The sequence below is a fragment of the Paenibacillus sp. F024 genome (genome assembly GCF_057814255.1).
This window is the reverse complement of sequence record NZ_JBVASZ010000017.1, coordinates 57,546-107,595: the sequence shown is the minus strand read 5'-3', so window position 1 is coordinate 107,595 and position 50,050 is coordinate 57,546. Positions and strand designations below refer to the sequence as shown.

Annotated in this window: 47 protein-coding genes, 1 rRNA gene and 1 pseudogene (1 of these 49 running past the window's edge); 39 read left to right on the top strand and 10 right to left on the bottom strand. The window is 50.4% G+C overall.

From position 1 onward, the window contains the following. Window positions 1-8: 8 nt before the first annotated feature. Window positions 9-125: ribosomal RNA gene (gene rrf, locus ACZYR9_RS17830) — 5S ribosomal RNA — on the top strand. A gap of 225 nt (window positions 126-350) precedes the next feature. Here rrf and ACZYR9_RS17825 read toward each other — a convergent pair. Together ACZYR9_RS17825 and ACZYR9_RS17820 are read right to left on the bottom strand one after the other, a co-directional pair. Beyond that, window positions 351-1,829, bottom strand: a complete 1,479-nt coding sequence (locus ACZYR9_RS17825) for a GGDEF domain-containing protein (protein ID WP_488979841.1) — start codon at window positions 1,827-1,829, stop codon at window positions 351-353. Between the two features lie 168 nt (window positions 1,830-1,997). Next, entirely contained in the window at window positions 1,998-2,099 is a 102-nt protein-coding gene (locus tag ACZYR9_RS17820; protein ID WP_488979840.1) for a YjcZ family sporulation protein, read from the bottom strand. Window positions 2,100-2,316: 217 nt separating this feature from the next. Between ACZYR9_RS17820 and ACZYR9_RS17815 the strand changes: the two genes are divergently transcribed. The 14 genes from ACZYR9_RS17815 (at window position 2,317) to ACZYR9_RS17750 (ending at window position 17,298) form a co-directional block, all read left to right on the top strand. Beyond that, window positions 2,317-2,661: a DUF2294 domain-containing protein gene (locus ACZYR9_RS17815; RefSeq protein WP_488979839.1), complete on the top strand. Its 345-nt coding sequence runs from the start codon at window positions 2,317-2,319 to the stop codon at window positions 2,659-2,661. 155 nt (window positions 2,662-2,816) lie between these two features. Beyond that, window positions 2,817-3,908 (top strand): ABC transporter substrate-binding protein, encoded by a 1,092-nt coding sequence (locus ACZYR9_RS17810; RefSeq protein WP_488979838.1) that lies wholly within the window; start codon window positions 2,817-2,819, stop codon window positions 3,906-3,908. Window positions 3,909-4,001: 93 nt separating this feature from the next. Beyond that, window positions 4,002-4,940, top strand: coding sequence for a nucleoside hydrolase (locus tag ACZYR9_RS17805; RefSeq protein WP_488979846.1), 939 nt, complete (start codon window positions 4,002-4,004; stop codon window positions 4,938-4,940). Window positions 4,941-4,979: 39 nt separating this feature from the next. After that, window positions 4,980-5,801, top strand: a complete 822-nt coding sequence (locus tag ACZYR9_RS17800) for an ABC transporter permease (protein ID WP_488979837.1) — start codon at window positions 4,980-4,982, stop codon at window positions 5,799-5,801. A gap of 6 nt (window positions 5,802-5,807) precedes the next feature. Then, window positions 5,808-6,596 carry an ABC transporter permease gene (locus ACZYR9_RS17795; protein ID WP_488979836.1) on the top strand — a complete coding sequence of 263 codons (789 nt, stop codon included), beginning with the start codon at window positions 5,808-5,810 and terminating at the stop codon, window positions 6,594-6,596. Window positions 6,597-6,611: 15 nt separating this feature from the next. Then, window positions 6,612-7,676, top strand: a complete 1,065-nt coding sequence (locus ACZYR9_RS17790) for an ABC transporter ATP-binding protein (RefSeq protein ID WP_488979835.1) — start codon at window positions 6,612-6,614, stop codon at window positions 7,674-7,676. 20 nt (window positions 7,677-7,696) lie between these two features. Continuing rightward, the gene (locus ACZYR9_RS17785; RefSeq protein ID WP_488979834.1) at window positions 7,697-9,409 is read left to right on the top strand and encodes an adenine deaminase C-terminal domain-containing protein; all 1,713 of its coding nucleotides are present in this window, start codon (window positions 7,697-7,699) and stop codon (window positions 9,407-9,409) included. A 300-nt stretch (window positions 9,410-9,709) separates the two neighbouring features. Further along, entirely contained in the window at window positions 9,710-10,555 is an 846-nt protein-coding gene (locus ACZYR9_RS17780; protein ID WP_488979833.1) for a MurR/RpiR family transcriptional regulator, read from the top strand. A 14-nt stretch (window positions 10,556-10,569) separates the two neighbouring features. Beyond that, a complete protein-coding gene (locus ACZYR9_RS17775; RefSeq protein WP_488979832.1) occupies window positions 10,570-11,643 on the top strand; it encodes a 2-hydroxyacid dehydrogenase in 1,074 nt (357 codons plus the stop codon). 165 nt (window positions 11,644-11,808) lie between these two features. Beyond that, complete coding sequence (locus ACZYR9_RS17770; protein WP_488979831.1) at window positions 11,809-13,392, top strand: FGGY-family carbohydrate kinase; 1,584 nt, start codon at window positions 11,809-11,811, stop codon at window positions 13,390-13,392. 91 nt (window positions 13,393-13,483) lie between these two features. Beyond that, window positions 13,484-14,872, top strand: coding sequence for a threonine synthase (gene thrC, locus ACZYR9_RS17765; protein WP_488979830.1), 1,389 nt, complete (start codon window positions 13,484-13,486; stop codon window positions 14,870-14,872). A 156-nt stretch (window positions 14,873-15,028) separates the two neighbouring features. Then, window positions 15,029-15,814 carry a TrmB family transcriptional regulator gene (locus ACZYR9_RS17760; protein WP_488979829.1) on the top strand — a complete coding sequence of 262 codons (786 nt, stop codon included), beginning with the start codon at window positions 15,029-15,031 and terminating at the stop codon, window positions 15,812-15,814. Between the two features lie 53 nt (window positions 15,815-15,867). Continuing rightward, on the top strand, window positions 15,868-16,716 hold the full coding sequence (locus ACZYR9_RS17755; protein WP_488979828.1) for a fumarate hydratase: 849 nt from the start codon (window positions 15,868-15,870) through the stop codon (window positions 16,714-16,716). A gap of 24 nt (window positions 16,717-16,740) precedes the next feature. Continuing rightward, window positions 16,741-17,298, top strand: a complete 558-nt coding sequence (locus ACZYR9_RS17750) for a Fe-S-containing hydro-lyase (RefSeq protein WP_488979827.1) — start codon at window positions 16,741-16,743, stop codon at window positions 17,296-17,298. Between the two features lie 91 nt (window positions 17,299-17,389). Here the strand turns inward: ACZYR9_RS17750 and ACZYR9_RS17745 are convergent, their stop codons facing one another. The 4 genes from ACZYR9_RS17745 to chrS all read right to left on the bottom strand — a co-directional run bounded on the left by ACZYR9_RS17745 (window position 17,390) and on the right by chrS (window position 20,545). After that, window positions 17,390-18,631, bottom strand: a complete 1,242-nt coding sequence (locus ACZYR9_RS17745; protein WP_488979826.1) for an MFS transporter — start codon at window positions 18,629-18,631, stop codon at window positions 17,390-17,392. A gap of 291 nt (window positions 18,632-18,922) precedes the next feature. Beyond that, window positions 18,923-19,459, bottom strand: coding sequence for a chromate efflux transporter ChrA (gene chrA / locus ACZYR9_RS17740; RefSeq protein WP_488979825.1), 537 nt, complete (start codon window positions 19,457-19,459; stop codon window positions 18,923-18,925). Further along, complete coding sequence (gene chrB / locus ACZYR9_RS17735) at window positions 19,447-20,058, bottom strand: chromate efflux transporter ChrB (protein ID WP_488979824.1); 612 nt, start codon at window positions 20,056-20,058, stop codon at window positions 19,447-19,449. The genes chrA and chrB overlap by 13 nt, the downstream gene beginning before the upstream one ends. A gap of 4 nt (window positions 20,059-20,062) precedes the next feature. Then, window positions 20,063-20,545 carry a chromate efflux transcriptional regulator ChrS gene (gene chrS / locus ACZYR9_RS17730; RefSeq protein ID WP_488979823.1) on the bottom strand — a complete coding sequence of 161 codons (483 nt, stop codon included), beginning with the start codon at window positions 20,543-20,545 and terminating at the stop codon, window positions 20,063-20,065. A gap of 217 nt (window positions 20,546-20,762) precedes the next feature. Here chrS and ggt point away from each other — a divergent pair, with 217 nt between their 5' ends. Continuing rightward, window positions 20,763-22,343 (top strand): gamma-glutamyltransferase, encoded by a 1,581-nt coding sequence (gene ggt / locus ACZYR9_RS17725; protein ID WP_488979822.1) that lies wholly within the window; start codon window positions 20,763-20,765, stop codon window positions 22,341-22,343. Between the two features lie 65 nt (window positions 22,344-22,408). On the opposite strand, the gene ACZYR9_RS17720 is transcribed toward ggt, so the two are convergent. Then, a complete protein-coding gene (locus ACZYR9_RS17720) occupies window positions 22,409-24,052 on the bottom strand; it encodes a PucR family transcriptional regulator (protein ID WP_488979821.1) in 1,644 nt (547 codons plus the stop codon). A gap of 69 nt (window positions 24,053-24,121) precedes the next feature. On the opposite strand from ACZYR9_RS17720, the gene ACZYR9_RS17715 reads away from it, so the two are divergent. From ACZYR9_RS17715 to ACZYR9_RS17680, 8 genes are all read left to right on the top strand, one after another. Further along, window positions 24,122-24,556 carry an ABC transporter ATP-binding protein gene (locus ACZYR9_RS17715; protein ID WP_488979820.1) on the top strand — a complete coding sequence of 145 codons (435 nt, stop codon included), beginning with the start codon at window positions 24,122-24,124 and terminating at the stop codon, window positions 24,554-24,556. A 12-nt stretch (window positions 24,557-24,568) separates the two neighbouring features. After that, window positions 24,569-25,429 carry an ABC transporter permease gene (locus ACZYR9_RS17710; RefSeq protein WP_488979819.1) on the top strand — a complete coding sequence of 287 codons (861 nt, stop codon included), beginning with the start codon at window positions 24,569-24,571 and terminating at the stop codon, window positions 25,427-25,429. Window positions 25,430-25,454: 25 nt separating this feature from the next. After that, the gene (locus ACZYR9_RS17705; protein WP_488979818.1) at window positions 25,455-26,549 is read left to right on the top strand and encodes an ABC transporter substrate-binding protein; all 1,095 of its coding nucleotides are present in this window, start codon (window positions 25,455-25,457) and stop codon (window positions 26,547-26,549) included. Window positions 26,550-26,622: 73 nt separating this feature from the next. Further along, complete coding sequence (gene allB, locus ACZYR9_RS17700) at window positions 26,623-27,780, top strand: allantoinase AllB (protein ID WP_488979817.1); 1,158 nt, start codon at window positions 26,623-26,625, stop codon at window positions 27,778-27,780. Continuing rightward, window positions 27,717-27,986, top strand: coding sequence for an amidohydrolase family protein (locus ACZYR9_RS17695; protein WP_488979845.1), 270 nt, complete (start codon window positions 27,717-27,719; stop codon window positions 27,984-27,986). Before allB ends, ACZYR9_RS17695 begins: the two co-directional genes overlap by 64 nt. Then, entirely contained in the window at window positions 27,931-29,322 is a 1,392-nt protein-coding gene (locus ACZYR9_RS17690; protein WP_488979816.1) for a M20 family metallo-hydrolase, read from the top strand. The genes ACZYR9_RS17695 and ACZYR9_RS17690 overlap by 56 nt, the downstream gene beginning before the upstream one ends. After that, window positions 29,319-30,566: a pyridoxal-phosphate-dependent aminotransferase family protein gene (locus ACZYR9_RS17685; RefSeq protein WP_488979815.1), complete on the top strand. Its 1,248-nt coding sequence runs from the start codon at window positions 29,319-29,321 to the stop codon at window positions 30,564-30,566. Before ACZYR9_RS17690 ends, ACZYR9_RS17685 begins: the two co-directional genes overlap by 4 nt. A gap of 319 nt (window positions 30,567-30,885) precedes the next feature. Continuing rightward, on the top strand, window positions 30,886-32,346 hold the full coding sequence (locus ACZYR9_RS17680) for an aldehyde dehydrogenase family protein (protein ID WP_488979814.1): 1,461 nt from the start codon (window positions 30,886-30,888) through the stop codon (window positions 32,344-32,346). A 178-nt stretch (window positions 32,347-32,524) separates the two neighbouring features. On the opposite strand, the gene pobA is transcribed toward ACZYR9_RS17680, so the two are convergent. Beyond that, window positions 32,525-33,709: a 4-hydroxybenzoate 3-monooxygenase gene (gene pobA, locus ACZYR9_RS17675; RefSeq protein WP_488979813.1), complete on the bottom strand. Its 1,185-nt coding sequence runs from the start codon at window positions 33,707-33,709 to the stop codon at window positions 32,525-32,527. Between the two features lie 100 nt (window positions 33,710-33,809). Next, complete coding sequence (locus ACZYR9_RS17670) at window positions 33,810-34,748, bottom strand: amidohydrolase family protein (protein WP_488979812.1); 939 nt, start codon at window positions 34,746-34,748, stop codon at window positions 33,810-33,812. A gap of 271 nt (window positions 34,749-35,019) precedes the next feature. Here ACZYR9_RS17670 and ACZYR9_RS17665 point away from each other — a divergent pair, with 271 nt between their 5' ends. From ACZYR9_RS17665 to ACZYR9_RS17605, 13 genes and pseudogenes are all read left to right on the top strand, one after another. Continuing rightward, window positions 35,020-36,486, top strand: coding sequence for an aldehyde dehydrogenase (locus ACZYR9_RS17665; protein WP_488979811.1), 1,467 nt, complete (start codon window positions 35,020-35,022; stop codon window positions 36,484-36,486). A 12-nt stretch (window positions 36,487-36,498) separates the two neighbouring features. Then, on the top strand, window positions 36,499-37,287 hold the full coding sequence (locus ACZYR9_RS17660) for a 2-keto-4-pentenoate hydratase (protein WP_488979810.1): 789 nt from the start codon (window positions 36,499-36,501) through the stop codon (window positions 37,285-37,287). Between the two features lie 44 nt (window positions 37,288-37,331). Then, a pseudogene (locus ACZYR9_RS17655) lies at window positions 37,332-37,832 on the top strand (4-hydroxy-2-oxovalerate aldolase); the annotation flags it as partial. A 95-nt stretch (window positions 37,833-37,927) separates the two neighbouring features. Continuing rightward, window positions 37,928-38,713 carry a 2-keto-4-pentenoate hydratase gene (locus ACZYR9_RS17650; protein WP_488979809.1) on the top strand — a complete coding sequence of 262 codons (786 nt, stop codon included), beginning with the start codon at window positions 37,928-37,930 and terminating at the stop codon, window positions 38,711-38,713. A gap of 38 nt (window positions 38,714-38,751) precedes the next feature. Next, a complete protein-coding gene (locus ACZYR9_RS17645; RefSeq protein WP_488979808.1) occupies window positions 38,752-39,582 on the top strand; it encodes a DODA-type extradiol aromatic ring-opening family dioxygenase in 831 nt (276 codons plus the stop codon). Between the two features lie 139 nt (window positions 39,583-39,721). Further along, on the top strand, window positions 39,722-41,116 hold the full coding sequence (locus ACZYR9_RS17640) for an aromatic ring-hydroxylating oxygenase subunit alpha (RefSeq protein WP_488979844.1): 1,395 nt from the start codon (window positions 39,722-39,724) through the stop codon (window positions 41,114-41,116). Continuing rightward, window positions 41,109-41,612 carry a 3-phenylpropionate/cinnamic acid dioxygenase subunit beta gene (locus ACZYR9_RS17635; RefSeq protein WP_488979807.1) on the top strand — a complete coding sequence of 168 codons (504 nt, stop codon included), beginning with the start codon at window positions 41,109-41,111 and terminating at the stop codon, window positions 41,610-41,612. The genes ACZYR9_RS17640 and ACZYR9_RS17635 overlap by 8 nt, the downstream gene beginning before the upstream one ends. A 34-nt stretch (window positions 41,613-41,646) precedes the next feature. Beyond that, window positions 41,647-42,375 (top strand): alpha/beta fold hydrolase, encoded by a 729-nt coding sequence (locus tag ACZYR9_RS17630; RefSeq protein WP_488979806.1) that lies wholly within the window; start codon window positions 41,647-41,649, stop codon window positions 42,373-42,375. Window positions 42,376-42,466: 91 nt separating this feature from the next. Then, window positions 42,467-43,738 (top strand): ABC transporter substrate-binding protein, encoded by a 1,272-nt coding sequence (locus ACZYR9_RS17625; protein WP_488979805.1) that lies wholly within the window; start codon window positions 42,467-42,469, stop codon window positions 43,736-43,738. Between the two features lie 68 nt (window positions 43,739-43,806). Next, a complete protein-coding gene (locus ACZYR9_RS17620; protein ID WP_488979804.1) occupies window positions 43,807-44,676 on the top strand; it encodes a branched-chain amino acid ABC transporter permease in 870 nt (289 codons plus the stop codon). Further along, the gene (locus tag ACZYR9_RS17615; protein ID WP_488979803.1) at window positions 44,673-45,674 is read left to right on the top strand and encodes a branched-chain amino acid ABC transporter permease; all 1,002 of its coding nucleotides are present in this window, start codon (window positions 44,673-44,675) and stop codon (window positions 45,672-45,674) included. The genes ACZYR9_RS17620 and ACZYR9_RS17615 overlap by 4 nt, the downstream gene beginning before the upstream one ends. Next, window positions 45,655-46,416: an ABC transporter ATP-binding protein gene (locus tag ACZYR9_RS17610; RefSeq protein ID WP_488979802.1), complete on the top strand. Its 762-nt coding sequence runs from the start codon at window positions 45,655-45,657 to the stop codon at window positions 46,414-46,416. The genes ACZYR9_RS17615 and ACZYR9_RS17610 overlap by 20 nt, the downstream gene beginning before the upstream one ends. Continuing rightward, window positions 46,403-47,107 (top strand): ABC transporter ATP-binding protein, encoded by a 705-nt coding sequence (locus ACZYR9_RS17605; protein ID WP_488979801.1) that lies wholly within the window; start codon window positions 46,403-46,405, stop codon window positions 47,105-47,107. Before ACZYR9_RS17610 ends, ACZYR9_RS17605 begins: the two co-directional genes overlap by 14 nt. Before the next feature lie 103 nt (window positions 47,108-47,210). Here the strand turns inward: ACZYR9_RS17605 and ACZYR9_RS17600 are convergent, their stop codons facing one another. Beyond that, window positions 47,211-47,990, bottom strand: coding sequence for an IclR family transcriptional regulator (locus ACZYR9_RS17600; protein WP_488979800.1), 780 nt, complete (start codon window positions 47,988-47,990; stop codon window positions 47,211-47,213). Window positions 47,991-48,240: 250 nt separating this feature from the next. On the opposite strand from ACZYR9_RS17600, the gene ACZYR9_RS17595 reads away from it, so the two are divergent. Together ACZYR9_RS17595 and ACZYR9_RS17590 are read left to right on the top strand one after the other, a co-directional pair. Then, window positions 48,241-49,233 carry a Gfo/Idh/MocA family protein gene (locus ACZYR9_RS17595; RefSeq protein ID WP_488979799.1) on the top strand — a complete coding sequence of 331 codons (993 nt, stop codon included), beginning with the start codon at window positions 48,241-48,243 and terminating at the stop codon, window positions 49,231-49,233. 40 nt (window positions 49,234-49,273) lie between these two features. Beyond that, window positions 49,274-50,050 carry the 5' portion of a TatD family hydrolase gene (locus ACZYR9_RS17590; protein ID WP_488979798.1) on the top strand. 18 nt of this gene lie beyond the right edge of the window, so 777 of the gene's 795 nt are visible here — the first part of the coding sequence; it begins with the start codon at window positions 49,274-49,276; its stop codon lies off the right edge, out of view.

Here is a 50,050-nt window from a genome sequence, read left to right as displayed (position 1 = left end):
ACTCTTAGTTTGGTGATGATGGCGGAAGGGAACCACGCGTACCCATACCGAACACGACCGTTAAGCCTTCCAGCGTCGATGGTACTTGGACCGCAGGGTCCTGGGAGAGTAGAACGTCGCCAAGCGATATAAACAATAAAGCCCGTAAGTCATCATTTGACTTGCGGGTTTTTTTTGAGCAGAAAAAATTTCTGGGGACATTTCTTTCTTGAAATAAAGGAATAATAAGTATTGCCATATGGGCCCCTCCCCTTTATTTCTGCTCGAGGAGGGGAAGAGCGGCAGCCTGAAGCCGCTTTTGAACATCATAGGTCCGAATAAATGATCATCTGGCGCTTATCTTACCCAATCTATGAGAAGTGGGCTGTATATACGGATACGCAATTACGGCCGCGGCTTTTGGCTTCGTAGAGCGCTTGATCGGCCAGCTTCAAAGCTTCGCGAGAATCCGAATTCAGACTCGGGATTAGCGTAACGACACCCAGACTAATGGTAACCGTGCGGCAAACAGCGGATGAAAAATGCGGAATTTGAAGCAATGCCACTCTGCTCCGGATCAGCTCCGCGATATGGACCGCCTCATAGGATTCGGTTTGCGGCAGGATGACAGCAAATTCCTCCCCGCCATAGCGTGCGACCAAATCGGTTGAACGAGTTAGGGTATCCCTTATGCCAACGGCTACTTCAATCAAGCATCGGTCTCCGGCAAGATGTCCGTATGTATCGTTATATCGCTTGAAATCATCAATATCAATGAGGATGATTGATAATGGGGCGTTTAGCTCCAGCGCCTGCTGCCACTCCGATTCCAAATACTCATCCATTCTGCGCCGGTTAGCGATATCGGTGAGCCCATCTTTAAATGAGATTTCCTTTAGCTTCTGATTCATCTCCAATATCATTCGTTCGGCCTGCTTTTGATAAGAGATATCGCGGGCGACAATCATAATGGCATCATCTGAATTGAAGGTGATTTTAGATATCGTAACCATGATGTCTGCTTTGGCGTTTTCGGCTGTTCTCAAGACATATTCCGACTGCGCTATCACGGGTTTGTTCTGCTGAAGCATTTGACGCAGACGGTTGATTAACGTTTTGGAACTGACAGAATCTACATAGAATAGAATGTTCTGCGCATTGTAGGGCGGAAGCTTGTCATCGAGATTGAACCATTGGACCGCAGAAGGATTAGCGTAAACAAAATGTTCATTCTGATATACTAAAATAAGATCCGGTGAGAGCTCCACCAGATTTTTATAACGTTCCTCACTATTTCGCAGCTGGCTTTCAACCGATCTTCGGAGCATGATTTCCTCGCGGTATTCGATTTCGTCGATGGCGATATCCGCGAATTGCTGCAAGAGGCTCAACTCTGACGATGTTAAAGATCTAGGTTGAAAATCAATGATACAAAGCGTGCCCAAGATGTTCGAGTTTCTGGTACGCAGCGGGGCTCCTGCATAAAATCGAATGTGTGGTTCCCCTTTTACAAGACGATTGTGGGCAAAACGATCATCAAGCAGCGTATCTGGAACCATAAGGAGCTCTTTATGAGCAATGACATATTGGCAAAAGGAGGCTTGTCGTTCCGAGCCTCTTGACGTTAAGAGTTCCCCCGATAAACCGACATAAGACTTGAACCATTGCCGATCGGCGGTAATTAATGAAATCAATACGACGGGCATCTTAAAGACCGTCGCTACCATTTCGGTAATCCGATCAAAGGATTTTTCCGGCTGAGTATCTAAAACATCCAGAGATAACAATTCCTGTAATCGTTTTCTTTCTTCTTCTTCTGAATAAAATACTATACCATCTTTAGCCTCCATAGATGTACCCCCTCCTGATAAAAAGACAGTATCTTATTACTCTCAATCTAGCAGTCCTGCATTTAATAAGCAAGGAGAAGCCAGAAAGCAATAGATGGGCATAAATTCAATCAGGGAAATAAAAATACGCCCGAGCTGTGAGCCCGAGCGCCGATGTTGATTAACAGATTAGATGAACCATGCAGTGGAAACAATCACGAGAAGAATGAAGAGCACGAGGATCACACCAGTAGAAGTAAAGCCATAACCATACCCTTTTACGCAGCTCATTGATGATAGCCTCCTTCCTATTTATCTAATGTAGTGTATGAATGTCTTGGGTCAAGGGTTTGGGCCATGTATTAAAAAAGGCTTATTCGGAAATTGATAATTTGTCTTCACTGAAATGGTTAAAATGGAAAAAAACAAACAAAAAAACCGAACGATGACTTGCCAAACCTTAATCAATTAGGTAATATGATTGTATGTTGTTGTAGAAGGTGATAGCGTGCTTCCGTTAGAATCGAACGAAAGCAAGAAGAAGCTTGCCCATCTTTATAACGAATTATCCAAGAGTTTGTTCGGATTCGGCACGATTTCGCTGAAAGTATCGATTGACGGCAACATGATCACCTTCAAAGCCAAGCATCGACGGTCTCCGCGTTCGGAAGCTTTGGAGGGAGAAGCACCCAACTTGAAGTATGAAGTTGACTTTTACATGTCCAACATTTACAAGAAGAAAATCAGGGAGCGGTTGGAGGAAGTATACGAGTTGGGCATTGAAGCGGTGCTAAGGGATTATGACCCTTCCACCCAATGGGCCATCACGAACGTTATTTTATCCGAATCCTGACGAATATCCGGTACGTTTCCTTTTTGATTTATCTTAAGGGGAACTACCACACAAAACCAACGGATTACGCCCGACTTTGTTTACAAAGGAAAGCGCTCTGGTTAGAAGATTCTTTCTACCTGGAGCGCTTTTCCTTTTTAATAATCAACAGATACATGGGGAGGAAAATCATTGTGAAGACAAAGTGGATTGGCAGCCTGCTTTCCGTATCTCTTTTGGGACTGGCTCTAGCCGGGTGCGGAACAGAAAATCAAGAGCAAAACGGGACAGCGGCAGAGAGCGGCGGAGAGCCGACCAAGCTCGTTATCTCCACCTGGGGCTTTTCTGAGGATTTTTTCAAGAAAGAAGTATACGAGCCGTTCGAAAAACAGCATAATGCCCAAATTGTTGTTGAAATCGGCAATAATGCAGAACGTCTAAGCAAGGTAAAGCAGGGCAGCTCTCAAGTGGACCTCATTTATTTGTCGGATTACTATGCGCAGCAGGGGATTGAAGCCGGCTTGTTCGAGCAGATCGACCGGAGCAAGATCCCTAATATTGAGCAGATATACGATATAGCCAAAGCCCCGCTGGGCGAGGAGTATGGTCCGGCGTATACGATAGGCCAATTCGGCATTGCATACAACCCGAAAGCGGTAGGCAAGGATTTGAGCTCCTGGAGCGATCTCTGGAATCCGGAGCTGGCCAAGAAGCTGACGCTGCCAACGATCACCTCCACAACCGGCCCCATGGTTCTTGATGCCGCTTCGCATGTAGCCGGAGCTGCCTCTTTCAATGAAGAACAGGCTTTTGCCAAGCTCAAAGAGCTGAATCCCCATGTGGTCAAATATTATAACAGGACGTCTGAATTCGTTAACATGTTCGCCCAAGGGGAAATCGCCGCGGGACCGATTATGGAGATGTACATGAAAGATTTGAAAGCCGCTGTACCGGACGCGAAGTTCATCACTCCTCAGGAGGGGGCTTATGCTGTAATGAACACCGTGAATGTGGTGAAGGGCAGCAAGAACAAGCAGTTGGCCGAAGAGTTCATTAACTGGCATCTGAGTAAGGAAGTTCAAGAGAAGGCGGCTAGAGCGGCTGTCGATTCTCCGGTGAATAAGACACTGGACCTGAAGCCGGAGGAAGCACAAGGGATTACATATGGCACGGACGTTGTGGACAAGCTGCGCATGCTGGATATGAAGTTCGTTAATGAACATTTGAAAGCCTGGACTGACCGCTGGAACCGCGAAATCACGCAATAATGAAATGCTGTGAAGGGAACAAACAAGGATATGCATGCTTTTTAGGTATATCCTTGTTTTTTTCTGAACGAGAGCTCAAACGAAAGGAATGGGCTGAAATTGCAAAGGAAAGTTATTCTTGATGTGGACACGGGTATTGATGACGCGCTCGGGATCCTGCTTGCGGTTCGCAGCAAATCGTTCGATATTCTGGGGATTACCACAGTGAACGGGAACGTTTCTGTAGACAAAGCGACTGAAAATACATGCAAAATAGTAAAGCTGCTGGATGCGGCGGAGCGGATTCCCGTCATCCGGGGAGCGGACCGCCCATTGTTACGTCCCCCTGTGTTTGAACACAGAGTGCATGGAGAAGACGGACTTGGCGGAGCGTTATTCGCTATGCAGCCCGAGAGAACGGCTGCGGACGGCTTCGCCCCCGATTTTATGATCGAGCGGGCGGCGCAGTTCCCTGGAGAGGTTACGCTGGTCATGACAGGCCCTCTCACCAATCTGGCCCTTGCCGTCAGGAAGGATCCGGGGCTGGTTCATCGTGTGAAGGAAGTCATCTTCATGGGAGGGGTTGTTCAAAGCTTCGGCAATGTGACGCCCACCGCCGAATACAACATGTACGTTGATCCGGAAGCGGCGAAGATCGTCATGCATGCGGGCTTTCGTTCGATAACGCTGGTTGGGCTGGATGTGACACGCCGCGTACTGCTGACCGAAGATCACATTGGGCAGTTGGCCGATTCTCCCTTCGGCCCTTATATTCGTCAAAGCACGGCCGATTATATGAAGCGTTACTTTGAGAGGAACGGGGTGCAGGCTTGCGCGATGCACGATCCTCTCGCCGTTGGTGTAGCGTTAAACCGAAGCTTAGTGACAACCGGACATTATTACGTGGATGTGGAGACCCGAAGCGACTTGTGCGACGGACAGACGGTCTGTGATTTTCAGAACCGGCTTCAACGGCAGCCGAACGTCCATGTATGTCTGGAAGTCGACGCCGAAGCTTTCTTCCAGCTGTTTATCGGCGCTCTTCGCACCTAGTACCGGCGAAACAAGGAACGGAACAGGAGATTGCTTTACATGAAAAAAACGTATATTTATCTGCTGCTGCTGCCCGGCTTTTTGTTTTTGGCGGTATTTATGCTCATACCTATTCTGCTGACGATCGGCTCGACCTTCTTTCCGGGAGGGAGCTTTACGCCCGGCGGGTATATGCAGTTTTTCAAGGACCCTTATTTTCTCAAAATATTGCTGACGACGCTGCAGGTGAGTCTGGTGACTACAGCTATATGTGTCATTTTGGGATTCCCGGTGGCTTATTATATTTCCAAGCAGTCCCCCAGGACAAAAGGGGTGTTGTTGGCTTTAGCGATCTTCCCGCTGCTGACGAGTCCGGTTGTCCGTTCGTTCAGTTGGATGATCATCCTCGGAAAAAATGGGCTTCTCAATCGTTCTCTGCTGGCTCTGGGCATTGTCGATCAGCCGCTTGATATTCTGTATACCCCGGTGGCCATGATGATCGGCATGGTTCATCTGTTTCTGCCGTTAATTCTGATTACCCTGGTTGGCGTGCTGGAGAACATCGATCCCGATTTGCTTAAGGCCGCGGAGAGTTTGGGCGCATCCAGGCTGAAGGCCTTTTTCAAAGTCATCGTGCCGCTGAGCGTGCCGGGTCTGATCGTAGGGAGCATTCTGGTGTTCGTAGGCAGCCTGACGGCTTATACGACGCCGGCTCTGCTCGGAGGAAAGCAGCTTGTCGTCTCCACCTTTTTGTATCAAAATGCGATTACGTTAAATGATTGGAATGCGGCATCCGTGATCGCTGCGATCATGATTGTCGTGACTTTTGCTGTCATCGCCCTGATGAATGTCATCGCCAATAAATTGAATCCGAAGGGGTAACTTGAAATGCGGGAAAACCATCGCGGACTGGGTTTATTTACGCTGCTGGTCTATGTCTTTCTACTCGGGCCCCTGCTGATTATCGGGGTGGCTTCGTTTGAACCGGGCACTATTCTGAAATTTCCTCCTGAGGGGTTTTCATTCAAATGGTATCAAAATATTTTTGAAGTCGAGATGTTCATGAAAACCTTCCAAACGTCCGTACTTGTTTCGTTCGTCGGCAACTTCATGGCGCTTCTGCTGGGCATTCCGGCGGCGTACGCGTTAAGCCGGTTTAGCTTCAAAGGCAAGGACGTCTGGAACGCGATCTTTATTTCGCCGGTGCTCATACCGGGCATTGTGCTTGGCTTTATGATGCTGAAGTATTTGATCGTCGCTTATCAGCTGCCGGTTTATACGGCATTGTTCGTAGGGCATACCGTGATTATGCTTCCGTTTATTATCCGCGTCATTGCATCCAGCCTGTCCAATTTCGATTTTTCCGTCGAGGAAGCGGCGCACAGCCTTGGGGCAGGACAGCTGCGCACCTTCTTCACCGTTGTGCTGCCTAATATCAAGTCGGGCATTATCGCGGCCGTAATCATAGCGTTTTTGGAGTCGTTTAACAATGTGGACATCTCCGTCTTTATGACAGGACCGGGTGTCAGCACGCTGCCAATCCAGATGCTGACTTATGTGGAAAATAACTTTGACCCTACGATCGCGGCGATATCTGTGCTGCTGATGATCTTTACGGCCATATTGATGTTTGTGATCGAGCGCGTGATGGGATTATCTTATTTTACCAAAAAATAACGGAGGCTATTAGCTATGGCATTGCTTACGCTGGACAATGTATCGGTCGCCTATGAGCAGCAAAATATATTGCAAAATTTCACCTTGAACATAGACAAGGGGCAATTTGTGTCGCTGCTCGGTCCGAGCGGCTGCGGGAAAACGACGACCTTGAGATTGATCGCCGGGTTTCTGGAAGCCAGAGACGGGAGATTTCTGTTTGACGGAAAAGACTACACCCGGGTGCCGGTGAGCAAACGGAATTTTGGCTTTGTGTTTCAAAGCTATGCTTTATTTCCGCATCTGAATGTTTATGACAATGTTGCTTTCGGTTTGCGGATGCGCAAGTTCCCCAAGGAAGAAATCGACCGCCGGGTCAAGAGAATATTGGACGTTGTGAGTCTCAGCGGCTTCGATAAACGAATGCCCAAAGCTTTGTCAGGAGGGCAGAAGCAGAGGGTAGCGATCGCCCGTGCGCTGGTGATTGAGCCGGACCTGCTTCTGTTTGATGAGCCGCTTAGTAACCTCGATGCCAACCTCCGGATCAACATGAGGGTGGAAATCCGCCGTATTCAACAGGAGCTCGGCATTACGACCGTCTATGTTTCTCATGATCAGGAGGAGTGCTTTTCGATTTCGGATCAGGTCGCCATTATGAACAAAGGCTTGATCGAGCAGCTCGATACACCGGCAGCCATATATAAGAATCCTAAGAGCGAGTTTGTCGCCAGATTTACCGGCTTTACCAACTTTATCGACTTCGAAGAGCGCAGCGACCGCGGCAATGAGATTGAGTTGAAGCGCCGGGGCCATACGTTCACGATCGCTCCAAATCCGCTGAATGCCCTTCCTGCGGGCCAAAAAGGCGCTATACGTCCTGACGATATTGTCCTTTTCGGGGTTGGCGAGGTCTCCTCACCCGGTGAAAACAGCCTGATGGGAATCGTTAAGGTGAATACGTTCTTAGGGAGAAGCTACCAATATATCGTTGAAACGGCGCTCGGAGAATTTACGGTCAACAAAGAAATGGATCTACCTTATGTCAACGGGCGGCAGGTTCATCTGCAGTTCCCGAAGGACAAGCTGGTATTGGTTAAGTAATCATCTTGGAGGTGCCAAGCATGCGCGCGGATTTACTGATCGAAAACATTCATATTTACAACAGTTATTTTAAAACATTCGTCCAGGGAAACGCCGCTGTCGCAGACGGCAGATTTTTGTATATCGGTCCCCGCGGTGCGGAGGATTTTGAAGGTGATGAAGTCATTGACGGAAGCGGACGCTATCTGGTTCCGGGGCTGGTCGACATTCATCTTCATATCGAAAGCACAATGGTAACGCCTCAGACGTTCTCCTACGGACTCATCCGCAACGGGGTCACGACCATTGTGCCAGAGCCTCATGAGATGGCCAATGTATTTGGTATGGACGGTGTGAAGCAGATGATCCGGGCGAGCGAGGGCTGTGTGGTAGATATGTTCTATGCTATCCCCAGCTCGGTTCCCGCGACATCTCTGGAAACGACAGGAGGCTCTTTGGACATACCCGAATTGGATGAGCTGCTGCAATCGGAGAACATCATTTGCTTGGGCGAAATCATGAATTACGTTGAAGTCATTACCGATCCCGACTGCAAGACGAATCGGATTCTAAAGCATATCCGCAGCCATTATCCGGATTTGATCATTGAGGGGCACTGCCCGAAGCTGCTGGATCTGGATCTGCAGCGCGTCATCTATGCCGGAGTCGACTCGGATCATACGCATCAGACCGTGGAAGGGATGAAAGCGCGTATCGGTGCCGGGATGTTTATCGAAATTCAGGAAAAATCAATGACCGAAGAGGTTATGGACTACTTGATCGCGGCCGATGTCTCGGAGCACTTTTGCTTTGTAACCGATGACGTCATGGCGGATTCCCTTCAGCAGCGGGGCCATTTGAACCATCTCTTGCGCAAAGCAATCCGCATGGGCATGAGCCCGGAGCGGGCTATTTACGCGAGCACCTTTACCCCGTCGAGGAGAATGCGGCTTTACGATCGCGGCGCAATCGCCCCCGGCAAGATCGCAGATTTCCTGATTGTATCCGATCTTCGGGAGTTCGTTGTCGATCAGGTGTATAAGAATGGACGGAAAGCTTTTGATGTACGGGAAGACTATCGGCAGCAGGAGCTTCCGCCGGCATTCCCGGCCCATTATTACGAAAGCGTCAGGCTGCCTCTTCTCACAGAAGCGGATTTCACTGTCGGCATGAAGGAGGCCGACGGCCGGTATGCCTGCCGGGTGATGATGGTCAAGAACGGCTCGACGTTCACCGAAGAGCACCGTGGCGAGGTGGAGATCCGCAGCGGGGAGCTCCTGTGGCAGGAAAGCCCCTATGGACTGATCGCAACCTTTGAGCGTTACGGCAAGACCGGCAATCGGGCGTACGGCTTGATCGGCGGCGACACCATTAAACGCGGCGCGGTGGCGACGACTTACTCCCACGATAACCACAATCTGCTTGTGGTCGGCCATCATCCGCAGGATATGATGCTCGCGGCCAATGAGGTGATCCGCCATCACGGAGGCTTCTGTGTCGTGGAGGACGGCCGTGTCCTGGCCCATCTCCGATTGCCCGTCGGCGGGATCCTGACCGAGGCTCCGCTGGAGCAAGTTGCTCAGGAAGTGGAGCGGCTGTGCCGGGCGATGGAAGCGATCGGATACCGTCATTATAATCCGATTATGTCGATCAGCACGCATTCGCTGCCCGTCAGCCCGGATTTGAAGATCACTGATCTGGGCTTGATCGATGTAAACTCAGGCAAGGTGGTATCCTTGATTGTAGGAACATAACCGAATCGATCTGTTTCCGGGTGTTCGAGTAGACGATCGCATTTGCGGCCTCATCAGGATAAGCAGACTTTTCCGCCGATATGGCGGGGAAGTCTTTTTTGTTGTTTTAGGAGATTATGCACTACTCAACATTGTGGATGTGTCGGTCCCGCGAGCGGACGAAGGATAAAACAGGGGGATACACCGTAGTGGCAATAGATTACAGAACTAACCAGGTTGTTTGCTCTGTAAAAAAAATATATTGATGTTTATTCGAAAATGTAGTAAAACTACAATATATTGAAAGAGAGGACTGCACGTATGGCTACTTTTCAAAATCGCGTCAGAGCTATTGAAAAGGAGATGACCAATTCCGAGAAAAAAATTTACAGCATATTGTCTCAAACGGAGAAGCCTTTTTTGCTTTCCATGAGCGAGCTATCCAAATTAAGCGAGGTCAGCGAGCCCAGCGTGGTCCGTTTTTACAGAAGACTCGGATATGCCAGTTATCAGGAGCTGAAGGTAGCGCTGGTTCAGGAGAATGCAACCGATAATGCAGCCAGCAGCATTTATGAAGAGATCGGTTTGTCGGATTCGGCCGATCAAATTTTCTATAAAATCATCGATCAAACGATGGTTGCTCTACATACGACCAAGGAATTGATTAACTACGAAGCTATTGAACGTGCAGGAGCCTTGATGGCAGCGGCCAAACGGCTGTACTTTTTCGGACAAGGGGTATCGGGGTTTATGGCCAGCGATGCGGCTCATAAATTTCTAAGGCTCGGGGAGACGGTGATGCCCATTACCGATCTTCATATGGAAGCTATTGCGGCATCCCATATGAGCGAGGGTGATGTCATTGTTGCCATATCCCACTCCGGAGAAAGCGAAGGACTGCTCAAGGTTCTCCAGCTGGCTAAAGAAAAACAAGCCAGAATTATCGTCATTACGGGCTTCAGCAAATCGTCGATCGCCCAGGTCGCTGACGAGCTGCTGGTAACCAGCGCGAATGAGACCAATTACCGGCCGGACGCTATGGTAAGCCGAATCGTACAAATGACCATAATCGATTGCCTATACGTAATTACGGTACTGCATAAAGGAAATCATGCGATTGAAGCCGTGAACCTTTCCCGCCTTGCGGTAGCCAAATTAAAAACTTGATGGAGGGGTACATCATGAAGATACTTACTTTTGGAGATGCGATGATCAGCGGTAAGCAGTTTACGGAGGCGGCACGCTTATTGGGGAACCACGACATCGTTACGACGGATTGGGAGTCTGATTGGGGGCGGCTGCAGAACAGACGGCTTGTCATCGAGCAGCAGGGCCCGGCGGTAGAAGAAGTCCCCGCGATGTTTCATGAGCACAAGGACGCCGATATGGTGCTTGGATTATTCGGCCCTTTCTCCGCAGCGGGGATGGATACCTTTAATCATTTAAAGCTGATCGGCGTAGCGCGGGCAGGAACGGAGAACGTGGATGTGAAAGCGGCTACGGAACGCGGGATCATTGTGGTTCATGTGATGGGAAGAAATGCACAGGCCGTTTCGGATTTCACCATAGGCTTGATGCTTTCCGAGTCGAGAAACATCGCCCGTGCTCACATGTCGATTAAGAACGGGGAGTGGCGGAAGGTTTTCAGCAATTCGGATTATATTCCGGAGCTGAAAGGCAAAAAAATCGGTATCGTCGGCTTCGGTTATATCGGCCGCTTGGTAGCCAAGAAGCTTGCCGGATTCGATGTCCAAATTCTGGTGTACGATCCATTCGTCAAAGCGGAATCGATCGATATGCCGGGTGTGACTTTAGTCAGCAAGGATACGCTGTTTGCCGAATCCGATTTTATCTCCATCCATGCGAGATTGACCGAGGAAAACCATCATTTTGTCAGCCATGCCGAGCTGTCCATGATGAAGCCTACGGCATACTTAATCAATTGCGCCCGGTCCGGGCTGATCGATACGGATGCTCTGGTTCAGGCGCTGTCCGCAAAGAGGATTGCCGGCGCCGGACTCGATGTATTCGATATCGAGCCGATTCCTGCGGATCATCCGCTGCTTTCGCTCGATAACATCACGCTGACCACACATATTGCAGGCACGACTTCGGACGCATTAACCCAATCACCTTATTTATTGGCGGAAGAAGTAAAAAAGGTGCTTAACGGCGAGAAAGCCAACTGGATCAAAAACCCGGAGGTGTTGGGGCATCCTAAAGTGAAAGAATGGCTTGCCTCCCTGAACTCCTAAATCGCTTTTTGTGTTCAAGAAGCCGGGGAGCAGAGATCTTATCATGATCGTTTTTCAACTGCTTTCCGGCGGATGAAGAAGAATTGGATTACCGGTTCATCTTTATAGCCATCGTTTCCGAAAATATCTGCACGTTGAACTATAGCATAAGCGGAGGAGACCCGTATGACGAATCACATGACCGACGGTCCATTGGTGCTCGTCTTGGATATCGGAACAACCGGCGGACGCGTCATTCTTATCGATTCTGCCGGTGAATCCTTGGGGTTGGCTTATCGTGAATATCAGAGTGTGTTTCATGGTCCGACCGTGATCGACCATGATCCTGCCACTTGGCTGCTGGCGGTCGAACAGGGGATTGCAGAACTGCGGCAAACGAGAGCGGAGCTATGGAGCAGGGTTCGGGCCGTCTCCATCGCCACACAGCGGGCGACGATCGTTCCGGTAGATGAGAACGGCATTCCCTTGACCCATGCGATCCTGTGGCAGGATAAGCGGCCAATCCTGGAAAGCAAGCAAATTGAAGAACGGTTGGGACATGAGTTGATTTATGAGCGGACGGGACTGAAGATCGATCCGTATTTTTCGCTGCCCAAAATGATGTGGTTTCGGAACCATAAACCGGAGCTCTACGCCCGGACGGCCTGCTTCCTTACTGTCCATGATTATCTTGTCCACGCTTTAACCGGCGAATTTAAGACGGATTGGACCCAGGCGTCCCGCACGATGCTGTTCAATATTCACGAGTTTGCCTGGGACCGCAGCATTGCCGAAACGATGAATGTGGATCTGGCCAAGCTGCCGGAAGCCTATCCTACGGGTACCGTTGCCGGTAATGTAACGAACGCGGCGGCGGACCGGTTCGGCCTGCGGGCGGGCACGCCGGTTGTGATGGCGGGCGGGGATCAGCAGTGTGCGGCGGTCGGCCTTGGAGCGATCCGTCCCGGCATCGTGAAAGTGACGACGGGTACCGGATCTTTTGTCGTAGCCCCGGTAACCCGGCCGATACGAAGCGCCGATCAGAAGGTCGTATGCAGCGCATCCGCGGTTTCGGGCCAATGGATCGTGGAGGCGGGCATCTTCACCACCGGCTCCACTTATCGCTGGCTGAGAGATTTCCTCGCAACGGAAGGATCTTACGACGCTCTGAATCAGCAGGCGGAAATGTCCGCGCCCGGCGCGAACGGTTTGCTTCATATTCCGCATTATGCAGGCAGTGCCGCACCGTATTGGAATGCGAGCGCGGCGGGTCTATTATTCAATTTGTCGCTGGGTACCCAAAGGAGCGACGTCGTTCGCGCCTATCTGGAAGGCATCTGCTTTGAAATCAAAAAGAATCTGAATATCATGGATTCCCTGCTTTCGGCGGATCAGGAGGCGAACCATATCCGGCTCTCGGCGGTCCATGTCAGCGGAGGATTGGCCCGATTGGACTTGTTCAATCAAATTCAGGCCGATATTTACGGAATGGTCGTCATTCCTGATCAAACCGAGCAGGCGACTTCCCTCGGGGCCGCCATGATCGCATTCACCGCTTTAGGTTTATTCTCCGACCTGAATGAAGCGCATAAGAGGATGGGCAAGCTCGACATGCAGAGAATGAAAACGGCGAACCGCGAGATGAAAGAGATCTATCAGGAAATGAGCGAGCTTCATCATGCGATTTATGAGGCTTTGCATAAAGAGCATATTTATGAACGGGCCAAACGCGTGACAGAAAAGCTGAATGCCGTAAATAAACAGCAATAAACGAACAAGATCCCTGAATGTGATTCAGGGCTTTTCCGCTTTGTGAAAAAATATGTTATAATAAGGGCAATTATGACGTGAGGGGACGACTATGGACTTTATAAGCACACGAGGCAAAGTGGAAAAAACGGGCTTTATCCGCACCTTTTTAATGGGGCTTGGAGATGACGGAGGCCTTATGCTTCCGACGGATATTCCGGCCATTCCGCAAGAAACGTTAAAGGCATGGGAGCAGCTAAGCTATCAGCAGCTGATGCTCGAAATTTTCTCCTATTTCACGAATGGTGAAATTCCTAAGGAAGAGCTGAAACAATTAATTGACGAAAGCTATGCGGGCTTCCGCAGCCCTGAAGTGACGCCGGTGAAGCAAATTCATGATTCACTGTATGTGCTGGAGCTGTTCCACGGACCGACTTTCGCATTTAAGGATATCGCCCTGCAATTTATGGGCAACTTGTACTCGTACGTATCCCGTAAGGAGAATGAAATCATTAACATCCTGGGAGCCACCTCCGGCGATACGGGGGCGGCGGCCATTCAAGGGGTCAGAGGGAAAGAAGGCATCCGCATCTGCATTTTGCACCCGCATCAGAAGGTAAGCAAGGTGCAGGAGCTGCAAATGACCACGGTCGACGACGAGAATGTCCTCAACTTATCGGTTCATGGCAATTTCGACGATTGCCAGCGCATCATTAAAGAGCTGTTCGCCGATATCGAGTACAAAAACAAATATCATCTGCGCGCGATTAATTCGATTAATTTCGTACGTATATTGTCGCAGACGGTATATTACTTTTATGCCTATTTCCAAATTTCCAAGAAGAACCAAACGAAGAAAATCAGCTTCAGTGTTCCTACCGGTAATTTCGGCAATATTTTCTCGGCTTATCTGGCCAAGCGTATGGGTCTTCCGATTCACCGCCTGGTGCTGGCTACCAACGAAAACAATATTTTAGAGCGTTTTGTTAAAGAGGGTGTGTACAGCCCGGGAGATTTCCGGAGCACGCACAGCCCGTCGATGGATATTCAAATTGCCAGCAATTTCGAAAGATATTTGTATTATCTGCTGGATCAGGATCAGGAGAAGGTTACCTCGCTCATGCAGCAGTTCCAGTCGGAAGGCAAAATCGTCATTGACCCGCAGCTGCTGAAAAAAGTGCAGTCGGATTTTTCGGCCCATGGGGTAAAGAACGAGGAATGCCTACAAATGATCAGCAAATATTCCGGTGAATACGATTATTTGGCTGATCCTCACACGGCCTGCGGTATTGCGGCTTATGAGGCATGCTGCGACAAGGATGAGGTGTGCGTGACACTGGCTACCGCTCATCCGGCGAAGTTTGACGAATCCGTCCAGCTTGTCGATATCCCGCAGACGTTTCCTGCTGAAATTCAAGCGCTGTTCGACAAGCCTCAGCATATGAAGGTGGTCGAGAACTCCAAGCAGGAAGTGGCGGAACAGCTCCAACGCTTCTTTTAATATTTGAGTAATGCAGCCGTCCGGAAATGGCTCCGGGCGGTTTTATTTTGCAAAAAAATGGTTGTCAAAAGCGTTTCAACTGGTTATGATGACATTAAGAATTATATACACTACTTCAGTAGTTACTAATGTTCAATGTTGAAATGAGGAAGCCGGATGGACGTTCTGCTGCAAAATATTCAAGCGATGGGATTGACCCAGTATGAGGCCAAGGTTTACCTGACGCTGGTCTCCCGCGGACCCTCGAATGCCTATCAGGTCAGCAAAGCTTCGGGTGTGCCGCGGGCGCGTGTGTATGAAGTGCTGGATGGTTTGGTGCAGCATGGATTAGTGATGAAAGAAGACGTAGACGGAGGAGCGCATTATTCTTCCTTGCCGGTCGAGGTTTTCCTGGAGTCGATGAAAACGAAATGGGAAGCCACCTACAGCAGCCTGGAAACCGAGCTGAAGTCTCTGGAGCGACAGAGCCCCGAATCGGAGGTCTATGTGACGACGATTAAAGGGGAGGATAACATCTTATCCTTTTGCCGGGTGCTGATTCGGCGCGCGGAGAAACGAATTCTGCTTTCGATGTGGGAGCCCATGTATCGGAGACTTAAGGGAGATTTGGAGGCGAAGCAGGACGAGTGTCTGCTAAGCGGACTTCTGTTCCAGGTCAACGATCCGCTGCCGGGTCTGGAGGTTCACCGCAAAACCCATTATGTGGAGCATTTGGATCATCCGTGGTTTATTCTTTCCATAGACGGCAAAGAGCTGTTCTACGGCCATTCTCCCGAACGGAGCGGCAGCGCATTCTACACCGACGATCCGGTTCATATCTATTTGCTGGAAGATTATATTTGGCACGACGTGCTGGTGAACCGGTTAGTCACAGAAGACAAGCGGGAAGAAATGGATCAATGGATTTCCCCGGCAAGAAAGCGCTTTTTCGGGGAAGAATGAATCGGCATCCCTGCCCCATGTGATTTTGAAGCAAACCCAAAGAGAAAGGATAGATGACCGTGAGAACCGTTCATGTCGATCAAATTCGTGATTCCATCGCCGTTTTATGCTGGGAGGCTTGTTATTATTTGCCCGATGACATTCTCGCGGGCTTTCATAAGGCGAGTGAAACGGAACAATCGCCTCTGGGCAAAAGTATTTTAGACCAGTTGATTGAAAACGCTCAATTGGCTGCTGAAGAAAATAGGCCTTATTGTCATGATACGGGTCTTACGGTGGTTTTTGCCGAAGTGGGCCAGGATGTTCATATTCAAGGCGGTAATTTCTCCGACGCGATTCATGAAGGCATTCGAAAAGGGTACAAAGAAGGGTACCTGCGCAATTCGATTGTGGGCGATCCGTTACTGCGGAATAACACGAATGACAATACGCCAGGCGTGATCCATACGAAAATTGTTCCCGGCGATCAAATCAAATTCACCGTTCTTCCGAAAGGCGGCGGCAGCGAGAACATGAGCGCCATGAAGTTCCTGCTTCCCGGTGACGGTGCCGCAGGCGTGAAAAAGTTCGTCATGGATACGATCCAGGCTGCCGGAGGAAGAGCATGTCCTCCCTTGGTCGTAGGTGTAGGGATTGGCGGAAGCTTCGATAAAGTCACTGAAATCGCCAAGGAAGCCGTTCTGCGTGAAGTGGGGACTTATCACCATGAGCCGCATATCGCTCAGTTGGAGAAGGAGCTGCTGGAGGAAATCAATAAGACAGGCATCGGTCCTCAAGGATTGGGAGGTACGAGTACGGCTCTGTGGGTTGCTGTGGAAACCTACGGCTGCCATATCACCGCTCTTCCGGTGGCCGTGAATCTTCAATGCCATGCCGCTCGCAAAAAATCCTGTGTCATCTAAATTATGTCGGGAAGGTGATTGTTAATGGCTAAAGCTCACCTGGAAACTCCTCTGACTCGAGAGGCGGTATTGCAGCTTAAAGCGGGGGACGAGGTGTTCCTCAACGGGACGATTTATGTGGCTCGGGATGCGGCTCATAAGCGTCTGTTGGAATTGCTCGATCAACACCGTGATTTTCCGGTCGATTTAAAAAATGAAATTGTATTTTATGCCGGCCCGACCCCTCCTAAACCGGGTCAGATTATAGGGTCGATCGCTCCGACGACAGCCTCGCGTATGGATCCCTACACACCTGCTATGTATAAGTACGGAGTCAAAGGCACCATCGGGAAGGGCCCGCGAAGCCCGGAGGTCAAGGAGGCCTGCGTGAAGGAAGAAGCCTTGTGCTTTGCGGCGATCGGCGGTTTATCCGCATTGTTGGCCCAGCGGGTCAAATCGGCTGAGATTGTCGCTTATGAGGACCTTGGTCCGGAAGCGATCCGTAAGCTCACCGTGGAGGATTTTCCGGTATTGGTGGTTTACGATGCCCACGGAGGGGACCTCTACGAGCAGGAGATAGCCAAATATAGAACGCTAAATTGAGGAATCATTGGTTATATCCAAGGAAAGGCACATTCACGTTGTGGTGAATGTGCCTTTTCGTTGCTCAATTACAGGATATGTAGGAGATACATTAGGCAACCGCCGATTGACGCTTCTTTACGCTGAACACAAACAGAGTGGCTACAATACACAGGAGTCCGGCAAAGATAAAGGAAATTGTATAGCTATGGTACTGTTCGTAGATATAGCCTCCGAGAAAAGCGGCGACTCCGGAGCCCAATTGATGTGCGGCAAACAGCCAGCCGTAAATGACAATCCCCCGTTCTTTGCCGAAATGATCCGCAGCCAAACGCACGGTGGGGGGAACGGTGGCAATCCAATCCAGGCCGTAAAATACCGCGAAAACAATGAAAAGAAAATAAGATTTCAGATCAAAAAGGTAGGGCAGGAAAAGCAGGGACAAGCCTCTTAATCCATAAAACCAAAACAGAAGCCAACGGTTGTCAAACCGGTCGGACAGCCATCCGGAAAAGATCGTGCCGATGATATTGAAAATCCCCATAAAAGCAAACAAGCCTGCAGCTTGCACCTCGGGAATTCCGTGATGGGAGGAAGCCGGTATAAAATGAGTGCCGATGAGTCCGGTTGACGATGCGCCGCAAATAAAAAAGCTTGCCGCGAGCAGCCAGAAGGTGACGGAGCGAACGCCCACCCATAATCCTTCAAAAGCTGCCGATAGGGGATCTTTCCTGCCGGTGTCCGATGGTTTGGACTCGGTGTTTGCGGCTCCGTAGGGTAAAAGGCCTTTATCCGAAGGGCGGTCCCTCATCCATAATACGATTAAAGGAATCATCAAAATGCCCAAGCCGAGAAATATGGATAAAGCGATCCGCCAGGAATAGGCTTGAATCAAGTAGGTGAGCAGGGGAAGAAACACCATTTGCCCCGCGGCCGTGCTTGCCATCAGGAGCCCCAGCACCATTCCCCGCTTTTGTTCGAACCAGCGGTTGGCCACCGTTGCCGAGAGGACGGTGAGAAATACGCCGGAGCCTATACTAATGATGATTCCCCAGATCAGGTGAAGCTGCCAGATGTGTGTCATGACAAGGCTTGCAGCGATGCTGGAAACCAATAGGATCATGCCGTACACCATCATCTTGCGGACTCCGAACCGTTCCAATCCAGCCGCAACAAAGGGACCGGAGAATCCGTATAGCGTCAGATTTATTGCAAAGGCGAGCGAGATGGCTGAACGGCTCCATTCAAATTCTTGCTCCAAAGGAATGATGAGAACTCCTGTGACGGAACGAATTCCTGCCACAACCAGTATGGCAATAAAGGTAATCGATACTACAATCCATCCATAATACAAAGAAAACCCTCCTCGAAGCATGGCTTCACTCTCATTCTGCCGGGCGTATTGACAAGCATGGAGAGCGGTTTCAAAGTATAACGAAAAGCTCGTTGCCCTTTGGTTGGTCTACAGCTTCTATTTCCTGATTGTACAATATTTGGACTAAATAAAATATAGTAACTACTCGGTATTTTTTTAAAAGAAGTACAACGCGAGTACCCCGATTTCAGGATACACGAAGTATCCTTACAATCGGGGTAAGCCGGATGAGGAGGATACGGGAATGCTTGCGCGAACGGCCTCAATAATTTAAATATAGGGCAGAATTAACCCTCCGTAAGCAAAGGCGCCGATAATGACGAGGGCGGGGTGGATTTTGCGCCGTTCCATAGCCCAGTAGGCAATGGCGGCAATGGCAAGCGATTGCCAAAGGCCGAGCGATTGCCAGCTTGCCGATGCCATTTGCCAAGTCAGGATGACCATCATGACGGCAATAACGGGTTGGACAAGCAGCGTCATTCCTTTGACGACGGGCGACTGGCGGTGCTTGTTGAGTATTCTCAGCATCAGAATAAGCGCAGCCGCTGTCGGAACCACGGTTGCGGCTAAAGCGATTGCCAAGCCAAGCCACCCTAAAGCGTCATAACCGACGAATGCGGCGATCTTGGTGGCGATCGGACCAGGCAAAGCGTTGCCCAGAGCCAAAATATTGGAAAATTCCGTATCGGTCGCCCATTGATGGCGAACGACGATTTCCTGGTACATCAGCGGAATGGAAGCAGGCCCCCCGCCGTAACCGAGTACGTTGGCTATGAAAAAGCCGATCAAGAGATTTATCCACTCCATGTCGAGTAATCCTCTTTTCTGGTTTTCTTCTTTTTAAACCATGCGGATGTTCTGAAATGAAAAGCTCCATAGCCTAAAAATGCAAGGACAACGAAAGCCGGATGAATATCGATGATTTGTAAAAGGGCGAAGCAGACAAGAAATAAGGCGAAGCCGAGAGGCTTGCCGAGTCCTTTGACGGCGCGTTCGGCAAATTCGTAAGCCATAACCCCCAGCATAACCGCAATGACCGGGGTTACCGCCGCAATCATGCCCTGTACGACGGGGGAGCTGCTCAAAAGCTGAGCGGCCGAAAGCAGAGCGATCATGGCCGCCGCGGAAGGCATGATGTGAGCCAGAACAGAGGTGATTGCGCCTAGAACTCCCCTTTGCCTGTAGCCAAGGTAAGCGGCCATTTTGGTGGCGATCGGACCAGGCAGCGCATTGGCTAAAGCGAGAATTTCGCCGAACTCATCATCCTCCACCCAGCGGTAGCGGGTCACTGCTTCGTAGCGGATTAACGGGATGACGGAGGGGCCTCCGCCAAAGCCTAGAATCCCGGTTCTGCCCATCCCCCATATCAGCTCACGATAAGGATGGGATTCATTTGATTGGCTCATTTGGTTATAACCTCATTCCCATACGGCTTTTGTAACGCGTGATCAGCACCTGGCAATCGACGCTCATGATGCCGGGCAGCTTATACAGCTTTTCCTTCAAAAACGTTTCCATCTCTACGTTATTTGTAAACAGGCCGTGCATGTGAAGCTTACTGGGCCCGGTCATGTGATAAAGGCTTGTAACGACCGGCTCCGAGGCCAACTGCTCGGCCACCTCGTGCAAATGCTTCGGTTCGACCTCTACGTTGAAAAAAGCGGATACGTGGATTCCGATTTTCCCGGGATTGATGACCGCCGTAAACCTTTCAATGACACCGGAATCCATGAGAGCGTTAATCCGGGCTTGAACAGCTACACGGGATAATCCGATTTCTTTGGCTAATTCCGTGTAAGAAATCCTCCCGTTATGATGGAGGGCGGCAATGATTTTGCGGTCGATTTCATCGATAGGGCCCGGGGGAATGTCACCGGAGGTTTTGGATTGCATACTGACCGACTCCTTGCAGGAAAATGTTAAATTACAAAATGAAAGTTTATATTCGAAATGCATTACTTTATGGATAAATATATATTCAATTACTTTCATTTTCAATACAAATTTCAAAAAAAGATTGCATTTTTAATATTTTAGTTGCTAAGCGGTCAGGATCGTGCTATTTTTTATAATAATAAATGTCAGGTAATGTGTCATAGGGGGAGTGCAGATGAGGAAAGCGGTTGTGGGAACAAAAACGATGGTGGTGAGTCCGCACCATTTGGCTTCGGCCGCCGGAGCCCGGATGCTGGATCAAGGCGGAAATGCATTTGATGCGGCTGTAGCGGTCAGCGCCTGCCTGGCTGTAGTCTATCCTCATATGACCGGTCTTGGCGGAGATTCCTTCTGGCTGACCTATCATCATAGTGAGGGAGAGGTGCGGGCATACAACGCCAGCGGCCGGTCCGGGTATCGGGTGAATCAAGAGGTGTATGCGGGCCGGACCGAGATCCCAAACCGCGGTGTCCTTAGCGCCGTGACGGTTCCGGGGATGGTGGACGGCTGGGATGCGATGGTCCGTGAATACGGACGGTTAACCCTGGGGCAAGTGCTTGAGCCGGCTATCGAGTATGCATCTAAGGGATTTGCGATGTCTCGGGATCAATACGAGTACACGGTGAAGAATGAGGCGATGCTCAGACAGACGGCAGCGACATCAGCCATTTATTTGCCGGAAGGACAGATCGTGAAGCCGGGCAAGCGTTTCGTACAGGCTGACCTGGCGCGGACGCTGCGAGAGCTGGCGCAGCATGGAAGGGATGTTTTCTACAAGGGTGCCATAGCGGAGAAGATAACCTCCAATTTGCAGGACCAGGGAGGGCTGCTGACTATGGATGACTTTGCCGATCATGAGGGGGATTGGGTCACTCCATTACAGGGGTCTTACAGGGGCTACTCCGTGTTTCAAATGCCGCCGAATTCACAAGGCTTTGTGGGCTTGATGGCGCTTCATACCCTGGAGAACTTCGACCTCGGCGGTATGGAGCATGGATCATTTGAATATTATCATTTGATGATCGAAGCATTGAAGCTTGGGTTTTGCGACCGCAACCAATATTTGACGGACCCCGATTTTGCCGATATTCCGCTTAAGCATCTGTTGAGCAAAGAGTATGCACGCAAGCTTGCATCCTCCATCCGGCTGGAGCAGGCCCTGAGCCTGGAGGCTGAACAAATGGGCAGCGATACGGCTTATGCTGCCGTGGTCGATCAGGAGGGCAACGCCGTTTCGTTTATACAGAGCCTGTACTTTGAATTCGGCTCAGGTATTACGGCGGGGAATACCGGCATTATGCTGCAAAACCGCGGGTCGTTCTTCTCACTGGACCCTGCGCATATCAACTGCCTTCAGCCCCGCAAAAGAACCTTCCATACCTTGATGCCGGCGATGGCCTGCCGGGATGGAAAGCCTGTCATTCTTTACGGAACGCAAGGAGGAGAGGGGCAGCCGCAGACCCAAACGGCAATTTTTACCCGAATGGTTGATTTCGGAATGAATCCCCAGCAGGCGGTCGATGAGCCCCGGTGGGTCTGGGGAAGAACATGGGGAGAGTCGACGCAGGATTTGAGAGTCGAAGGACGGATTTCCCCGGAAGCGATGGAAGCCTTGGCCAAGGCGGGGCACACCGTACGCAAGGTGAAGGACTTTGATAGCATCATGGGTCATGCCCATGCGATAAAAATCGATGAGGAAGGGTTTATCAGCGGCGGTTCGGACTCTCGAGGCGATGGCGCAGCTGTCGGTTGGTAATCTCCTCCAGCCTTAAATTCAAAAGCCCGTTCGTTTCTCCAGGAGAAACGAACGGGCTTTTGCTGTTAGAACTCCTTTGCCGGTACGCGGGCTGTAAAATCCTCCAGCACCTTGTCGATGAGGAAGGCCAAGCGAAAGCGCAGGGAGTCGTTCGGGTCGCGGAGACTGCGGTGAGTCAGCTGTTCATATTTATTAAGGCGATAGGCGACCGTATTGCGATGAATAAACAGCCGCTTGGCGGTCTCCGCGATTTGGCCTACGCGCGCCGTATTCATGAGCTCCTCGCGCTCGCGGGAGTCAATTTCGAGCAGGGAATGAAAGGAATCCTTGTAAAAATCGCTTAGCGCTTCTTGGGGTATCATCTTGAGCAGCTCCGCAACCTCTTTAGCCCGGTAGGACTGGACAAACCGGAACTGCTTGGATTGGTAACCCGAATGGAGCGCGTTTAGCGCCTCCTTGTAAGTGGACGGGATAAGCGTCAGATGCTCTACAGGATTGCCGATGCCAAAGGACAGCGCAATGTGTTCCGTCTGAAACAGCTTTTCCTGAAACTCCGTGAACCGTTCCACCAACTGAAATTCGTGCTGCTGCAGACTTCGTTCCCACTTCAGCAGGACAACGAACAGTTCCTTTTTGTTAAAAAGGATATAGGGCTGCTGGTGCTCGGTAAGCATCGTTTTCAGATGCTCATAGATGTGATCCCTATTGCTGTACAAATGATCGTCCGGTGAATTGGGCGGGTCGTCCACTTTTCCCACAACACATAAACAAGGGTATGATTCCTGAAGTCCGTATCGTTTGCCCTGATGAAGCATTTCGACAACAGAGCGAAACCTCCCCTCCACCAAGTCCTCGAAAAATTCGTTTTTAAAGCGGCGAGACCTTTCTTTTACCGCTTGCCGCTTCATAAGCTCGAACCCGATCACATTGGCGGCCTGCTCGAGGGCAAGCTTGGGCAGAGGCGAATCATCCATTTGCGCGTTCACCAAGACCAGGAAGCACGGCTGATGGGTCAGCTCGATCGGATGGAATAAAACCTCCATTTGCCCATGAAATCCTCCTCCTTGAATGAAACATAAAGAGACATGGCGGGCTTGTGTGTCCCCGCGCCTGGTAAGAAGCTCCTGGGCTTGATTCAGCAGCCGGCTTCTGAACGGTTCGGAAACCGGACCGGAGCCGGCTTCAATTTGCAGCCGGTTGATCAACAGGACCGTCCCTCCGACTAGCGGAGACAAAGCGGTAATGATGGAGGGGATGCCTTGTCCCTGCATCACCAGGCGTGAAAACTCACGGTGCATTTTTAAAGCGTAGCGAAGCTCTTCATTGCGTTTTTCCATAATGTAGCTGAGCGATTCCTGCAGCAGCTCTCCGAGCGGAGGATGAAGCGGAAGCTCAATGATGGGGAAATGAATCTCGTCTGCGAGATCCAGGACGCTCTGGGGAATCTCGTCAAGGAACCGCTTAGTTTTGATTCCCAGCCCGGCGCATTGGCTTTCCGCCATATGACCCACAAGACGAAGCAGCTCCTCGGGGCAGTCACGGATGGCGTATGCTGTTGTAAGCAGCAATTCGTCGGACTTCAAATAATCCATGATATCCGGAGCGTCCATCATGTTGATGGACTTGACCTGCCTCTGCAAACCTGCGTGGCCGGCTAAAATACGGATATTCTGATATATAGGCAGCTGAAACAGATCCGTTAGCTTCAAATGAAACACCCCATTAATTTGTTATGAAACATAACATTATATCGTGTCGTTATCGCTTTTGGACCTGAGGTGCAGGGCAAAAGCAAAGCGGAGGCCAGAGATATCGCTCATAAATATTTAAGGCTGGTCGGGCTTGAGGACTATGCCGAGCATCTTCCGGATCAATTGTCGGGCGGGATGAAACAGCGTGTAGGGATTGCGAGGGCGCTGGCCAGCGACCCCGACATCCTGCTCATGGATGAACCGTTTGGTGCGCTGGACGTGCTTACACGGGAAATGATGCAAAAGGAGCTGCTCCGCATCTGGCTTGAGCTGCGCCCGTCGGTTTTGTTTATTACGCACAGCCTGAGTGAAGCTATACACTTGGCGGATCGCATTATGGTGATGAAAGACGGAGATGTAGCCGGAGAGTTCCGGATCACCATGGATCGTCCGAGATCCAACAAGCATCCGGAGTTTATCGAGCTGCTGCAAGAGATTCAGAAATTATTGACTGATGAGTGAGGAGAGTAAGCCATGAGTAAAATGTCGGATTCCCTCGTATCTGCCAAACCGCTGGTTTCGGCCAAGGACGGTAAGGTTTTACGGAAAAAGAAAGCCTGGGCCGAGAACGGGCTGGCGCCGATCGTCATCTTCTTTCTGCTGTGGGAAGTCATCAGTACGCTGAACGGAAAATTCGCCTTTTTCAATCCGGTTTTCCTTCCGGCGCCCTCGGAAATTGTGAAGGAAGCGTGGTACCTGGCACAAACGGGACTTATCGCCAGCAGTATTGCGGCAAGCACCGCACGCATCCTAGTCGGGTTTGTCATCGGGCTGGTTTGCGCCATAGCGGTTGGCGTGCTGATGAATAAATACAGCAAGGTGGACTATTGGCTCAGTCCGATTTTGAATTTGCTTGGACCGATCCCCGCGCTCGCGCTTTTGCCGATTTTCATTATCTGGTTCGGTATCGGCGAATTTCCCAAAATACTTCTGATTGCATGGACGACGTTCATCCCGGTATTGACCAATACACTGGACGGACTAAGGTCGGTCAATCCTACACTGATCCGATCTGCACTGAGCCTTGGAGCCAATGAGCGTCACATCTTTTTCAAGGTCATCTTTCCTTCAGCCGTTCCGAGCATCTTTGTCGGTGCGCAGGTCAGCTTGGGGCTTGGCTTTTCGGCCCTGATCGTATCGGAGATGATGGGCGCCAAATCCGGACTGGGCTACATTATCGTTGACGCCCGCAACTACTTCAAGATGTCCAACATGTTTGTTGCGATTGTATTGATAGGATTGGAATTCAGTTTCTTCTCGTATCTCTTAAAGCGCTTGGAGAGAAGAATGGTGACATGGCGGAAAAACGGCATGCGCAGCGCTGTAGAGAAATAAAAATACACACTTGGAGGGGTTAACGATGAAAAAACGTTTGAAGCTTTTGGGAAGCACGATGGTCGTATTGGCGATGGCATTTCATTTGGCGGCTTGCGGTTCGGGCGGATCACCGGCACCTGCGGCAGCCCCGGGCGGAAGTACGCCCAACGCCTCTGAAGCGAAAAGCGACGGCATCGAATTGAAGCAGTTTACGCTCGTAGGTGTTCGCGATGCGCAAATCTCTTCACAGCAAATCATTGCCGACAAGAAGGGTTATTTTAAGGAAGAGGGCCTGGAGGTTACGAGCCAGTTGATTGAAAGCGGTCCGGACATCGGTCCGATGGTTGCCGGAGGCAGCGCGCCGATCAGCATTCAAACGAACTTCATGGATATTATTCTGAAATCCAACAACGTAGGTGTGAAAATCGTAGCCCCGCTGGCGCAAACTGCCGGTACTCAGGCAGTTGTCGGAGGTAAAAACCTCGAGCTTAAGAGCGCAAAGGATCTGGAAGGAAAGACGATCGGCGTGCCGAACGGTGCGGACGTCGTCATTGCCATCGATAATATGGCCAAGGAGCTTGGCGTCGATGCGAAGAAAATCAAGTACGTAAACCTTGCCCCTAGCGATGCCGTTACTGCGCTGGAAAGAGGCGATATCGATGCCATGGCTGCATGGGAGCCTTTTATTACGAAGGCAATCCAGGGCGGAGGCAAATTCTTATTCAGCGGAACGAAAAGTGAACTGCCGGAGAAAAAGGGCGATGTGAATTGGATGAGCGTGCATACGACGATCCAGGTTACGGACGGCTTCCTGAAGGATAATCCGAATACGATCAAAGCTGTGCTGCGTGCATTGAACAAGGCGACCGATTTTATTAACGATAACCGCGAGGAAGCGATCAAAATTCTGTCGCCTGAACTTCGCTTAACGGAAGCCGAGCTGACCGAAATTATGAACCGCAACGTGTACAGCATGGAAGTTAACGATAACTACTTAAATGACAGTAACGGAGAAGCGGTGGGCAACTACTTGAAAAGCGTAGGAAATATCAAGGAGCTGCAGGATCCGAAAAGCTATCACGATTTGAGCTTGCTCAAAGAAGTGGCGCCTGAATTGATCAAAGCGGAATTGAAATAAGAATTCATATCAGTACTAAAGATCGCTTCCGATCTTGAGGACTGATTTTGTAAACGGACTGGGAGGAAACGTCATGGCGGCGGAATTCGATGTAGTGATCAAGGGCGGGCATATTGTCGGATATGACCGGATGGAACGGATGGATATCGGAATTGCCGGAGGTGTGATTACCTGCATCCAGGAGACCATTGACGAGTCTGCCCGCATGGAGATTGACGCGAAGGATCAAGTGATCGTTCCGGGGATGATCGATGTCCATGTTCATTTGAATGAGCCGGGCTTGGGCGATTGGGAGGGGATTCCGAGCGGTTCGGCCGCACTGGCCGCCGGGGGATGTACGACATACTTCGATATGCCGCTCAACTGTCTTCCGCCCACGACGACGGTAGCGGCCTTGAAGGATAAGCTGGAGCTGGCCGAACAGCGTTCCTGCGTCGATTATGCGCTTTGGGGCGGACTCGTTCCCGGGAATGAAGATCAGCTTGAGCCGCTGGCGGAAGCCGGAGTGATCGGGTATAAAGCATTTTTGTCCGCTGCCGGAGGGAAGCAGGAGGGGGCATTTCGCGAAGTCGACGACCTGACGCTTTACCGGGGAATGCAAGAGATTGCCGGACTGGGCAAAATTCTCGCTCTGCATGCGGAAAGCGAGCTGATCGTCAGCACGCTGGCTGCCGACAAACAAAGCAAGGGGCAGGTCGGCGCAAGGGACTATTTGCAGTCCAGGCCGATTTACGCTGAGCTGGAAGCCGTCCGCAGAGCTTTATATTATGCCGAACTAACGGGATGCGCGCTGCATTTTGTGCATATCAGCAGTCCGGCGGCGGTAATGGAAATCCGAATGGCCAAGCGGGCAGGCCTGAATGTCACACTCGAAACGTGCCCGCATTACTTGATGCTCACCGGCAAGGATATGGAAGAGATCGGGGCGTTGGCCAAGTGCGCGCCTCCGCTGCGCACGGATGAGGAACTGGAAGGCTTGTGGGAGGCCGTCAGACAAGGTGACATCGACATGATCAGCTCGGATCATTCTCCCTGCCCGCCGGAGCTGAAGGTCTCGGACAATTGGTTCGAAATCTGGGGCGCATTTCCGGGGCGCAGAGCTCTTTGGAGCTGTTTCTTGGCGAAGGCTATGTCCGGCGGGACATTCCGCTTCCCTTGCTATGCCGCATGCTGTCGACTCATCCGGCCCGACGCTTCGGGCTGCACGGGACAAAGGGAGAAATCAGAATAGGAGCGGATGCGGATTTGGCGGTCGTCGATTTTTCCGCACCTTACACTTTGCAAAAAGAGCATTTGTACGATCGGCATAAGCACAATCCTTATGTAGGCAAACCAATGGAATGCAGGGTTAAATATACGTTGGTTCGGGGGCGGCTCGTTTATGAATCGCAATCGGGGATTACAAATCCGAAAGTGGGACAATGGCTGCGTTCTTGAACCAATGAAGGTAAAAATCGGAGCGATTTTCGTGAAAGGGTGCTTCAAGATGGCAGATGAATACGTGACAGAACTTCAAGTATCTGATAGCGACCGTTCACGATTTGCAGCAGATATACAGCAGGCGATTGAATGGTTGGCAGACTACGGGAGGGATGCATCGGGAGGGGTTACCCGCTTCTTATACAGTGATGCCTGGAGCCTGGCGCAGAAGGCGCTGGCCCGGCGGATGACAGAGGCGGGACTGCAATCGTATTACGATGATTGCGGCAATTTGTTCGGACGGCTGGAGGGTACTTATGCTCATGAGCCGGTCCTGCTGACGGGTTCCCATCTTGACACCGTCAGGTGTGGAGGCGGGTACGACGGCGCTTACGGAATATTGGCCGGCATGATTGCGCTGAAGTATTTGCATGAACGGTTTGGAGCTCCGCGGAGAACACTGGAGGTTGTTTCATTGTGTGAAGAAGAGGGCAGCCGTTTTCCGCTGACGTATTGGGGATCGGGCAATATGACAGGGAAATATGATCTGGATGCGGTCCCGCCGATTCGGGATATCGACGGAATCAGCCTGCAGGAAGCAATGGAAGCCGCAGGCTTCGGGCTCGGCAGGTATCCATCGCCGCGCCGCAGCGGTCTGGCCGGCTTCATCGAACTGCATATCGAGCAGGGCTTGGTCCTCGAGCGGGAGCGGCTGTCCATCGGAATCGTAAACGGGATTGTCGGACAAAAGCGGTTTATGGTGCGGGTGGATGGAACGGCTAATCATGCAGGGACCACGCCGATGAAGCTGCGCCGGGATGCATTGGCCGGAGCGTGCGAAATGATAGCGTTTCTGGAGGAAACGGCTTTGTCGCAAGGCGAGCCTTTTGTTGCTACGGCGGGGCAGATGCAGGTACAGCCTAATTTGGCCAACGTCATCCCCGGACAGGCTGTTTTTTCCGTAGATGTTCGCGATGCCGATTCGGAAAAGCTCGAACGGTTTTGCCGGCAATTCAAAACCGTTTTTGCAGAGATTGCCGAACGGAGGCAGCTATCCGTTGATTTTCATGAGTGGATGAGTATGCAGCCGGTCCGGATGAATGAGGATATGAACCGCAGCCTGGCATCGATCTGTGAAGGACGCGGCTTTGCCTACCGTCCCATGTTCAGCGGAGCGGGACATGATGCGCAGATGTTTCAGGCGGTCTGCCCGACGGCCATGCTGTTTGTCCCGAGCAAAGACGGAATCAGTCATTCTCCGGATGAATACAGCGATCCTCAGGATATGGCCAACGGGATCGTCACGCTCGTGGAATGGTTGTATTTGTACGGCTATAAGGAGGAATTGCGATGAAAAAGTACAAAGATCTGGCTCCGTCATTGCGCACCATCATGACCCCCGGTCCCGTGGAGGTCGATCCGCGTGTGCTGCGGGCGATGGCCACTCCGATTCTGGGGCAGTTCGATCCGGAACTTACCGATATTATGAATGAAACGATGGGCATGCTGCGTGAAGTGTTTCAAACCGGGAATGAGTATGCCTTTCCTATCGACGGTACTTCCCGTTCCGGTATTGAGGCCGTTATGGTCAGTCTCATTGAACCGGGAGATAAGGTGTTGGTTCCCGTTTACGGCCGGTTCGGGCATCTTTTGACAGAAATCGCCGATCGGTGTGGAGCCGAGGTGACCACCATGGAGCAGGAGTGGGGGAAAGTATTTGATCCCGAGCAGGTGATCGCCACGATGAAGCGGGAGCGACCGGACGTGGTGGCTATGGTGCATGGTGAGACGTCTACAGGCCTGATGCAGCCTCTTAAGGAAATCGGACGGGCATGCCGGGAGCTGGATATGCTGTTCATTGTGGACGCGGTGGCTACGATTGGAGGTACGGACGTACGGGTTGACGAATGGATGATTGATGCGGCGATAGGCGGTACGCAAAAATGCTTGTCGGTTCCGTCCGGCATGGCCCCGATCACCTATAACAAAAGAGCGGAAGCGAAAATTGCCGGACGCAAACAGGTTGAGCGCGGGCTCCGTGATCCGAAGCTGGATTCGGGCTATTCGGGAAGAACGATCCGCAGCAATTATTTTGACTTAAGCCAGCTGCAGGACTATTGGGGCCCTCGCCGCCTGAACCATCATACGGAAGCGACCTCCATGCTGTACGCGCTCAGGGAAGGCTTGCGCCTTGTGCTGGAGGAGGGGTTAAAGGAGCGTTTTGCCCGCCATAAGCTGCAGGAAATGGCTTTGGTTGCGGGGCTGGAGGCGATGGGCTTGAAGCTGTTCGGCGATCCGGGCTGCAAGCTTCCCGTGGTGACCTGCATTCAAATCCCCGAGGGGATAACCGGGGATTCGGTGATGCAGATGCTGCTTCGCGAGTTTAGCGTGGAGATCGCCAGCTCCTTTGGCCCGCTCAAAGGGAAAATATGGAGAATCGGCTCCATGGGCTACAGCAGCAATCAAAGAAATGTGCTTCATGTGCTGGGAGCGCTTGAGGCCGTGCTGGTCCGGCACCGCGCCAAAATCGACGCCGGTCGCGCCGTCCAGGCTGCGCTGGATGTCTATATGGAAGCCAAAGGAATTGGATATGCGTAATATGGAAGGCTAGATAGGCCGGGCATCCCTGACAGGGATGCTGCTTTTTTATTGGATAGGATCAATAGATGCGCGGCATCGTCCAGAAAATCTTGAAGGCTCGCTTCAAAGATTTCGGTATGAGTTAGCGACAATTTCTTCAGGGTCATATAGCGTCTCCCCTGGTGCATTTTATGACTTCTGAAAAATATATATATCATGTTGCATATAAAGGAACATCGGTGTTGTATATCAAATATCCTTAAAGTAAGCTTAAAAAAGCAGTTTAAAAGTCACTTTTGTAAGCACTTACATAACAAATTGTAAAGGAGTGCTGCACATGACACGTTATGAGGAGTTTAACAAAAGTTATATCCAGGGTAGCTGGACGGAAGGGTTAAGCGATCGAACCTACGATATTTTAAATCCTTACGACAATTCGGTGGTGACCTCTGTTCGTTTAGCGACGGCGGACCAGCTTCGGGAAGCCTTTGAAACGGCGAAGCAAGCCCAACGGCAATGGGCGAGGTCTACTGTGGAAGAAAGGAAAGACGTGCTTCACAAGGCGGCGGAATATTTAAAAGCGAATCGTGAAGCGATTGTGGATGTGATTGTGCGTGAAACGGGAGGAACCGTTCTAAAAGCCAATGTCGAAGTGCATCTTACTTTAGAGCTTTTAGAGGAAGCGCTTCATTATGCGGATGAAGTGGATAAAGTTAAAGAAGTGCCTTCCCCTATCGAAGGAAAGGTCAATCATATCCGTCGTCTTCCGCTAGGGGTTGTGGCCTCCATCTCGCCATTCAACTTCCCTATGAACTTATCGATGAGAACCATTGCGCCCGCCATTGCTTTGGGGAACAGCATAGTCCATAAGCCCGATATTCAGGTAGGCTTAACAGGCGGCTCCATTATCGCCAAAGCGTTCGAGCATGCCGGTCTGCCCAAGGGTGTGTTCAATATGATTTTGACGGATATAACGGAAATCGGAGATGAAATGCTGACGAATCCGCATTCCAATCTGATCAGCTTTACCGGTTCGACGGCGGTGGGAAGACATATCGGCGCTATAGCGGGTCAGAACTTAAAGCGGGTCATACTGGAGCTTGGAGGCAATAGCCCGTTCGTTGTGTTATCGGACGCGGATGTAGACCGGGCCGTTGACGCTGCGGTATTTGGGAAATTCATTCACCAAGGGCAAATTTGCATGATTATTAATCGACTGATTGTCCATAAGGATAAATACGATGAATTTGTACAAAAATTTGTTGAAAGAGCAAAAGCCCTTTCTTATGGCGATCCAAGAGATCCAAAGACCGTGATCGGCCCCCTGGTCAACGAACGTCAGCTTGAAAAAGCGGTGAACGCTATCGAACAAGCCAAACGTGACGGCGTGAAAGTCGCGTTAGAAGGCGAGCGTATCGGTAACGTAATAACTCCTTATGTATTCATTGATGTGGATAATTCCAGCAAGCTGGCACAAACCGAGCTGTTCGCGCCTATTGCGACCATCATCAAAGCGGATACGGACGAGGAAGCTATCGCCATGGCAAGCGAGACGGAATATGGTTTAAGCTCCGCTATCTTTACCTCTGATTTGGAAAGAGGAGAGGAGCTTGCGCTGCAAATCGATAGCGGAATGACGCATATTAACGACCAGACGGTGAATGATAGTCCTACGATTCCCTTTGGGGGAAATAAGGCAAGCGGCAGCGGCCGATTTGGGAATCCATGGATTGTTGAAGAATTCACCATCACCAAATGGGTGTCGATCCAGCATCAATACCGTCATTTTCCGTTCTGACCCATCAGGAATCCTGGATTTTTCACAGTCTAGCGGAAAGAGCTGAACATAAAATCAGGAATTCAGTGCAGCGGCCGCAATCCGGCAATATGGCGGGAGTCGGCTGCTGCTTTTTTATGGAGCCTATGGCAGACCACGCTCAACGGGCGCATCACCTGACCGGTGTGCGCCCGTTGAATTACCATTCCATGGGAAGCCCGACATAGTTTTCGGCAAGGCTGGTCGAGGCTGCCCGGGAAGACGTAATATAATCCAGTTCGGCAAGCTGGATTCTCCGCTCGAACGGGGTATGGTCAGGGTTCACATGCAGCAGTGAGGTCATGAAGAAGGAGAAGCGCTCCGCCTTCCAGATACGGCGCAGGCAGGTCGCGGAATAACGCTCAAGCAGCTCCGTTTTTCCGGTTTTGTAGAAAGCGTCAAGACCGCGTGCCAGGACTTGAACATCTGCAACAGCCAAGTTAAGCCCTTTGGCGCCGGTCGGCGGTACAATGTGCGCTGCGTCGCCGGCCAAGAAGAGCCTGCCGTACTGCATCGGATCGCACACAAAGCTGCGCATCGCGATGATGCCCTTCTGAATGATCGGGCCCTCAGTCAGCTTCCACCCGTCATCGGTCTCCAGCCTTGCATGCAGCTCCGTCCATATGCGGTCGTCGGACCAGTTGGCGATATCATCCTTGGGGTCGACCTGGATGTATAGGCGCTGAATCTCCGGTGAACGTGTACTTAGCAGGGCGAAACCGCGCTCGTGATGGGCGTATATCAGCTCGGACGCTGAAGGAGGCGCCTCGATGAGGATGCCGAGCCAGCCGAGCGGATATTTTTTCTCGTACGTCGTGCGGACGAAGTCCGGGATCGTTGCTCGGCATGGGCCGTGGAAACCGTCACAGCCGGCGATATAGTCGCATGTAATTTCCAGCAGCTCTCCATTTTTGTCCTTGCGGTAACGAATTTTCGGGGCGGTGGTTTCCAGATCGTGCAAGCTGACCTCGCCAACATTGAAAATAAGCTCCCCGCCGGCTTGGAGCCGGGCGGCAACCAAATCCTTGATGACCTCATGCTGGGCATATACCGTCACATTTTTGCCGCCGGTAAGCTCATGCATGTTAATCCGATGGCCCTTGCGGTTGAAGCGAAGCTCTACCCCATGGTGAAAATGCCCTTCCCGCATGAGCCGGCCGCCTACTCCCGCGGCTTTCATGAGATCGACGGTGCCCTGCTCGAGCACGCCTGCACGGATCGTTCCCTCGATTTCTTCACGGGTACGGGTTTCGATGATGATGGACTCGATTCCCTGAAAATGCAGAAGGTGAGAGAGCATGAGTCCTGCCGGGCCGGCCCCGATAATGCCAACCTGTGTACGCATATTGGAGACCTCCTTATGTCATGGGCTGAAATCTTTGCAATGAAGATCAATACCTCGAAAAGCAAACGCTTTCATCATAACTGAAAATGTCGGAACGGAGCTATTCTCCTAGAAGTCCCTTAATGCCGTCTTCGTGATCGAATTCAGGGGGCCATGAACAAAGATCGAATGGAAAATCAGAGCCCGGAACCACTTTATCCGCACCTGCGATTTCAATAAGAGAGCGCAAGCTGGCTTCGTTCCATAGTACCGTGTCAAACCAAAATCGGCGCAAAGCATCCATGGGTGGACTTTTCAACGCGGAGGAAACCGCCTTCCATTTGGTATAGCCTTCATTTAAACGGCCGATTTGGTAGGGGAGAAATCCACCTCCATGGGCCAGTAATATTTTGACGCTTTGATATTTATCGAGCATTCCGCTTAATAATATATCTGTTGCACAGACCGTGGTCTCCCAGGGAACGCCGATGAGATTGGGCATCATTCTTTGCTTTAGGCGGGGGTCTTCACACAGTAACGGATGGATAAAAACAATCGCCCGTTGCGCATCGGCTTCCTCCCAGAACGGGGTAAAGAAATCGTCCGTCAGCATTCGATGGGGTAAGCCGGGACCGATGATCGCCCCTTTTAACCCGAGCTCCATCGCCTGCCTTAACTCCCTTGCCGCAAGGACAGGGTTATTCAGCGGAACGGTAGCCAGCGCCGAAATCCGGCCGGGATGAGCCCGTGCCCAATCGGCCAGCGAACGATTATAGACGGAAGAGAGTTCGCCCGTAATGTCGTCCTTGAAGTCATACATAAAAAGCTGGGGGATAGGCGAAATCAGGGAATGTGTAACTCCGGCCGCCTCCTGTTCCTGCAGGTACCGATGGGGTTGGACAAAGGCCGTCTTCAGCTCAAAGCTCCATTTGCCGTTCACCGTTAGAAAATCTTCTTGCTCCGGCGCTTTTCTTTCCCACTTGGCATGGACGGTGTGCCGGTGATCCTTCAGCCAGGACATCACATCCGGAGGAATAAAGTGGGTGTGTACATCAAACATCAAACCACGCTCCTTGCATCCTCTGTTTCATATACCATATAAGACTAACGCTTTAAAGTGTTCCATATAAAAGAACAATAGTCTTGTATAAGGAAATGTATTCATTTTAGCACACCCGATACAGCAAAAAAACACCTTGAAAAATAAATTTATTAGTTGCATATAGAGGAACATTGGTGTTGTATATAAAAAAGCCTTCGGTTAAGCTAATAAGAAAACATATGTAAGCGCTGTATTTTAATTCCTTACCAAAATCAAGGAGGCTCATCTTATGACAGTTGAACGCGAACAAGCAAAACCAATGGATTGCAAGCATTTTATAAACGGACAATATATTCCGTCCTTTAACGGGAGGACCTTTGATAATATAAATCCCGCAACAGAAGAGGTGCTGGGCAAGGTTTCCGAGGGGGGAAAAGAAGAAATCGATCTCGCTGTGGGAGCGGCAAGAAGAGCATTAAACGGACCGTGGAAAACCATGACGCTCAATGACCGGATTGCCGTGATTCGCCGGATCGGAGACCTCATTTTGCAAAGAAAGGATGAGCTGGCCAAGCTGGAATCTCTGGATACCGGCAAACCGCTTTGGCTTTCAAGCTCGGTCGATATTCCGCGCTCGGCCTTTAACTTCCATTTCTTTGCCGACTATTTGCGTTCTGTCGGTAACGAAGCTTATCAAACGGATGACGTTGCTCTTAACTATTCCATTCGTCGTCCTGTGGGAGTTGTCGGCTTGATTAATCCGTGGAACCTGCCCCTGCTATTGTTGACCTGGAAGCTGGCTCCCTGTTTGGCCGCCGGGAATACATGCGTCATTAAACCGGCTGAATTAACCCCGATGACGGCTACGGTGCTCGGTGAAATCTGCCGTGAAGCGGGTGTACCCGATGGTGTTGTGAACATTGTCCACGGCTTCGGTCCCGATTCTGCAGGCTCGGCGTTATCGGAGCATCCTGATGTAGACGCCATATCCTTCACCGGCGAAACGGCAACCGGCAAAATCATTATGAAGGCGGCCTCGCAGTCGCTCAAAAAGCTTTCTTACGAGCTTGGCGGCAAAAATCCGAATATCATCTTTGCCGATTCGGATCTGGATGAAGTCATTGAAACCACGTTGAAATCGAGCTTTATTAACCAAGGTGAAGTGTGCTTGTGCGGATCTCGCATTTATGTAGAGCGGCCGGTGTATGAAAAGTTTCTGGAAAAATTTGCGTCCAAAGCCAAAGAGCTGGTTGTCGGTGACCCGTTTGACAAGAATTCAAAGGTAGGGGCGCTTGTAGGGGCGGAGCACTATGAACGAGTAACCGGCTATATTCAGCTGGCTCAGGAAGAAGGAGGACAAATTGTGATCGGCGGCAAGCGTCCCGAAGGCTTGGAGAAAGGGTATTTTCTTGAGCCGACGATCATCACAGGATTAAACCGCAACTGCCGTACCGTTCGCGAAGAGATTTTCGGGCCGGTGGTCACGGTGATGCCGTTTGATGAAGAAGAGGAAGTCATTGCACAGGCTAACGATACGCATTATGGCTTGAGCGCTTCGATATGGACCAATGATCTGCGCCGGGCCCACAGGGTAGCAGGCCGGATCGAAGCGGGGATCGTTTGGGTGAACACGTGGTTTTTACGTGATTTACGGACTCCGTTCGGCGGTATGAAGCAAAGCGGCATCGGACGTGAAGGCGGTATACACAGCTTTGAGTTCTATACCGAATTGACGAATGTCTGTATCAAATTATAGGAGGGAACAACGTTGAGTTCTAAGTTTGATAGAATAACGATAAAATATTCTGAACATTTGGAGCAAGCGGTAACTGAACGCCAAGGGGTTTCGCCCCTTACGGAGCTTGATCCGGATTTGACGATGGAGCAGGCATATCAAGTTCAGCTTCATGGCATTCAAAAAAAAGTGGACGCCGGTCAGCGAATCGTCGGAAAGAAAATCGGCCTGACTTCCCTTGCCATGCAAAAATTGTTAGGTGTGGACCAGCCCGATTACGGTCATCTGCTGGATAGTATGGTTGTAGAGAACGGAGGCCAAATCACTTTTGACCGGGTGCTGCAGCCGAAAGTCGAAGCCGAGATTGCTTTTGTATTGAAACAGGACTTGGCAGGGCCGGGGATTACGGTAATGGATGTCTTGAAAGCCACCGACTATATTGTTCCTGCTTTGGAGATTGTGGACAGCAGGGTAGCCGATTGGAAAATCAAGCTGCAGGATACGATAGCCGATAACGCTTCCTCCGGTCTTTATGTGTTAGGAGGCACGCCTCATTCCGTAGATCAGGTCGATCTTGCGCAGATCGGCGTGGTTCTTTATAAGAACGGCGAGATCATGAACACAGGGGTGGGCGCAGCCGCTTTAGGACACCCGGCTGCATGCGTGGCTTGGCTTGCCAATAAATTGTCTGAGTTTGGCATAGTGCTGAAAGCAGAAGAAGTGATTCTCTCAGGCGCTCTTTCTGCAGCTGTAAATGCCAAGCCGGGAGATGCTTTCCAGGCAAGATTTGCCCATTTAGGCGAAGTTAAGGTTCGATTTTAGCAAGGAATCATATAGGGGAGATAAGATTTGAAGGGAGTGGGCTCCTATCCCGTACCCATGAGCTGGAATTGATTGAGGCGGCGGTATCGGTATGCCGACAGGCCCGAACAGCCGTATTGCTTTTGCCCGGTACCGGTACGATGGAAGAGTTGAGGCAGGCCGCAAACCTTGGCGTCAAAATGGCGCGTATCGCCACCCATGTGACGGAGGCGGATGTGTCGGCTCAACATATCGCTTTAACCAGGGAGCTTGGATTGGAAGCAGTTGGTTTTCTGATGATGTCCCACATGGCTCCGGTTGAAAAGCTTGTGGAACAGGCCAAATTGATGGAGAGCAACGGAGCGGATACCGTCTATGTCGTCGACTCGGCGGGAGCGCTTCTCCCTCATGAAGTCAAAGAGCGGATTCGGGCCCTTCGGCAGCATCTGGGCATCCATATCGGATTCCACGCACACAACAATTTATCGCTTGCCATGGCTAATACCTTAGTGGCTATAGAAGAAGGGGCTACCCGGATCGACGGCAGCGTCCGCTGTTTGGGAGCAAGTGGTTGGCGGTCAGGAAGATATGATTGTGGATGTGGCAGCGGAAATCGCAAAGTCCAAGCAAAAATTCGTTGTTCGGTAGGGGAGGCTAAAAGATGTGCGCTTTAGATGTTAAATCCACAGCCGGGTTTCTGCACCAGGCTGAAATGGATAAACGTGAAGTGATTCGAATTACGGCTGATCATCCGGATATGTCCATAGAGGATGCCTATACAGTACTCGACGAATTGGTTGCGATCAAACGCGCGCTGGGTCACCGGATCGTCGGACCGAAAATGGGGCTGACCAGTCAGGCCAAAATGAAGCAAATGAACGTGGAGGAGCCGATTTACGGATATATATTCGACTATATGGTTGTTCCCGAAGGCGGATCGATAGCTATGCAGGATTTGATCCATCCGAAAGTGGAGGCCGAGATCGCCCTTGTGATGGGAAAAGATGTGGAGGGCCCGGCCGTTACGGGAGCCCAGGTGCTTGCCGCTACGGAGTATGTGGTGCCGGCGCTGGAGATCATCGATAGCCGTTATGAGAACTTTAAATTCACCTTACCGGATGTCATTGCGGACAACGCTTCCTCTTCCAGGGTGATTTTTGGAACTCAGCTTCAACGGCCCGATAGCTTTGAGCTGGAGTTAGTCGGCGTCACCCTTTCGATCAATGGAGAAATCAAGGATTTGGGGGCGGGAGCCGCCGTCCTGGGGCATCCGGCTAACTCGGCTGCTATGCTGGCCCGCATGCTGGCCAGGAAAGGCGGCAAAATAAAAGCCGGAGATATCATTTTGACCGGAGGCATAACAGGCGCCCTGATGTTGAATGCCGGTGATACGATATCGGCCAAGTTTGACGGGTTGGGGCAGGTAGGCTTTCGGGTAACGGAATAACAGATAAATTGTGAATCAGCATGGAGGAGGAAATGTACATGTCCATTGAATTGGGTTTGCTGGTGCCTCATTCGCCTCGTATGTGCCATGAGGAGCAGGTTCCGGAGTTTCAAAAAGAATTGGTTCGATGCATGCATGAAGCCGCCAATGTGATTGCCAGCCTGAAACCGGATGTCATCGTTCTTATTTCCTGTCACTGGATGTCAAGCTTTCATCATCTTGTGGATGCTACACCGCATCACAAAGGTATACTTACGGCGTATGAATGTCCTGAATTGATTTCCGATGTTTTTTATGAATATCCCGGAGATGAACAGCTGGCCACCCGGATGGTAGAGGCGGGCCAAAGGGCCGGACTATCGATCGTGAAAGTAAATGATCCCACGTATGTGTGGGATTATGGGACGGTTGTTCCTCTGCGTTATCTTGTTCCTAAGGGAGATATCCCGGTCATTGATCTTTCCGTGACATGGGCGGCGAATCTGGAAGAAACCTATCTCTGGGGTCAGCAAGTAGGAAAGGTATTGCGGGAAACGGATAAACGTGCCGTTTTTGTAAGCAGCGGAGCTCTTTCCCATAATCTTGTGAGGGGGCCTGAGGCTATGCCGTCCATATCCGAGCAGGCTCTGGATAAACAATTTCTGGACTATTTAAATCACAATGATATGCAATCCGCATGGAAGATGCTTCCCCAATATGCCAAAGTGGCATCCGTTGAGGCCGGGGGCCGCCATCTGGCCATGCTGCTCGGCGTACTGGAAGGCGGCTATACAAGCAAATATTACGGATACGGGCAATCCTCGGCAAGCGCCAATGTAGTGATGACCTTCCGACCCGGGTCAGCAGAATCCTCCCATATCACAGCCTAAGAGCTGCAGAGCGGGTTCCGGTTCTTATGAGTTCATCCGCACGATTAGAGATAGCGAGAAGATCGGGGAGCTAACGAACAGCGCGGCCAAGCGATAGGTTCATGCATTTGTCTGCAGACGGCAAGGAGGAGCGGGAATGATGCTGAGACCGAGTATAGATAAACAGGTATTTCAGGAACTAAAAGAAAAGATGAAGCAAGGCTTACTTCCCCAGTGGATCTTAACGGATCCTCACATTTACGAGATGGAAATCCAAAAAATATTTGCTCATACATGGCAATTTTTGGCGCATGAAACGGAATTGAAGGAACCCGGAAGCTTTGTGACCAGATGGATGGTCAATGATCCGGTGCTGCTGGTGAGAACCAACAGCGGAGAGCTGAAGGCTTTCCTCAATTCCTGCCCGCACCGGGGGACACAATTATGCACGGCGGATTTCGGAAAAAAGAAAACGCTTTCCTGTCCGTATCACGGTTGGAGCTTTAACCTGGACGGCGACCTCATTGGCGTCGTAGCCGGCGACAAGGTATATGGCGAGGAAATGAAAAAGGACGAATGGGGGCTGCGTCCCATTCCTCAAGTCGGCGTGTATCAAGGGATGATTTTTGGCAATTTGGATCCGCATGCCATGCCGTTGGAAGATGATCTTGGGGATATGAAATGGTATATGGACATTATGCTGGGCCGCAGTGACGGAGGAATGGAGGTCAGGGGAATCCCTCAACGGTGGGTAGTGAATACCAATTGGAAGCTGGTATTGGAAAACTTCTCGGGAGATCCCTATCATGTCCAAACGACGCACCGTTCGACGGTTGAAATGGGGATCAGCCCTCAGGACCCGCTGTATGCCGGTTACGGGCATCAAGTGGTGCTGCAGCATGGACACGGGGTGAACGTGATCACTGCCTCCGCTCCGGGCAAGCCGCAGAGGCCCCCGTATCAAGGCTTGCCGCAAGAGATGTGGCCGATGTTTGAAAGAAACCTGAATGAGGATCAATTAAAGGTGTTTTCGAAAGCGACCGTTTTTGTAGGCTCCATCTTTCCGAATTTGTCTTTCGTCAGTCCGGTGCATGGAAGTGAAGGGCATTTGCACAATTACCTGAATTTCCGTGTATGGCGTCCGCTGGGGCCCGAAAAAATAGAGATCTGGTCCTGGTTTATGATCGATAAGGCCGCATCGGACGAATATAAAGAAGACGCCTATAAAGGCTATATCAGCTCCTTCGGCCCTTCGGGCACGTTGGAGCAGGACGATACGGAGATTTGGACCCGGGTGATCCAAACAAGCAAAGGGATTATGGCCAGAAGCAAGGACCACAGCTATAACAATCTGCTCAATTATTTAATGGGCCTCGACCGGGTATTGCCGGATGAAACGTGGCCCGGACCCGGCACCGCCTATCCGACTTGTTATTTGGATGCATTATCCAGAGCAACCCATGAGTATTGGCTGGAGCTGATTGCCGGAGAAGAGACGGGCAATGAACGAGAAAGGAATCGAAAGGAACATGCGGGAGGCCATCACGATGAATAATGAGCTGCAGCAAATTCAAATCACCCGTTTCCTTCACGAAGAAGCCTTCCTGCTGGACAGCAGGAGGTTTGGAGAATGGCTGGATTTACTTGCGGACGATATCATTTATCGAATGCCGCTTCGGGCCACGCTGGAGAACAAAGAGGGCTCCACTATTGTAGAAGAGATGACATTTTTTGAAGAAACCAAAAAATCATTGACCACGCGCGTAAACAGGCTGGGAACCGCATCGGCTTGGGCGGAAAACCCGGCTCCAAGAACCCGTCATTTTGTGTCGAATATTTTTGTTGACCCGGGTTCGGATGACCATGAGTTAAAGGTCAGAAGCTATTTTTTATTCAAGCGCAGCAGAGCGGGAGATATAGCGACCGAAGAAATCTTTGGAGAGCGTCTCGACACGCTCCGGCAAGTAAATGGTCAATGGAAAATCGCTTCAAGAACGATTTATCCCGATCAGACCGTATTAAGCGTGATGAATTTAAGCATGTTCTTATAGGAGTCCCTTTATCATAAACGGGGAGATGATGAAGATGTCAACCTATGTATTTGTTCATGGAGCTTGGCACGGTGCGTGGTGTTGGGAGAAGATTACTCCTTTATTAAAAGCACAGGGGCATAAGGTTCATGCCCTTGATTTACCGGGACACGGAGCTGACCGAACCCCGGTCGAACAAGTGAATTTGAAAGCATACACGGATCGAGTATGCGCTGTTCTTGATGAAATCGAAGAACCGGTCATCCTCGTCGGACACAGCATGGGTGGAATTGCCATTTCACAGAGCGCTGAAGAACGTCCAGAAAAAATAACATCGTTGGTATATGTTACGGCTTTTTTGCTTAAAGACAACGAATGCATGGTGGACATCATTCAAGCGGATACGGAGGCCAGGGTAGCACCCAACTTGATTGTATCCAGTGACGGCATCTATGCAACGGTAAACAATGAGCATGTCAAAGATATATTTTACGGCTGCTCCAATCCAAAGGATGCAGAGCTTGCCGTGTCTCTCTTGAGGCCGCAGGCCTTGCAGGTTCTAGCGACCAAATTAAACCTGACCCAAGACCGTTATGGCCGGATTCCCCGATACTACATCGAATGTTTACGCGACCAGGCCATCACCCATTCATGTCAACAAAGCATGTATTCCGCCTCACCCTGTGAAAAGGTGTTCACATTGGATACGGATCATTCGCCTTTTTACTCGACTCCTGAAGAATTGGCTTCCATTTTGCTTGAAATCAACGGACAGCTCCGATAAAGGATAATGCTGCAAACCAAAGCTGCAGGAACAAAATAAAGCGCTTACATTAAAGAAGAGTTGATCTTAATCTTGATTGGGGGCATGTTCGATGGCTTTGAAAAGAAAAACTCAAACAAAAGTTGTGACTATGCTGGTTCTGATGCTGATGTTTCTTACGGCTTGCGGCGGCAATACGAATAACAGCAATAGCGGCAGCGGAAGTGGCGGCAACAGTGGCAGCGGCAGCAATACGTCCTCATCCGGCGGCGGGGATCAGCCTATCAAAATAGGGGCCATTCTATCCTTCTCCGGAAATTTTGCCCCGTTGTCAGAAAGTATCAAACAAGGAATGGAGCTTTATTTTGAGCTGAACGGCAATAAAATCGGCAGCCGTCCCGTAACCATCAAATACGAGGATGATGAGGCCAATCCTCAAGTCGCTCTTCGTAAATACCGGCAGCTGGTGGAAAGCGAAAAAGTCGATATCCTTGCAGGCCCTATTTCCTCTGCCGTCGTTTATGCGCTGCGGGATGTGATCGAGAAGGATAAGGTGGTGCTGATCGATGCCAATGCGGCGGCCAACGATATTTCATGGGATAAGAAAAGCGATTATATCTACCGCGTTTCGATCTCAAATTGGCAGGACGGTACTCCGGGAGCGGAATATATCTTCAAAAACGTCGGGAAAAAGGCCTTTGTTATAGCCCCGGACTACCCGGCCGGCCACGAAACGATTGAAGCCTTTAATGCGGCCTTCATCAAAGCGGGCGGTGAAATTGTTAAGGAAGCCTGGCCCAAGCTGGGAACGAATGATTACGCCACTTACCTGACGGACATTTTAAATACGAAGCCTGATCTTGTTTTCTCGTTCCTAGCCGGGACCGACGCCATCCGTTTTGTACAGCAATACGAACAATTCGGCGTGAAAGACAAGATTCCATTAACCGGAACGCAGGAGTTCCTGGACCCGTTAGTTACTGACCCGGCCGGAAAAGCGGCGGAAGGAATTGTCGGGGCCACGATGTATACCGCCTCGCTGGATAACCCGATTAATAAAAAGTTTGTTGAAGAGTTTAAGAAAAAATATAACAAAACACCAAACTACTTTAATGTCCAAGGGTATGATACGGCGCAGGTCATCAGCAAAGCCATTGAGAAGGCAGGCAGCACAAAATCGGAAGATCTGATCAAGGTCTTGAAAGATATTACCTTCAGCAGTCCTCGCGGCGAACTGGCTATGGATCCGAAAACGCACAATTTGGCATTGGATATGTATTTGGCCAAAAACGTATGGAAAGATGGAAAGATCGAACAGGAAATGATGGGAATAGCGGCAAAAGGATTGAAAATACCGGAAACTCCGCCTGCTAAGACAAAATAGCCGTAATGCAAACGGGAGGGCATGCCCTCCCGTTTCACCACCTATGTGTTAGGAAAGAGGAGGATACCATGGCGGGTACAACACTGTTGATGCATGTTTTAAACGGATTGGCCTATGGCATGCTTTTGTTTATGATCGCCGCGGGGTTGTCCATTATTTTCGGATTAATGCATATCGTCAATTTGGCACACGGTGCTTTTTACTTGGCGGGGGTGTATATCGCCTACACCTTTATGAAGCAGGACATGGGATTCTGGCCTTCCTTGCTCCTGTCGATCATCATTGTCGCCATACTTGGTATCCTTATGGAGAAACTTATGCTCGAACGGGTGTACGGCAAGGAGCTTGAGCAGGTGCTGCTGACGTTCGGGCTTGCCTTTATCTTTGCCGACCTGGTGAAGTGGATTTGGGGAACAAGTCCTTTGACGCTGCCGGTTCCCGCATTATTGGATGCTTCCATGGATTTAGGAGTGATTTCGTTTCCGGCATACCGGATTTTCGTTATCCTCGTCGGCTGTCTTCTTGCGGTGCTGCTGTGGTATATGGAAAATAAAACGCGCATCGGCGCGGTTATCCGGGCCGGGGTGGATGACCGGGAGATGCTGTCCGCGCTTGGCATTCATATTAAGGTCGTGTTTACCTCCATATTCGCGGTGGGTGCCGCGTTAGCGGGACTAAGCGGTGTACTGGGCGGGCCGATCATGGGAATGTACGTGGGCATCGATTCGGAAATATTGATTTCATCCCTCGTTATCGTAGTAGTCGGCGGTCTCGGAACATGGAAAGGGGCCTTTATAGGGGCGATTTTAATCGGTGTCGTCGATACGCTAGGACGTGTATGGTTTCCTTCGTTTACGATGGCAATGGTCTTTGCCATTATGATTATTGTACTGCTGTTGAAGCCTAACGGCCTGTTTGGAAGGGGGGCCCACGCTTGAAAAAAAGTACGCTATCGCTTAGCGCCGCCCTTGTCGTCTTTATCCTGCTGCTGCCCCTCGTTCTTTCATCGTATGGCTTGAAATTGACAAGCGAAGTGCTGATTATGGCCATTTTTGTCATGAGTCTCGGACTGATCATCGGTTTTGCGGGATTAGTATCGCTTGGTCACGCCGCTTTTTTTGGAATAGGCGCTTATTCGGTAACGCTGATTGGAGAACACTTGGATAATACCTATGTACTGCTCATCGCAGCCGTTGTTTTATCGGGTATCGCCGCTTTTGTTTCCGGCTTGCTGTTTATCCGTTCGTCGGGAGCTTACTTTTTAATGATTACATTGGCCTTCGGACAAATGCTGTATGCCATTGCTTATAAAATGGAGGATTGGACCGGGGGAGTTGACGGCAAATCGGTTGCTGTGAGCTTCAACCTGGGTTTAGGTGAAATCCACAGCCGGCTGGGATTTTATTATGCAGCCGCAGCCGCATTTTTGGCGAGTTATTTTTTGCTTCGCGTGTTTATTTCATCCCCTCTAGGAAAAGGCATCAGAGGAATCAAGGAGAACGAATCGCGCATGACGGCACTCGGATACGATACGCGGAAGTATAAGCTGATCGTGTATTCCTTGTCCGGCATGATGGCCGGCTTCGCGGGCGGGCTTTACGCCTACTTTAATGAATACATTTCGCCCGATTTGCTGCATTGGGGATACTCCGGCCAAGCTCTGATCATGGTTATCGTGGGCGGCGTCGGCACCCTGATCGGACCGGCGATCGGAGCAGGCTTTTTCGTCATTTTGCAAAATTATATCAGCTCTTACACGGACCGTTGGCCGATTGTGATGGGATTGATTTTTGTCGCCATCGTTCTTTATGGACGAGGAGGGGTCCTTCATATCGCAGATTTGGTATGGAACAAAATCAGGCCGAAACGGAGTAACGGGCGGGACAGCCACATGCTTCATAAGGAGGAGAATGGTCTTGAGTCTGCTGAGGGTTGAGCGTCTGCACAAATCGTTTAAAGGCTTGCAGGTGTTAAAGGATGTATCTCTGGAAGTGCAGGCTGGAGAGCGCCATGTCCTTATCGGACCGAATGGGGCCGGTAAAACGACGCTTTTTAATTGTATTACCGGGACTTTGCCGATCGATGAAGGAGTCGTAGAGGTGAACGGCAAGCCCATCAGCGGCCTTCCGGCATTTACGGCTGTCCGTGTCGGGATGTCGAGAACCTTTCAAAAAAATAATCTGTTCGGCAGCTTGACCGTCGAGGAAAACCTGCATCTGGCCATTATCGCCTGCAAGCCCTACCGGTTTAGTTTTTTTAAGCCCTACTATAAATATGATGAAATGTTAACGGAAGCCGAAGAGCTGTTGAAGCAGTGGAATCTTTGGGAACGCCGCAGCCGTATCGTGAATGAACTTTCTTACGGCGAACAAAGGCTTCTGGAGGTGCTGCTCGCCCTGGCCTGTAAACCGCAAATTCTGCTCCTGGATGAGCCGACCTCGGGCATGTCTCCCGCGGAAACGATGCAAACCACCAGGCTCATTCAAAGTATGCCTCATTCCATAACCCTGCTGGTCATTGAGCATGATATGGAAGTGGTGTTTTCCATTGCCGATCGCATTACCGTACTGCACCACGGTGAAGTGTTCTTAAGCGGCGCACCGGAGGAAATCCGCGGCGACGCTCGGGTCACAGAGATCTACTTCGGGGGAGGTAAGCTTCAACATGCTGACGCTTGATGAGGTTCATACCTATTACGGAAACAGTCATATTTTGCAGGGCCTCTCATTCAAAGTGCCCCAAGGCAGGTGCGTGGCTCTTCTCGGCCGGAATGGTGCAGGCAAAACGACCACGATTCATTCCATCGCCGGCTTGACGCCTCCGCGCAAGGGGACCATTACGTATATGGGCCAACCGGTTTCCGGGCTGCCGTCTTACAAAATCGCACGCCTTGGCATCGGATTGGTGCCGCAAGGCAGACGCATATTCCCTTCGCTGACGATCCGGGAAAACTTGACGGTTCCGGCCAAGGATAACCGGCAGAAGGGGCAAAAGGGTTGGGATTTAGAGGGAGTTTATGAACTGTTTCCTGTTCTCAAGGAACGTGAAAACAACATGGGAACCCAACTGTCAGGAGGCCAGCAGCAAATGCTGGCGATCGGAAGAGCATTGATGACCAATCCTCAATTTATTCTGATGGATGAGCCGTCGGAAGGGTTAGCACCCGTCATTATTGAGCAGGTGGGGGATATCATCAAAAAATTGAAGCAAACCGGACTATCCATTCTGTTGGTAGAACAACATTTTTATTTGGCGTGCGATGTGGCCGATGAGGTGCTGGTGATGAACAAAGGGCAAATCGTATGGAAGGGTACACCAAAGGAGCTGTTGGCAGACGAGGAAATTCAGCATCAATATTTGGGAGTTTAGCGTGACGGAACCGTAAAGTATGTTCATATTCCCGGATGGAGGAGACTGCTTCGGCAGTCTCCTTTGTATCTTTGCAGCTTTTAGATGAACCATTTCCAGCCCATCACCGTTTTCTGTAGCCTAATCTTGCAGAGATTTCGTTGGCAGCGCTAATGATTTTGTGAATGTAGCCTTTCAGGTTGGAGGGATTCATTCGTTGAGTAGGGCCGATGACGGTCAGCGTATTGACAACCTGGCTTGTATAATCCCGAATGGGCGCTGAAATCGATACGACTCCTTCTCTCAGCTCTTCAACCGATATGGTGTACCCTTGCTCTTTAGCCTTTTGGATTAGGCTGAGGATCGATTCGGGATCGGTATTCGTTTTTTTAGTGTAGGCTTTCAGTTCTCCTTCAAGAGCCCTCTGAACGACCTGTTCATCCTGATAGGCAAGCAGGACCCTTCCTGAGCTGGTGCAGTACGCGGGGTTCCTTCTGCCGATATGGGTCAAAATTTGAACTGGGTGTTTGCACTCCACCTTCTTAATATAGATGACGTCCATGCCCTCTAATACCGCAATGTGACACGTTTCCTGAATGTCATCCACGAGTTTTTGCAGTACCGGAAGCGATTCCCTTTCAATCTCCAGATTGGTGGTGACAATGGTATTTAAATTCAAAATGGATAAGCCCAGACGATACTTCTGCGTTTCCTGATCTTTGGTGACGAATCCCTCGCTGGCAAGCGTACTCAGCAGCCGGCTGACCGTGCTTTTTCCCAACCCCAAGGTTCTTGCCAAATCGGTTACTTTTTTCTCCGGCTCATCCAGGGAAAAGCTGTTTAAAATCCGAAGAGCATTTTTGACGGACGAAAGGACATAATCGTTATTGTTCGAATGATCCATGGAGCGGTCTCTCCTTTGGTGCTGCTCTATAGTTTCATATAACAGAACATTAATCTTGTATATAGAACAAATTTATCATAGACTTCGTATAACCGCAATCCGGAGTAATGTAAAGCTGGAATGCTTTTAAAGCGGAGTGGACTATGCTCTTAAAGAAATATAGAATGAAAGTGTGATTAGCCTGAAGCCTATAAGGCGTCGATCTAAAGATGCCATAATACGAACAGTCGACATAGGAAAGGGAGTTTATATGATACGTTTTGCTGTTATCGGAACCAACTGGATTACGGAGGAGCTGATCAAGGCGGCGCGGGAGATGGAGGAATTTGCCTTGACGGCCGTGTACTCCCGCACGGAAGAGAAGGCAGAGGAATTTGCGGCCAAGCATGACATTCCCCATCGATTTACGGACTTGGAAAAAATGGCGCAAAGCGATGTGATCGATGCGGTTTATATCGCCAGTCCGAATTCATTTCATGCGCAGCAGGCGATCCTCTTAATGAATCACGGCAAGCATGTATTGTGTGAAAAGCCGATAGCTTCCAATTCCGACGAATTGAAGGCCATGATCGCGGCGGCGCAAAAAAATAACGTACTGCTTATGGAAGCCTTAAAATCCACGATGCTGCCGAATTTTCAGGCCATCCGGGAGAACTTGCATAAAATAGGACCGATACGCCGTTATTTTGCGGGATATTGTCAATATTCTTCACGCTACGACGCCTACAAACAGGGTACCGTATTGAATGCCTTTAATCCTGTATTTTCCAACGGATCTTTAATGGATTTAGGGGTCTATTGCATCTATCCCATGGCGGTGTTGTTCGGAAAGCCGGAGCAGGTCAAGGCTTTCGCCATGATGCTTGAGTCCGGGGTGGACGGAGAAGGAAGTATTCTATTGAAGTACAAGGAGATGGATGCCGTCATTATGCATTCCAAAATCTCAAGCTCTTATTTGCCGTCCGAAATTCAAGGGGAGCATGGCACCATGATTATCGACAAAATCAACCAGCCGGAAAAAGTCGAAATCCGCTATAGAGACGGCAGGGTGGAAGAGCTAACAAAGCCTCAAAAAAGCCAATCGATGTATTACGAGGTCAAGGAATTTATTGAATTGTTGAAAGCCGGGAAAGTCGAATCGGCAACAAATTCTTATGCCAATTCCGTGACTGCTTTGGAAATTATGGATGAGGCCAGACGCCAAATCGGACTTCAATTCCCTGCAGACAAGAATAACCTATAATTGCCGCTTGCTTCAATTGATGATGAAAGTGGGTTGAACCATGTATCCTATCATTGATGCGCATATTCACTTGGATTTATATGAAGAGACGGAACAGGAGAGACTGCTGGAATCTAGTCATATCTATCGGATTCAAGGCCTTATAACGGTCTCGATGAATGCGGGATCCTGCCTGCGCAATCTCCGGTTGAAGCGTCTGTTTCCCCATGCGGTTTTTCCGGCATTCGGCTACCATCCCGAGCAGGTTCTGCATTCAGGCGAAGAAGAGAAAGGTTTATTCGAATGGATTGACCGGCATCAGGATGAAATGGTGGCGATCGGCGAGGTCGGACTTCCTTATTATATGCGAAAAGAGGCTGAAGAAAGAGGCGAGCGATTTGACGATGAGCCCTACTTTCTTCTGTTGGAACGATTTGTTCAGCTGGCCGCCCGGCTGAATAAGCCGGTGGTGCTGCATGCCGTATATGAGGATGCGGACAGGGTATGCGATTTGCTTGAGAAGCAAGGAGTAGGGAGAGCTCATTTTCATTGGTTCAAGGGAAGCGCGCAGACAATGGAAAGAATGATAAAGAATGGCTACCGGGTTTCGGTGACGCCAGATGTGGTATATAAGCCGAAAATCCAAGAGATCGTTCAAGCATACCCGCTTGAGCTGCTGATGGTGGAAACCGACGGTCCATGGCCTTTTGAAGGTACATTCGAAGGGCAAACGACCCATCCGCGCATGATTCGCGAATCCATCAGGCAAATCTCTCAGCTTAAAGGGGTGCCGGAACAAGAAGCAGGGATGATATTATTTGAAAATACACGGAGCTTT

Bases quoted from the DNA above. Each gene is read 5' to 3' on its own strand.
- ACZYR9_RS17710 (WP_488979819.1), top strand. From the start codon at position 24,569: ATGAGTAAAATGTCGGATTCCCTCGTATCTGCCAAACCGCTGGTTTCG.
- pobA (WP_488979813.1), bottom strand. From the start codon at position 33,709: ATGCGTACACAGGTTGGCATTATCGGGGCCGGCCCGGCAGGACTCATG.
- thrC (WP_488979830.1), top strand. From the start codon at position 13,484: ATGGACTTTATAAGCACACGAGGCAAAGTGGAAAAAACGGGCTTTATC.
- ACZYR9_RS17780 (WP_488979833.1), top strand. From the start codon at position 9,710: ATGGCTACTTTTCAAAATCGCGTCAGAGCTATTGAAAAGGAGATGACC.
- ACZYR9_RS17650 (WP_488979809.1), top strand. From the start codon at position 37,928: ATGTGCGCTTTAGATGTTAAATCCACAGCCGGGTTTCTGCACCAGGCT.
- ACZYR9_RS17625 (WP_488979805.1), top strand. From the start codon at position 42,467: ATGGCTTTGAAAAGAAAAACTCAAACAAAAGTTGTGACTATGCTGGTT.
- ACZYR9_RS17785 (WP_488979834.1), top strand. From the start codon at position 7,697: ATGCGCGCGGATTTACTGATCGAAAACATTCATATTTACAACAGTTAT.
- ACZYR9_RS17605 (WP_488979801.1), top strand. From the start codon at position 46,403: ATGCTGACGCTTGATGAGGTTCATACCTATTACGGAAACAGTCATATT.
- chrS (WP_488979823.1), bottom strand. From the start codon at position 20,545: ATGCAATCCAAAACCTCCGGTGACATTCCCCCGGGCCCTATCGATGAA.
- chrA (WP_488979825.1), bottom strand. From the start codon at position 19,459: ATGGAGTGGATAAATCTCTTGATCGGCTTTTTCATAGCCAACGTACTC.
- ACZYR9_RS17800 (WP_488979837.1), top strand. From the start codon at position 4,980: ATGAAAAAAACGTATATTTATCTGCTGCTGCTGCCCGGCTTTTTGTTT.
- ACZYR9_RS17755 (WP_488979828.1), top strand. From the start codon at position 15,868: ATGACCGTGAGAACCGTTCATGTCGATCAAATTCGTGATTCCATCGCC.
- ACZYR9_RS17640 (WP_488979844.1), top strand. From the start codon at position 39,722: ATGCTGAGACCGAGTATAGATAAACAGGTATTTCAGGAACTAAAAGAA.
- ACZYR9_RS17645 (WP_488979808.1), top strand. From the start codon at position 38,752: ATGTCCATTGAATTGGGTTTGCTGGTGCCTCATTCGCCTCGTATGTGC.
- ACZYR9_RS17825 (WP_488979841.1), bottom strand. From the start codon at position 1,829: ATGGAGGCTAAAGATGGTATAGTATTTTATTCAGAAGAAGAAGAAAGA.
- ACZYR9_RS17620 (WP_488979804.1), top strand. From the start codon at position 43,807: ATGGCGGGTACAACACTGTTGATGCATGTTTTAAACGGATTGGCCTAT.
- ACZYR9_RS17820 (WP_488979840.1), bottom strand. From the start codon at position 2,099: ATGAGCTGCGTAAAAGGGTATGGTTATGGCTTTACTTCTACTGGTGTG.
- ACZYR9_RS17750 (WP_488979827.1), top strand. From the start codon at position 16,741: ATGGCTAAAGCTCACCTGGAAACTCCTCTGACTCGAGAGGCGGTATTG.
- ACZYR9_RS17775 (WP_488979832.1), top strand. From the start codon at position 10,570: ATGAAGATACTTACTTTTGGAGATGCGATGATCAGCGGTAAGCAGTTT.
- ACZYR9_RS17680 (WP_488979814.1), top strand. From the start codon at position 30,886: ATGACACGTTATGAGGAGTTTAACAAAAGTTATATCCAGGGTAGCTGG.
- ACZYR9_RS17690 (WP_488979816.1), top strand. From the start codon at position 27,931: ATGAATCGCAATCGGGGATTACAAATCCGAAAGTGGGACAATGGCTGC.
- ACZYR9_RS17665 (WP_488979811.1), top strand. From the start codon at position 35,020: ATGACAGTTGAACGCGAACAAGCAAAACCAATGGATTGCAAGCATTTT.
- ACZYR9_RS17705 (WP_488979818.1), top strand. From the start codon at position 25,455: ATGAAAAAACGTTTGAAGCTTTTGGGAAGCACGATGGTCGTATTGGCG.
- ACZYR9_RS17790 (WP_488979835.1), top strand. From the start codon at position 6,612: ATGGCATTGCTTACGCTGGACAATGTATCGGTCGCCTATGAGCAGCAA.
- allB (WP_488979817.1), top strand. From the start codon at position 26,623: ATGGCGGCGGAATTCGATGTAGTGATCAAGGGCGGGCATATTGTCGGA.
- ACZYR9_RS17810 (WP_488979838.1), top strand. From the start codon at position 2,817: ATGGGGAGGAAAATCATTGTGAAGACAAAGTGGATTGGCAGCCTGCTT.
- ACZYR9_RS17770 (WP_488979831.1), top strand. From the start codon at position 11,809: ATGACGAATCACATGACCGACGGTCCATTGGTGCTCGTCTTGGATATC.
- ACZYR9_RS17595 (WP_488979799.1), top strand. From the start codon at position 48,241: ATGATACGTTTTGCTGTTATCGGAACCAACTGGATTACGGAGGAGCTG.
- ACZYR9_RS17695 (WP_488979845.1), top strand. From the start codon at position 27,717: ATGCTGTCGACTCATCCGGCCCGACGCTTCGGGCTGCACGGGACAAAG.
- ACZYR9_RS17685 (WP_488979815.1), top strand. From the start codon at position 29,319: ATGAAAAAGTACAAAGATCTGGCTCCGTCATTGCGCACCATCATGACC.
- ACZYR9_RS17630 (WP_488979806.1), top strand. From the start codon at position 41,647: ATGTCAACCTATGTATTTGTTCATGGAGCTTGGCACGGTGCGTGGTGT.
- ACZYR9_RS17600 (WP_488979800.1), bottom strand. From the start codon at position 47,990: ATGGATCATTCGAACAATAACGATTATGTCCTTTCGTCCGTCAAAAAT.
- ACZYR9_RS17795 (WP_488979836.1), top strand. From the start codon at position 5,808: ATGCGGGAAAACCATCGCGGACTGGGTTTATTTACGCTGCTGGTCTAT.
- ACZYR9_RS17635 (WP_488979807.1), top strand. From the start codon at position 41,109: ATGAATAATGAGCTGCAGCAAATTCAAATCACCCGTTTCCTTCACGAA.
- chrB (WP_488979824.1), bottom strand. From the start codon at position 20,058: ATGAGCCAATCAAATGAATCCCATCCTTATCGTGAGCTGATATGGGGG.
- ACZYR9_RS17670 (WP_488979812.1), bottom strand. From the start codon at position 34,748: ATGTTTGATGTACACACCCACTTTATTCCTCCGGATGTGATGTCCTGG.
- ACZYR9_RS17760 (WP_488979829.1), top strand. From the start codon at position 15,029: ATGGACGTTCTGCTGCAAAATATTCAAGCGATGGGATTGACCCAGTAT.
- ggt (WP_488979822.1), top strand. From the start codon at position 20,763: ATGAGGAAAGCGGTTGTGGGAACAAAAACGATGGTGGTGAGTCCGCAC.